General features: G+C 47.7%; 41 protein-coding genes, 21 tRNA genes, 5 rRNA genes, 1 pseudogene and 2 riboswitches (2 of these 70 cut by a window edge). Of the genes and pseudogenes, 49 read left to right on the top strand and 19 right to left on the bottom strand.

Annotated elements, in window-relative coordinates; translation table 11 throughout:
- The 23 genes from MKY35_RS01695 to MKY35_RS01805 form a co-directional block, all read left to right on the top strand.
- Positions 1-1956 (top strand): 23S ribosomal RNA (locus MKY35_RS01695); it begins 970 nt to the left of the window's first position.
- Between the two features lie 151 nt (positions 1957-2107).
- Positions 2108-2224: ribosomal RNA gene (gene rrf / locus MKY35_RS01700) — 5S ribosomal RNA — on the top strand.
- Positions 2225-2260: 36 nt separating this feature from the next.
- Positions 2261-2337, top strand: a tRNA-Ile gene (locus tag MKY35_RS01705).
- A 22-nt stretch (positions 2338-2359) separates the two neighbouring features.
- Positions 2360-2435, top strand: a tRNA-Ala gene (locus MKY35_RS01710).
- A 4-nt stretch (positions 2436-2439) separates the two neighbouring features.
- A tRNA-Asn gene (locus tag MKY35_RS01715) sits at positions 2440-2515 on the top strand.
- Positions 2516-2550: 35 nt separating this feature from the next.
- Positions 2551-2624, top strand: a tRNA-Met gene (locus tag MKY35_RS01720).
- A 3-nt stretch (positions 2625-2627) separates the two neighbouring features.
- Positions 2628-2719 (top strand) — tRNA-Ser (locus MKY35_RS01725).
- A gap of 32 nt (positions 2720-2751) precedes the next feature.
- A tRNA-Glu gene (locus tag MKY35_RS01730) sits at positions 2752-2823 on the top strand.
- A gap of 6 nt (positions 2824-2829) precedes the next feature.
- Positions 2830-2905 (top strand) — tRNA-Val (locus MKY35_RS01735).
- Positions 2906-2935: 30 nt separating this feature from the next.
- Positions 2936-3009 (top strand) — tRNA-Met (locus MKY35_RS01740).
- 25 nt (positions 3010-3034) lie between these two features.
- Positions 3035-3111, top strand: a tRNA-Asp gene (locus MKY35_RS01745).
- Positions 3112-3177: 66 nt separating this feature from the next.
- A tRNA-Phe gene (locus MKY35_RS01750) sits at positions 3178-3250 on the top strand.
- Positions 3251-3276: 26 nt separating this feature from the next.
- Positions 3277-3352 (top strand) — tRNA-Thr (locus tag MKY35_RS01755).
- A 4-nt stretch (positions 3353-3356) separates the two neighbouring features.
- A tRNA-Tyr gene (locus tag MKY35_RS01760) sits at positions 3357-3442 on the top strand.
- Between the two features lie 19 nt (positions 3443-3461).
- Positions 3462-3534 (top strand) — tRNA-His (locus MKY35_RS01765).
- 17 nt (positions 3535-3551) lie between these two features.
- Positions 3552-3626, top strand: a tRNA-Gln gene (locus MKY35_RS01770).
- A gap of 4 nt (positions 3627-3630) precedes the next feature.
- A tRNA-Lys gene (locus MKY35_RS01775) sits at positions 3631-3706 on the top strand.
- A gap of 14 nt (positions 3707-3720) precedes the next feature.
- Positions 3721-3808 (top strand) — tRNA-Leu (locus MKY35_RS01780).
- A gap of 6 nt (positions 3809-3814) precedes the next feature.
- Positions 3815-3889: transfer RNA gene (locus tag MKY35_RS01785), tRNA-Gly, on the top strand.
- Between the two features lie 10 nt (positions 3890-3899).
- Positions 3900-3970: transfer RNA gene (locus MKY35_RS01790), tRNA-Cys, on the top strand.
- 26 nt (positions 3971-3996) lie between these two features.
- A tRNA-Arg gene (locus tag MKY35_RS01795) sits at positions 3997-4073 on the top strand.
- 23 nt (positions 4074-4096) lie between these two features.
- Positions 4097-4170: transfer RNA gene (locus MKY35_RS01800), tRNA-Pro, on the top strand.
- Positions 4171-4179: 9 nt separating this feature from the next.
- Positions 4180-4250, top strand: a tRNA-Gly gene (locus MKY35_RS01805).
- Between the two features lie 202 nt (positions 4251-4452).
- Here the strand turns inward: MKY35_RS01805 and MKY35_RS01810 are convergent.
- The 3 genes from MKY35_RS01810 to MKY35_RS01820 all read right to left on the bottom strand — a co-directional run bounded on the left by MKY35_RS01810 (position 4453) and on the right by MKY35_RS01820 (position 6794).
- The gene (locus MKY35_RS01810) at positions 4453-5556 is read right to left on the bottom strand and encodes a PAS domain-containing protein (protein ID WP_029516027.1); all 1104 of its coding nucleotides are present in this window, start codon (positions 5554-5556) and stop codon (positions 4453-4455) included.
- Entirely contained in the window at positions 5549-6202 is a 654-nt protein-coding gene (locus tag MKY35_RS01815; RefSeq protein WP_029516026.1) for a response regulator transcription factor, read from the bottom strand. Before MKY35_RS01815 ends, MKY35_RS01810 begins: the two co-directional genes overlap by 8 nt.
- A gap of 142 nt (positions 6203-6344) precedes the next feature.
- Positions 6345-6794, bottom strand: coding sequence for a GAF domain-containing protein (locus MKY35_RS01820; protein WP_342445414.1), 450 nt, complete (start codon positions 6792-6794; stop codon positions 6345-6347).
- A 299-nt stretch (positions 6795-7093) separates the two neighbouring features.
- On the opposite strand from MKY35_RS01820, the gene MKY35_RS01825 reads away from it, so the two are divergent.
- From MKY35_RS01825 to rrf (MKY35_RS01840), 4 genes are all read left to right on the top strand, one after another.
- The gene (locus tag MKY35_RS01825; RefSeq protein ID WP_029516024.1) at positions 7094-7834 is read left to right on the top strand and encodes a Crp/Fnr family transcriptional regulator; all 741 of its coding nucleotides are present in this window, start codon (positions 7094-7096) and stop codon (positions 7832-7834) included.
- A 585-nt stretch (positions 7835-8419) separates the two neighbouring features.
- Positions 8420-9975, top strand: a 16S ribosomal RNA gene (locus MKY35_RS01830).
- A 286-nt stretch (positions 9976-10261) separates the two neighbouring features.
- Positions 10262-13190: ribosomal RNA gene (locus MKY35_RS01835) — 23S ribosomal RNA — on the top strand.
- A 152-nt stretch (positions 13191-13342) separates the two neighbouring features.
- Positions 13343-13459, top strand: a 5S ribosomal RNA gene (rrf, locus tag MKY35_RS01840).
- The 16S, 23S and 5S rRNA genes sit together here, the layout of an rRNA operon.
- 180 nt (positions 13460-13639) lie before the next feature.
- On the opposite strand, the gene MKY35_RS01845 is transcribed toward rrf (MKY35_RS01840), so the two are convergent.
- A complete protein-coding gene (locus MKY35_RS01845) occupies positions 13640-13798 on the bottom strand; it encodes a hypothetical protein (RefSeq protein ID WP_165147892.1) in 159 nt (52 codons plus the stop codon).
- 294 nt (positions 13799-14092) lie between these two features.
- Here MKY35_RS01845 and MKY35_RS01850 point away from each other — a divergent pair, with 294 nt between their 5' ends.
- From MKY35_RS01850 to MKY35_RS01870, 5 genes are all read left to right on the top strand, one after another.
- Entirely contained in the window at positions 14093-15424 is a 1332-nt protein-coding gene (locus tag MKY35_RS01850) for an extracellular solute-binding protein (protein WP_342445415.1), read from the top strand.
- A gap of 228 nt (positions 15425-15652) precedes the next feature.
- Positions 15653-16543, top strand: coding sequence for a sugar ABC transporter permease (locus MKY35_RS01855; RefSeq protein WP_340884120.1), 891 nt, complete (start codon positions 15653-15655; stop codon positions 16541-16543).
- A 14-nt stretch (positions 16544-16557) separates the two neighbouring features.
- On the top strand, positions 16558-17382 hold the full coding sequence (locus MKY35_RS01860) for a carbohydrate ABC transporter permease (protein ID WP_342445416.1): 825 nt from the start codon (positions 16558-16560) through the stop codon (positions 17380-17382).
- 30 nt (positions 17383-17412) lie between these two features.
- Positions 17413-19209, top strand: a complete 1797-nt coding sequence (locus MKY35_RS01865) for a sensor histidine kinase (RefSeq protein WP_342445417.1) — start codon at positions 17413-17415, stop codon at positions 19207-19209.
- Positions 19190-20374: a response regulator gene (locus tag MKY35_RS01870; RefSeq protein ID WP_342445418.1), complete on the top strand. Its 1185-nt coding sequence runs from the start codon at positions 19190-19192 to the stop codon at positions 20372-20374. Before MKY35_RS01865 ends, MKY35_RS01870 begins: the two co-directional genes overlap by 20 nt.
- A 71-nt stretch (positions 20375-20445) precedes the next feature.
- Here the strand turns inward: MKY35_RS01870 and MKY35_RS01875 are convergent, their stop codons facing one another.
- On the bottom strand, positions 20446-21351 hold the full coding sequence (locus tag MKY35_RS01875) for a LysR family transcriptional regulator (protein WP_342445419.1): 906 nt from the start codon (positions 21349-21351) through the stop codon (positions 20446-20448).
- Positions 21352-21511: 160 nt separating this feature from the next.
- Between MKY35_RS01875 and MKY35_RS01880 the strand changes: the two genes are divergently transcribed.
- The 6 genes from MKY35_RS01880 (at position 21512) to MKY35_RS01905 (ending at position 28226) form a co-directional block, all read left to right on the top strand.
- Positions 21512-22102: a non-oxidative hydroxyarylic acid decarboxylases subunit B gene (locus MKY35_RS01880; protein ID WP_342445420.1), complete on the top strand. Its 591-nt coding sequence runs from the start codon at positions 21512-21514 to the stop codon at positions 22100-22102.
- Positions 22103-22130: 28 nt separating this feature from the next.
- Entirely contained in the window at positions 22131-23549 is a 1419-nt protein-coding gene (locus MKY35_RS01885; protein WP_342446582.1) for a non-oxidative hydroxyarylic acid decarboxylases subunit C, read from the top strand.
- A gap of 41 nt (positions 23550-23590) precedes the next feature.
- Positions 23591-23815, top strand: a complete 225-nt coding sequence (locus tag MKY35_RS01890; protein WP_039270242.1) for a non-oxidative hydroxyarylic acid decarboxylases subunit D — start codon at positions 23591-23593, stop codon at positions 23813-23815.
- Positions 23816-23886: 71 nt separating this feature from the next.
- Positions 23887-24348, top strand: a complete 462-nt coding sequence (locus MKY35_RS01895) for a pyridoxamine 5'-phosphate oxidase family protein (protein WP_342445421.1) — start codon at positions 23887-23889, stop codon at positions 24346-24348.
- A 164-nt stretch (positions 24349-24512) separates the two neighbouring features.
- Positions 24513-25673, top strand: a complete 1161-nt coding sequence (locus MKY35_RS01900) for a serine hydrolase domain-containing protein (protein ID WP_342445422.1) — start codon at positions 24513-24515, stop codon at positions 25671-25673.
- Between the two features lie 216 nt (positions 25674-25889).
- A complete protein-coding gene (locus MKY35_RS01905) occupies positions 25890-28226 on the top strand; it encodes an Ig-like domain-containing protein (RefSeq protein ID WP_342445423.1) in 2337 nt (778 codons plus the stop codon).
- 160 nt (positions 28227-28386) lie between these two features.
- On the opposite strand, the gene sdaAA is transcribed toward MKY35_RS01905, so the two are convergent.
- Complete coding sequence (gene sdaAA / locus MKY35_RS01910) at positions 28387-29286, bottom strand: L-serine ammonia-lyase, iron-sulfur-dependent, subunit alpha (RefSeq protein ID WP_076159116.1); 900 nt, start codon at positions 29284-29286, stop codon at positions 28387-28389.
- The gene (gene sdaAB, locus MKY35_RS01915) at positions 29276-29965 is read right to left on the bottom strand and encodes an L-serine ammonia-lyase, iron-sulfur-dependent subunit beta (protein WP_342445424.1); all 690 of its coding nucleotides are present in this window, start codon (positions 29963-29965) and stop codon (positions 29276-29278) included. The genes sdaAA and sdaAB overlap by 11 nt, the downstream gene beginning before the upstream one ends.
- A gap of 122 nt (positions 29966-30087) precedes the next feature.
- Positions 30088-30181: riboswitch (glycine riboswitch) on the bottom strand.
- Between the two features lie 326 nt (positions 30182-30507).
- Between sdaAB and MKY35_RS01920 the strand changes: the two genes are divergently transcribed.
- From MKY35_RS01920 to MKY35_RS01950, 7 genes are all read left to right on the top strand, one after another.
- Positions 30508-32097: a DUF6359 domain-containing protein gene (locus MKY35_RS01920; protein WP_342445425.1), complete on the top strand. Its 1590-nt coding sequence runs from the start codon at positions 30508-30510 to the stop codon at positions 32095-32097.
- Positions 32098-32425: 328 nt separating this feature from the next.
- Positions 32426-33457 (top strand): ABC transporter ATP-binding protein, encoded by a 1032-nt coding sequence (locus MKY35_RS01925; RefSeq protein ID WP_342445426.1) that lies wholly within the window; start codon positions 32426-32428, stop codon positions 33455-33457.
- Positions 33435-34361, top strand: a complete 927-nt coding sequence (locus MKY35_RS01930; protein ID WP_342445427.1) for an ATP-binding cassette domain-containing protein — start codon at positions 33435-33437, stop codon at positions 34359-34361. The genes MKY35_RS01925 and MKY35_RS01930 overlap by 23 nt, the downstream gene beginning before the upstream one ends.
- A 13-nt stretch (positions 34362-34374) precedes the next feature.
- Positions 34375-35343 (top strand): oligopeptide ABC transporter permease, encoded by a 969-nt coding sequence (gene opp4B / locus MKY35_RS01935; protein WP_029514667.1) that lies wholly within the window; start codon positions 34375-34377, stop codon positions 35341-35343.
- A gap of 28 nt (positions 35344-35371) precedes the next feature.
- Positions 35372-36280 (top strand): ABC transporter permease, encoded by a 909-nt coding sequence (locus tag MKY35_RS01940; protein ID WP_342445428.1) that lies wholly within the window; start codon positions 35372-35374, stop codon positions 36278-36280.
- Positions 36281-36322: 42 nt separating this feature from the next.
- Positions 36323-38143, top strand: a complete 1821-nt coding sequence (gene opp4A, locus MKY35_RS01945) for an oligopeptide ABC transporter substrate-binding protein (RefSeq protein ID WP_342445429.1) — start codon at positions 36323-36325, stop codon at positions 38141-38143.
- A 43-nt stretch (positions 38144-38186) separates the two neighbouring features.
- Positions 38187-39146: a LysR family transcriptional regulator gene (locus MKY35_RS01950; protein WP_342445430.1), complete on the top strand. Its 960-nt coding sequence runs from the start codon at positions 38187-38189 to the stop codon at positions 39144-39146.
- A gap of 27 nt (positions 39147-39173) precedes the next feature.
- Here the strand turns inward: MKY35_RS01950 and MKY35_RS01955 are convergent, their stop codons facing one another.
- The 4 genes from MKY35_RS01955 to MKY35_RS01970 form a co-directional block, all read right to left on the bottom strand.
- Positions 39174-39824, bottom strand: a complete 651-nt coding sequence (locus MKY35_RS01955; RefSeq protein ID WP_342445431.1) for an amino acid ABC transporter permease — start codon at positions 39822-39824, stop codon at positions 39174-39176.
- Between the two features lie 14 nt (positions 39825-39838).
- Entirely contained in the window at positions 39839-40498 is a 660-nt protein-coding gene (locus MKY35_RS01960; RefSeq protein ID WP_023986681.1) for an amino acid ABC transporter permease, read from the bottom strand.
- A 71-nt stretch (positions 40499-40569) separates the two neighbouring features.
- Entirely contained in the window at positions 40570-41400 is an 831-nt protein-coding gene (locus tag MKY35_RS01965) for a transporter substrate-binding domain-containing protein (RefSeq protein ID WP_029514672.1), read from the bottom strand.
- A gap of 42 nt (positions 41401-41442) precedes the next feature.
- The gene (locus MKY35_RS01970; protein WP_039270257.1) at positions 41443-42201 is read right to left on the bottom strand and encodes an amino acid ABC transporter ATP-binding protein; all 759 of its coding nucleotides are present in this window, start codon (positions 42199-42201) and stop codon (positions 41443-41445) included.
- 305 nt (positions 42202-42506) lie between these two features.
- Between MKY35_RS01970 and MKY35_RS01975 the strand changes: the two genes are divergently transcribed.
- Positions 42507-42974 (top strand): cupin domain-containing protein, encoded by a 468-nt coding sequence (locus MKY35_RS01975; RefSeq protein WP_013308442.1) that lies wholly within the window; start codon positions 42507-42509, stop codon positions 42972-42974.
- Between the two features lie 90 nt (positions 42975-43064).
- Here MKY35_RS01975 and MKY35_RS01980 read toward each other — a convergent pair whose 3' ends face one another.
- From MKY35_RS01980 to MKY35_RS01990, 3 genes are all read right to left on the bottom strand, one after another.
- Complete coding sequence (locus MKY35_RS01980) at positions 43065-43727, bottom strand: class D sortase (protein ID WP_342445432.1); 663 nt, start codon at positions 43725-43727, stop codon at positions 43065-43067.
- A gap of 116 nt (positions 43728-43843) precedes the next feature.
- The gene (locus tag MKY35_RS01985) at positions 43844-47353 is read right to left on the bottom strand and encodes a collagen binding domain-containing protein (protein ID WP_342445433.1); all 3510 of its coding nucleotides are present in this window, start codon (positions 47351-47353) and stop codon (positions 43844-43846) included.
- A 194-nt stretch (positions 47354-47547) separates the two neighbouring features.
- A riboswitch (cyclic di-GMP riboswitch) is annotated at positions 47548-47628 on the bottom strand.
- 50 nt (positions 47629-47678) lie between these two features.
- Complete coding sequence (locus tag MKY35_RS01990) at positions 47679-48560, bottom strand: AraC family transcriptional regulator (RefSeq protein WP_029514677.1); 882 nt, start codon at positions 48558-48560, stop codon at positions 47679-47681.
- Between the two features lie 594 nt (positions 48561-49154).
- Between MKY35_RS01990 and MKY35_RS01995 the strand changes: the two genes are divergently transcribed.
- Positions 49155-50411 carry a DUF445 domain-containing protein gene (locus tag MKY35_RS01995; RefSeq protein ID WP_342445434.1) on the top strand — a complete coding sequence of 419 codons (1257 nt, stop codon included), beginning with the start codon at positions 49155-49157 and terminating at the stop codon, positions 50409-50411.
- Between the two features lie 33 nt (positions 50412-50444).
- Positions 50445-50824: pseudogene (locus MKY35_RS02000) on the top strand (TIGR02328 family protein).
- A 102-nt stretch (positions 50825-50926) separates the two neighbouring features.
- Here MKY35_RS02000 and MKY35_RS02005 read toward each other — a convergent pair.
- A complete protein-coding gene (locus MKY35_RS02005) occupies positions 50927-51601 on the bottom strand; it encodes an NAD(P)H-dependent oxidoreductase (protein WP_165147912.1) in 675 nt (224 codons plus the stop codon).
- Between the two features lie 188 nt (positions 51602-51789).
- Between MKY35_RS02005 and MKY35_RS02010 the strand changes: the two genes are divergently transcribed.
- Positions 51790-52173 (top strand): winged helix-turn-helix transcriptional regulator, encoded by a 384-nt coding sequence (locus MKY35_RS02010; RefSeq protein ID WP_023986690.1) that lies wholly within the window; start codon positions 51790-51792, stop codon positions 52171-52173.
- Positions 52174-52272: 99 nt separating this feature from the next.
- Here MKY35_RS02010 and MKY35_RS02015 read toward each other — a convergent pair whose 3' ends face one another.
- From MKY35_RS02015 to MKY35_RS02030, 4 genes are all read right to left on the bottom strand, one after another.
- Positions 52273-53520, bottom strand: a complete 1248-nt coding sequence (locus tag MKY35_RS02015; protein ID WP_342445435.1) for a stalk domain-containing protein — start codon at positions 53518-53520, stop codon at positions 52273-52275.
- 239 nt (positions 53521-53759) lie between these two features.
- Entirely contained in the window at positions 53760-54506 is a 747-nt protein-coding gene (locus MKY35_RS02020; protein WP_342445436.1) for a DUF1775 domain-containing protein, read from the bottom strand.
- Positions 54507-54561: 55 nt separating this feature from the next.
- Positions 54562-56280 carry a copper resistance CopC/CopD family protein gene (locus MKY35_RS02025; RefSeq protein WP_342445437.1) on the bottom strand — a complete coding sequence of 573 codons (1719 nt, stop codon included), beginning with the start codon at positions 56278-56280 and terminating at the stop codon, positions 54562-54564.
- A gap of 272 nt (positions 56281-56552) precedes the next feature.
- A protein-coding gene (locus MKY35_RS02030) for a diguanylate cyclase (protein ID WP_342445438.1) crosses the window boundary here: on the bottom strand, positions 56553-57671 show its 3' portion. 732 nt of this gene lie beyond the right edge of the window; only the last 1119 of its 1851 coding nucleotides appear in the window; its start codon lies off the right edge, out of view; it ends in the stop codon at positions 56553-56555.

Below are 57671 nucleotides of genomic sequence, written 5' to 3' on the forward strand. Positions count from 1 at the left end.
CATAGATTTAGTTCCGGGAGTCAGACAGTGAGTGCTAAGATCCATTGTCGAAAGGGAAACAGCCCAGACCATCAGCTAAGGTCCCCAAGTGTGTGTTAAGTGGGAAAGGATGTGGAGTTGCACAGACAACCAGGATGTTGGCTTAGAAGCAGCCACCATTGAAAGAGTGCGTAATAGCTCACTGGTCGAGTGACTCTGCGCCGAAAATGTAACGGGGCTAAACACACCACCGAAGCTATGGCTTGATGCTTGCATCAGGGGTAGGGGAGCGTTGAATGCGGGTTGAAGGTGTACCGTAAGGAGCGCTGGACTGCATTCAAGTGAGAATGCCGGTATGAGTAACGAAAAGATCTGTGAGAATCAGATCCGCCGAAAGCCTAAGGGTTCCTGAGGAAGGTTCGTCCGCTCAGGGTAAGTCGGGACCTAAGGCGAGGCCGATAGGCGTAGTCGAAGGACAACAGGTCGAAATTCCTGTACCACCGTAATCCGTTATGAGCGATGGGGTGACGCAGTAGGGTAGTGACGCGGACTGATGGATGTCCGTCTAAGCAGTGAGGCTGGTGTGTAGGCAAATCCGCACATCGTTAAGGCTGGGCTGTGATGGGGAGCGAAAATTGTAGTAGCGAAGGTCATGATCTCAGACTGCCAAGAAAAGCCTCTAGCCAGGAGAAGGTGCCCGTACCGCAAACCGACACAGGTAGGCGAGAAGAGAATTCTAAGGCGCGCGGAAGAACTCTCGTTAAGGAACTCGGCAAAATGACCCCGTAACTTCGGGAGAAGGGGTGCCTCGGTAGGGTGAATAGCCCGAGGGGGCCGCAGTGAAAAGGCCCAAGCGACTGTTTAGCAAAAACACAGGTCTGTGCGAAGCCGCAAGGCGAAGTATACGGGCTGACGCCTGCCCGGTGCTGGAAGGTTAAGGGGAGTGGTAAGCCTTCGGGCGAAGCTATGAACCGAAGCCCCAGTAAACGGCGGCCGTAACTATAACGGTCCTAAGGTAGCGAAATTCCTTGTCAGGTAAATTCTGACCCGCACGAATGGCGTAACGACTTGGGCGCTGTCTCAACGAGAGATCCGGTGAAATTTTAATACCTGTGAAGATGCAGGTTACCCGCGACAAGACGGAAAGACCCCATGGAGCTTTACTGCAGCTTGATATTGAATTTGGGTACGATCTGTACAGGATAGGTGGGAGCCGTAGAACTTTGAGCGCCAGCTTGAAGGGAGGCATCCTTGGGATACCACCCTGATCGTATCTAGGTTCTAACTTGGTACCGTAATCCGGTGCGAGGACAGTGTCAGGTGGGCAGTTTGACTGGGGCGGTCGCCTCCTAAAGAGTAACGGAGGCGCCCCAAGGTTCCCTCAGAATGGTTGGAAATCATTCGAAGAGTGCAAAGGCAGAAGGGAGCTTGACTGCGAGACCTACAAGTCGAGCAGGGACGAAAGTCGGGCTTAGTGATCCGGTGGTACCGCATGGAAGGGCCATCGCTCAACGGATAAAAGCTACCCTGGGGATAACAGGCTTATCTCCCCCAAGAGTCCACATCGACGGGGAGGTTTGGCACCTCGATGTCGGCTCATCGCATCCTGGGGCTGAAGTAGGTCCCAAGGGTTGGGCTGTTCGCCCATTAAAGCGGTACGCGAGCTGGGTTCAGAACGTCGTGAGACAGTTCGGTCCCTATCTGTCGTGGGCGTAGGAAATTTGAGAGGAGCTGTCCTTAGTACGAGAGGACCGGGATGGACGTACCGCTGGTGTACCAGTTGTTCCGCCAGGAGCACCGCTGGGTAGCTATGTACGGAAGGGATAAGCGCTGAAAGCATCTAAGCGTGAAGCCCCCCTCAAGATGAGATTTCCCAATTAGTAAGACCCCTTGAAGACGACGAGGTAGATAGGTTGGGGGTGGAAGTGCAGTAATGCATGGAGCTGACCAATACTAATCGGTCGAGGGCTTATCCTAAGAATAAAACGCAAATGAGTTTCGGATCCAGTTTTCAAGGTGTAACCTTGAAGGTATGTACAAGTGACATACAACAAGCGCATGGCTATTCATTCACACGATAAGTGATGAAGCGAATACCATACGAAAGAATTTACGATGTAAATTCATGTTTGGTGGCGATAGCGGAGGGGTTCCACACGTACCCATCCCGAACACGACCGTTAAGCCCTCCAGCGCCGATGGTACTTGGACCGCAGGGTCCTGGGAGAGTAGGACGTCGCCAAGCGATATCCTTTAGAGGATGATAAATTTTTACATGTTAGGGCCTTTAGCTCAGCTGGTTAGAGCGCACCCCTGATAAGGGTGAGGTCGGTGGTTCGAGTCCACTAAGGCCCACCACTTCTAGAATAACAAAAAGATTGGGGCCATAGCTCAGCTGGGAGAGCGCCTGCCTTGCACGCAGGAGGTCAGCGGTTCGATCCCGCTTGGCTCCACCAATATTCCCTGATAGCTCAGTTGGTAGAGCACTCGACTGTTAATCGAGTTGTCACAGGTTCGAGTCCTGTTCGGGGAGCCATATTTTGAATATTTCTGACTTTTATATATTAAGGTGGCGGCGTAGCTCAGCTGGCTAGAGCGTACGGTTCATACCCGTGAGGTCGGGGGTTCGATCCCCTCTGCCGCTACTCGGAGAGATACCCAAGTGGCTATAAGGGGACCCTCTGCTAAGGGGTTAGACTGCGAAAGTGGTGCGAGGGTTCGAATCCCTCTCTCTCCGCCATAAATTTATTGAGACCGGAACTTATTTTGCAAGGCCCGTTGGTCAAGGGGTTAAGACACCTCCCTTTCACGGAGGTAACAGGGGTTCGAATCCCCTACGGGTCATAATATGGAGGCTTAGCTCAGCTGGGAGAGCATCTGCCTTACAAGCAGAGGGTCGGGGGTTCGATCCCCTCAGCCTCCACCATAAGAAAATTTGAAAAATGCTTTTTAATGTCGCGGGGTGGAGCAGTTCGGTAGCTCGTCGGGCTCATAACCCGAAGGTCGTAGGTTCAAATCCTGCCCCCGCAATTAATTTCCTATTGGAAATGCCTCTGGAACTGTGGTGTAGAGGCCTAACATGCCTGCCTGTCACGCAGGAGATCGCGGGTTCGAATCCCGTCAGTTCCGCCATTTTAGCTTCATATATAATTGGCATATATAGTGCGGATTATATGATGTAGTAATAAAATTTAATATGGCTCGGTAGCTCAGTCGGTAGAGCAGAGGACTGAAAATCCTCGTGTCGGCGGTTCGATTCCGTCCCGAGCCACCTTTCAAGTGGGAAATGAGTAATGTGCCGGTGTAGCTCAACTGGTAGAGCAACTGACTTGTAATCAGTAGGTTGGGGGTTCAAGTCCTCTCGCCGGCACCATTTTGGAGGATTAGCGAAGTGGCCAAACGCATCAGACTGTAAATCTGCTCCCTTACGGGTTCGGTGGTTCGAATCCATCATCCTCCACCAGTCTTTTCATAATCATATGGCGGTCGTGGCGAAGTGGTTAACGCACCGGACTGTGACTCCGGCATTCGTGGGTTCAAGCCCCATCGGCCGCCCTTTATTCTTAATCTATTGGGGATTAGCCAAGCGGTAAGGCAACGGACTTTGACTCCGTCATGCATAGGTTCAAATCCTATATCCCCAGCCATTAAGAGCCATTAGCTCAGTTGGTAGAGCACCTGACTTTTAATCAGGGTGTCGAAGGTTCGAGTCCTTCATGGCTCACCATTTATAATTATTTTGCGGTCGTGGCGGAATTGGCAGACGCGCACGGTTCAGGTCCGTGTGGGCTAACCCCCCGTGGAGGTTCGAGTCCTCTCGACCGCACCATATTTTGCGGACGTGGCTCAGCGGTAGAGCATCGCCTTGCCAAGGCGAGGGTCGCGGGTTCGATTCCCGTCGTCCGCTCCATTATCCATACGGCGCCATAGCCAAGTGGTAAGGCAAAGCTCTGCAAAAGCTTCATCCCCAGTTCAAATCTGGGTGGCGCCTTGACTACTCATTATGGAATTTAATATGCGCCCTTAGCTCAGCTGGATAGAGCGTTTGACTACGAATCAAAAGGCCGGGAGTTCGAATCTCTCAGGGCGCGCCATTTCTTAAAAAAATGTATAATGTCGGGATGTAGCTCAGCTTGGTAGAGCACCTGGTTTGGGACCAGGGGGTCGCATGTTCAAATCGTGTCATCCCGATACTGTTTTGCGGGTGTAGTTCAATGGTAGAACTCCAGCCTTCCAAGCTGGTAGCGTGGGTTCGATTCCCATCACCCGCTTTTTGCTATAGCGGATTCTTGTTGCCTCAGTGGTGACACCTTATAAATAAAGAGAGCCTGTCTGGGGACAGAGCTCTCTCTTTTTTTGTATTTATCCTCATGTAATCCACAATGTGTTGATTATCCATAATCTTCGGTATCGGTGTATATCGTTCTGATCATGCAACTGGTATACACCGATATCCGATCTAGTGGACAGTTTTTACACGGGAATGGTCAGCTGGATGGAGGTTCCCTCGTCTGGAGCAGAGGTTATGCTCATAAATCCCCCTACCCCTCTAGCTCGTTCTTCCATACTGAACAATCCAACTCCCTCTCCTTGGGACTTTCCAGAGAATCCAATGCCTTTATCCCGAATGGTCACTTGTATCATTTCATTTTGATCCTCAACGTCGACATATGCCTCTGCCACATCTGCGTATTTGGCTACATTCGTTAATGCCTCTTGTACAATCCGATAAATTGCAATTTCCTTGCGAATATCAACCCGTTTACGTAGATTGCATTGAAAATGCACCTCAATCCCGTAATGAGAACAGAAGTTTTCAATATAGGTTCTTATGGCTGGGACGACACCCAGATCATCCAGAACTGAGGGACGAAGTTCCCACGCTAGACCACGAACATCTTTGATGATGTCGGTCACCTGCGAACGAAGATTCTCCAGAGTAGCACTAGGTTGTTCGGCAAGTTGGCTATCCAATTGGATAATAAGTGAAAACAAGCTTTGCCCTATCCCATCATGCAGCTCTCTTGAAAAGCGTTTACGTTCTTCTTCCTGTATTTGCATGACTTGTGTCATCATAGACTGAAGTTCAGCTTCTACTCTTTTCAGTTTAGTGACCTCATTGCGGATCGCTAAGTACTGATAGGGTTTACCTTCCTCGTCCATAAACGGAACGATCGTAGTATTCACCCAGTAGTAGCTGTTATCTTTAGCACGATTACGTATTTCTCCTTGCCATACCTCACCTGAACGGATCGTAGTCCACAGGTTTTTCATGAAGGCGGGGGTATGATAGCCTGAATTAATGAGACGATGATCCTGACCGATCAGCTCTTCACGACTGTATTGCGAAATCTCACAGAACTTGTCGTTTACGTACTGAATAATACCTCGATGATCGGTCAAAGCAACGATGGAAGACGTATCTAGAGCAAATTTCAGGTTGGATAATTGGTGGAGTGAGTTACGCAGCGCATGAAGAAAAGGGGATTCTGGTATATAAATTTCCAGATCATTCAGCAGTTTATCGGTTGATTCACCAAAGGCATGCTGCAGTAAAGGGTTAGAAGGTTCATTCATAATGGAGCAGCCCCTTTTTTAGTGCGAATTTGACTAGCTCAGGTCGTGTTTTCAAGTTAAGCTTCTCCATAAGATTGCTTTTATGGGACTCTACGGTTTTGACACTAATCACCAGGTGCTCGGCAATTTCCTTGTTGGCATATCCTTTGGCTACCCAGGATAGAATCTCTTTTTCCCGCTCAGACAAGGATTCATAGGGTCCGGCTATGCCTTCCTGTTTGATTTTGTCTAGATATTCACTCATCAGTCGTTTGGTTGCATTCGGGTACAAATAGGCACTACCTTCGGCCACAGACTGGATGGCAGCGAGTAACTCCTCGTGAGGTGCGCTTTTTAAAATATATCCGGATGCTCCAGCTTGAATGGCTCGGAACAGATATTCTTCATCGTCATGCATCGTTAAAATAAGGACTTCTGTATCGGGCAGCTGTTTTTTTAATTCAGTGGTTGCTGTGAGACCATCTTTTCCAGGTGGCATGCTAAAATCCATGAGCACAACATGAGGTTGTAGCTCCACTGCCTTGCGGATTGCCTCATCCCCGTCTGCTGCATCTCCTACTACCTTAATACCGTTTTTGCCGTCCAATAGGGCCATGAGGCCAGAACGTACGACAACGTGATCATCCACTACTAGTATACGAATCAATTTGTCATCCCCTCGAACGGTAAAAAACCGTACGTTTTGTCATAATCATAGCAAATTTTAGGGATTTCAATCAACAAAGATAGTTAGGGACAGCTATATCAAGTATCTGATGAGGATCATTATCTATAGAAACATTGTTGAGCTATGGAGTGAGAGGGTAAGCACATAGTTGGCTAAGGCGTTGAGCTACTTGAGTAGCCTCGGCTATATCAGACTCTGTGAACATCCTCACATCACGATTACCAAGAAGCAGCACACCGTTGGGCAGATCTCCTGTGCTGGAAAAGGGAATGGCAACAGCAGAGTGAAGCTGCTCGGCCAGCATTAGTGCACATTCCTGACGCAGACGTATACTACCTGATAGCAAAGCACTTACAGTTACGGTACGCCCCAAGCGAACAGCCATACCGGCAATACCATGGCCAATCTTAAAAGAAATAAGTCGATAGCGATTGCTTCGGCTACCAGAGGCGTAATACCAATGCAACCTACCACCTGACTTGGACATAAATGCAAGGGCAGTGAGATCACTATAAATAGTATCTCTCAACTGGTTCAGTTCTTTTCGCATTTCATCCGTTATTTGTAGCATAGAAGACACATCCTTTTTCATAACCAAACTATATCTCTAGTTCATTGTAGTTTCGACAGTTGCAAAAGTAGATCGGGGAACCCCCTGATCTATAGGCGCAGGAAACACTGACTTTTCATCTGGTCGGATAAGGAGTAGGGAAATGGTCGATAAATGGGGCGTTAGCTTACTTCGGAAGTGATATTTATCACAGCAAATCAGGGAGTAGGAAGGTATAAAATCAGGTGTTCTCCCGATAACAACCCAGGCGTTAAAACATTATGATATAGATATCAGGTAAACACGAGGAGGACGCTAACATGCAAGCCACTTGTATGGAACGGTTTGGGGACGAAGCGGAACGCACGGGAATTCAGATTTATTTGACAGATGAGCATTTTGATCTGCTAAAAGATATTATGTCCTGGAAGAAGGTAAAGGCAGGCGTTATGCTTTTCCGAGAGGGCGATGATGCAGAGCAGCTTTATTATATACATTCAGGTCATGTCAAACTTCGTAAATCGACAGAAGATGGTAAAGAACTGATTCTGACCATTCAGCATCAAGGCGACTTAATTGGGGAATTTAGCGGGATAGATGGAGAAGAGTATAGTTGCACTGCGGAAACAGCCGATGTGTGTGAGTTAGGCGTCGTGCTTGTTAAGGATCTGGAGTCGCTCTTGTCCAAAAATGGGGAAATGGCACTTCAGTTCATCCAGTGGATGGCGATGAAGCAACGCATTATGCAATCGCGTTTTCGGGACTTACTGTTGTATGGTAAAACTGGAGCATTAGCGTCTACATTGATCCGTGCTAGCAATACATGTGGCGTGGCTGTGAAGGATGGCATTTTATTAAATATGAAGCTAAGTCACTCCGAATTAGGTGAGATGATTGGAGCGACGCGCGAGAGCGTGAACCGGATGCTGAGCGCGCTGAAAGAACAGGGAACCCTAGATACAAGGGATGGAAAGATTGTCATTCACGATCTCAAGGTATTACGTGGCATGTGCTGCTGTCCTTCGTACGGCCAATGTGCCCATGAAATTTGTCGCCTCTAATATATGAATACCATTAGGCGGGGTCCAAGAGACTTCGCCTTGCCGCAGGTCTTATAGCAATCTAGCGCATGGGGTACGAACAACATAGATTACCAAATAACTAATTAACGTCGTATAGCGGCTAATTAGCAATAAAGTATATATATTAAATGGAACTGAATGCATGACATTTTATGAACCAACCGTTTTGAAGTAACAGTGGAGCTAATTCTAATAATGGTTGAATAAAAGGAGGAAGGGAGCCCAAGTTTTTTTTAAAAAAAAAGGGTATTTTTACAAGTTGCTTTCTCTGGCTGAAAATGATATATTATTTGAGCTGACAACAAAACAGCAGTTTCAAAAGCGAAAAGCTTGGGTGAAATGATCTTTAAAAAAAGAAAAAAAAAGCCCTTGCATTTTTGAAACGAACATGATATGATTTTATAGCTGCTGAAAAACGCAGCGAAAGAGAAATGTTTGATCTTTGAAAACTGAACAACGAGTGAGTAAAACGATTTTGTTCGCAAAATCAAACAAGAGATATTTTATCTCGTCAGTTTCAAAATGAGCTTATCGCTCTTTCTATAAACCAGCTTCGGTTGGTCTTTAATGGAGAGTTTGATCCTGGCTCAGGACGAACGCTGGCGGCGTGCCTAATACATGCAAGTCGAGCGGGGTTATTTAGAAGCTTGCTTCTAAATAACCTAGCGGCGGACGGGTGAGTAACACGTAGGCAACCTGCCCACAAGACAGGGATAACTACCGGAAACGGTAGCTAATACCCGATACATCCTTTTCCTGCATGGGCGAAGGAGGAAAGACGGAGCAATCTGTCACTTGTGGATGGGCCTGCGGCGCATTAGCTAGTTGGTGGGGTAAAGGCCTACCAAGGCGACGATGCGTAGCCGACCTGAGAGGGTGATCGGCCACACTGGGACTGAGACACGGCCCAGACTCCTACGGGAGGCAGCAGTAGGGAATCTTCCGCAATGGGCGAAAGCCTGACGGAGCAACGCCGCGTGAGTGATGAAGGTTTTCGGATCGTAAAGCTCTGTTGCCAGGGAAGAACGTCTTGTAGAGTAACTGCTACAAGAGTGACGGTACCTGAGAAGAAAGCCCCGGCTAACTACGTGCCAGCAGCCGCGGTAATACGTAGGGGGCAAGCGTTGTCCGGAATTATTGGGCGTAAAGCGCGCGCAGGCGGCTCTTTAAGTCTGGTGTTTAATCCCGAGGCTCAACTTCGGGTCGCACTGGAAACTGGGGAGCTTGAGTGCAGAAGAGGAGAGTGGAATTCCACGTGTAGCGGTGAAATGCGTAGAGATGTGGAGGAACACCAGTGGCGAAGGCGACTCTCTGGGCTGTAACTGACGCTGAGGCGCGAAAGCGTGGGGAGCAAACAGGATTAGATACCCTGGTAGTCCACGCCGTAAACGATGAATGCTAGGTGTTAGGGGTTTCGATACCCTTGGTGCCGAAGTTAACACATTAAGCATTCCGCCTGGGGAGTACGGTCGCAAGACTGAAACTCAAAGGAATTGACGGGGACCCGCACAAGCAGTGGAGTATGTGGTTTAATTCGAAGCAACGCGAAGAACCTTACCAGGTCTTGACATCCCTCTGACCGGTCTAGAGATAGACCTTTCCTTCGGGACAGAGGAGACAGGTGGTGCATGGTTGTCGTCAGCTCGTGTCGTGAGATGTTGGGTTAAGTCCCGCAACGAGCGCAACCCTTATGCTTAGTTGCCAGCAGGTCAAGCTGGGCACTCTAAGCAGACTGCCGGTGACAAACCGGAGGAAGGTGGGGATGACGTCAAATCATCATGCCCCTTATGACCTGGGCTACACACGTACTACAATGGCCGGTACAACGGGAAGCGAAATCGCGAGGTGGAGCCAATCCTAGAAAAGCCGGTCTCAGTTCGGATTGTAGGCTGCAACTCGCCTACATGAAGTCGGAATTGCTAGTAATCGCGGATCAGCATGCCGCGGTGAATACGTTCCCGGGTCTTGTACACACCGCCCGTCACACCACGAGAGTTTACAACACCCGAAGTCGGTGGGGTAACCCGCAAGGGAGCCAGCCGCCGAAGGTGGGGTAGATGATTGGGGTGAAGTCGTAACAAGGTAGCCGTATCGGAAGGTGCGGCTGGATCACCTCCTTTCTATGGAGAATCGTTTCCTGCAACGGAAACATTCAAATATGAAGCATTAGCTTCAAAAACTACTCACTCGTTGCTCAGTTTTGAGAGCTCAAACTCTCAAAAAAAGCTGGTTGTTTACAGCTTTGCACCTTGAAAACTGGATACCGAAACGAAATTGCGTTTTAGAATATTCCTTTAAGCTGATCTTGTGTAAACAAGTGAAATAAAGGTAGCTGCCTTGAATTTCATTCACACGTAAGTGTTGAACCGAAATTCAAAGCAAATCGTATTTACGATGTAAATACTAGGTTAAGCTACAAAGAGCACACGGAGGATGCCTAGGCGCCAGGAGCCGACGAAGGACGTGGCGAACAACGATAAAGCCTCGGGGAGCTGTAAGCAAGCTTTGATCCGGGGATGTCCGAATGGGGAAACCCGGCTGTCTTCATCGACAGTCACTTTCTGCTGAATACATAGGCAGAATAGAGGCAGACCAGGGGAACTGAAACATCTAAGTACCCTGAGGAAGAGAAAACAATAGTGATTCCGTCAGTAGCGGCGAGCGAACGCGGATTAGCCCAAACCAAGGAGCTTGCTCCTTGGGGTTGTGGGACGTCTCACATGGAGTTACAAAGGAACCGGTTAGATGAAGAGGTCTGGAAAGGCCCGCCAGAGAAGGTAAAGGCCCTGTAGTTCAAAACTGGTTCCCTCCGAGACGGATCCCGAGTAGTGCGGGGCACGTGAAACCCCGTATGAATCCGGCAGGACCATCTGCCAAGGCTAAATACTCCCTGGCGACCGATAGTGAAGCAGTACCGTGAGGGAAAGGTGAAAAGCACCCCGGAAGGGGAGTGAAATAGATCCTGAAACCGTGTGCTTACAAGAAGTCAGAGCCCGATCTATGGGTGATGGCGTGCCTTTTGTAGAATGAACCGGCGAGTTACGTTCCCGTGCAAGGTTAAGGTGAAGAGCTGAAGCCGCAGCGAAAGCGAGTCTGAATAGGGCGAATGAGTACGTGGACGTAGACCCGAAACCGGGTGATCTACCCCTGTCCAGGGTGAAGGTGCGGTAACACGCACTGGAGGCCCGAACCCACGCATGTTGAAAAATGCGGGGATGAGGTGGGGGTAGCGGAGAAATTCCAATCGAACCCGGAGATAGCTGGTTCTCCCCGAAATAGCTTTAGGGCTAGCCTCGGAAAGAAGAATCGTGGAGGTAGAGCACTGATTGGGTGCGGGGCCCGCAAGGGTTACCAAGCTCAGTCAAACTCCGAATGCCATAGATTTAGTTCCGGGAGTCAGACAGTGAGTGCTAAGATCCATTGTCGAAAGGGAAACAGCCCAGACCATCAGCTAAGGTCCCCAAGTGTGTGTTAAGTGGGAAAGGATGTGGAGTTGCACAGACAACCAGGATGTTGGCTTAGAAGCAGCCACCATTGAAAGAGTGCGTAATAGCTCACTGGTCGAGTGACTCTGCGCCGAAAATGTAACGGGGCTAAACACACCACCGAAGCTATGGCTTGATGCAATGCATCAGGGGTAGGGGAGCGTTGAATGCGGGTTGAAGGTGTACCGTAAGGAGCGCTGGACTGCATTCAAGTGAGAATGCCGGTATGAGTAACGAAAAGATCTGTGAGAATCAGATCCGCCGAAAGCCTAAGGGTTCCTGAGGAAGGTTCGTCCGCTCAGGGTAAGTCGGGACCTAAGGCGAGGCCGATAGGCGTAGTCGAAGGACAACAGGTCGAAATTCCTGTACCACCGTAATCCGCTATGAGCGATGGGGTGACGCAGTAGGGTAGTGACGCGGACTGATGGATGTCCGTCTAAGCAGTGAGGCTGATGTGTAGGCAAATCCGCACATCATTAAGGCTGGGCTGTGATGGGGAGCGAAAATTGTAGTAGCGAAGGTCATGATCTCAGACTGCCAAGAAAAGCCTCTAGCCAGGAGAAGGTGCCCGTACCGCAAACCGACACAGGTAGGCGAGAAGAGAATTCTAAGGCGCGCGGAAGAACTCTCGTTAAGGAACTCGGCAAAATGACCCCGTAACTTCGGGAGAAGGGGTGCCTCGGTAGGGTGAATAGCCCGAGGGGGCCGCAGTGAAAAGGCCCAAGCGACTGTTTAGCAAAAACACAGGTCTGTGCGAAGCCGCAAGGCGAAGTATACGGGCTGACGCCTGCCCGGTGCTGGAAGGTTAAGGGGAGTGGTAAGCCCTTCGGGGCGAAGCTATGAACCGAAGCCCCAGTAAACGGCGGCCGTAACTATAACGGTCCTAAGGTAGCGAAATTCCTTGTCAGGTAAATTCTGACCCGCACGAATGGCGTAACGACTTGGGCGCTGTCTCAACGAGAGATCCGGTGAAATTTTAATACCTGTGAAGATGCAGGTTACCCGCGACAAGACGGAAAGACCCCATGGAGCTTTACTGCAGCTTGATATTGAATTTGGGTACGATCTGTACAGGATAGGTGGGAGCCGTAGAACTTTGAGCGCCAGCTTGAAGGGAGGCATCCTTGGGATACCACCCTGATCGTATCTAGGTTCTAACTTGGTACCGTAATCCGGTGCGAGGACAGTGTCAGGTGGGCAGTTTGACTGGGGCGGTCGCCTCCTAAAGAGTAACGGAGGCGCCCCAAGGTTCCCTCAGAATGGTTGGAAATCATTCGAAGAGTGCAAAGGCAGAAGGGAGCTTGACTGCGAGACCTACAAGTCGAGCAGGGACGAAAGTCGGGCTTAGTGATCCGGTGGTACCGCATGGAAGGGCCATCGCTCAACGGATAAAAGCTACCCTGGGGATAACAGGCTTATCTCCCCCAAGAGTCCACATCGACGGGGAGGTTTGGCACCTCGATGTCGGCTCATCGCATCCTGGGGCTGAAGTAGGTCCCAAGGGTTGGGCTGTTCGCCCATTAAAGCGGTACGCGAGCTGGGTTCAGAACGTCGTGAGACAGTTCGGTCCCTATCTGTCGTGGGCGTAGGAAATTTGAGAGGAGCTGTCCTTAGTACGAGAGGACCGGGATGGACGTACCGCTGGTGTACCAGTTGTTCCGCCAGGAGCACCGCTGGGTAGCTATGTACGGAAGGGATAAGCGCTGAAAGCATCTAAGCGTGAAGCCCCCCTCAAGATGAGATTTCCCAGTATGTAAGACCCCTTGAAGACGACGAGGTAGATAGGTTGGGGGTGGAAGTGCAGTAATGCATGGAGCTGACCAATACTAATCGGTCGAGGGCTTATCCTAAAAATAAAACGCAAATGAGTTTCGGATCCAGTTTTCAGGGTGTAACACCTTGGAAGTATGTAGAAATACATACGAAATACGCATTGAAATTCATTCACACAGCTGTGATGAACCGAGTTTCAATACGGAAGAATTTACGATGTAAATTCATGTTTGGTGGCGATAGCGGAGGGGTTCCACACGTACCCATCCCGAACACGACCGTTAAGCCCTCCAGCGCCGATGGTACTTGGACCGCAGGGTCCTGGGAGAGTAGGACGTCGCCAAGCACGATAAAAAGAGCACAGCCTTAACGGGCTGTGCTCTTTTTCCTATAACCGATTTATTTATCATTCACCTGAAAGATCACCATTATGGATTCGGTCAAAAGTTTTATGGTATCTTGGTTGTCCTTTATATAGTGTTGCTTAGTCAGCATTTTTAACTGAGGACAGTATTAACTGGGGCAGTTAATCTATTTCAACCTGTTCTGTCTGAAGGACACTCAAGGCTTGAAGTTTACGGGTAATTTCTTTTTGCCACTTGGTATCTCCGACTTGTACGGCAAGATTGAGAAGGTCCAAATAATCATCAATATGCAGGGAGGTTTTACTGAAAGTTTCTTTCACTGCGGTCCTGCCTCCTTTAAAGTCTATGTGTATTTATCGTTTAATAATGATAATCATTATCATAATATGATCTTATTCATATTATGCCTGTGTTCTAGATAAATTGCAAGTTATGATATGAATGAATTTTGAAGCACGCAAATGAGGGCTTGAAAAAACAAACCCTTCTCCTTAAGTTCACGCATTGTTCACGTCTTTTCTATGGAACATAATGAAAAGAACAAGCGGGCATTGAGTGTCCACCAATAAGGAGGGCAAATTGCGCAATGCTTCAACAAGAGGAGGAAAAAGACCATGAGCAGAACAAAAATGAAAGCGTTTGCTATTATGATGGCGAGCGCCTTGGCATTGACGCTGGCAGCTTGTAATAACGGACAAAGCGCAAGTCCGGGAAATTCAGGAGAACCGAGCAAAGGCACCGCAACGAAAGATGTTACGATTACCTTTCAGAACATCAATCCTGATCCGAGCACCCCTTCGTACAAAATGATTAAGCAAATTGTAGGTCAATACGAGCAGGATCATCCTTATGTCAAAATTGAATTGGATTCGCTAAATACAGATCAACAAAAGCTTAAGCTGAAAACACAGGCAGCGGCGAAGGAAGTGCCTGATATCACGATTGTAAACCCTGCTGCACAGATGAAGCCATTCGTAGATGCCGGGCTGCTAGCTCCATTAAACGATGTGGCTGATAAAGAGGGGTTAAAAGATACGTTCCAGAATGGACTTCTTAATTACTATAGCTTCGATGATAAGCTCTACGCTTTTCCGGACGGCAACAATATAGAAGTGGTGTTTTACAATAAGGAACTGTTCAAGCAGGCGGGAATCCAGAAGTTGCCGACCACCTTTGACGAGCTGATTACGACGGTCAAAACGCTGAAGGCGAAGGGAATTACTCCGATTGCCATTGGGGAAAAGGATTCATGGACGGGGTCCCTCCTTTTTATGAACATTTTGTTGCGTACGAATGAAGGACCGAATTTTCTCAATGATGTATTGGACGGTAAGAAGACGTTTAACGACCCGGCTTTTGTGGAAGCGGTGGATGCATTTCAGGAATTGGTGCAGGCAGGAGCTTTCCCGGATGGAGCTACGTCTATTGACTACAATGCAGGTGGTAATATTTTTAAAACAGGAAAAGCCGCGATGTATATCATGGGTACATGGGAAACGGGGTCAATTGATGCTTCTTCGGTAGCGGGTAAGGTAGGAGCGTTTCAATTCCCTACGGTGAATGGCAAGGGTGATGTGAATGAGTATGTAATTGCGCCGGGCAGCGCATTTGCGGTATCTGCGAACAGTGAACATTTACAGGAGACGAAGGATTTTCTGCATTATTTTATTAAGGAGATGCCCAAAATTCAGTTTGATCTGAAAAATGCGATTGGCAGCGGTCAGAAAATGAAAGGTGATCTGAAGGAAGCGGGCTACTCCGAGTTAGCGATTAGTCTTAATGAGCTGTTCAAGAATGTAAAAGGGGGCGATCTCGCTTTTGATAATACGATGAATCCGGCTATTGCGCAGGCGCATCTGAGTAGCATTCAAAACCTGTTCGTACAAAAAGAAGACTCCGCACAAGTTGCCAAGGAACATCAAAACACTTTTGAAGCGAATAAATAAGTGAGGATTTTACAAAAATCCAGTAAGCGACTTCCGATGAACAGTATATAGATCGAAATGGCCTAGTTCATCTAGATATTGCACTTTGGAGTGACTGGAATGGAATTTTGCAAAATCCCGAAGTAGCAGGCACTAGGGAGGGGGCGGAATGCTTCTTCCCTGATTGGAAATCATGTAGGTTGTACATCCTCAGAAGATGTTCAGAATCAACATAAAGGAGATTAGAGCATGAATGTACTGAAGGTGCCAGCACGTACCATTGCCGTTTTCGTGCTACCCTGCCTGTTGTTGTATACCTGTATGGTATTTGTTCCAATTTTGGTGTCGGTATATTGCGGATTGCTGGATTGGAACGGAATCGCCGAGGCAAAGTTTGTGGGGGTGGCTAATTTTGAGCGGATTTTCACATCAGATTCAGTGTTCTGGCCATCCGTGAAACGGACTATGATGTTCGCTGTGTTTTCCATGCTGGAAATTCCGTTTTGTCTGCTGCTGGCGATCTTGCTTAATCGCTATGTGCGTAAGGCCAATACGCTGGTAACGATGTATTTTCTGCCGGTTATTCTGTCGGTGGTCATTATCGGGCAGCTGTGGAAGACGATCTATAATCCAGCCTCGATGGGTGGAATGCTGAACGGTATTTTGCTGGCGATTGGGCTGGAAAGCTGGACACGCTCGTGGCTGACGGAACCGCAGATCGCGATGTACGCCCTCTATTTTGTATCGTTATGGCAGTATTTTGGCTATCATTTGCTTATCCAGTTTACCGGGGTACAAAATATACCGAATGAGCTGTACGAAGCAGCCAAAATTGATGGAGCTGAAGGATTCAAAGCAGACCGCTATATTACGCTGCCGCTCATTGTACCTATTTTCAAGATATCAATTGTATTAGCATTTATCGGCTCCCTGCAATCGTTTGATTTGATTTGGGTGATGACGGGGGGAGGACCAGCCCATGCGACGGATACAGTATCTACGTATATGTACAATATGTCCTTTTTATCGATGAAATACGGATATGGCAGTGCATTGGCTTCAATTCTCGTAGTGATTTGCTTGTCATTTACAATTGTGATAAATTTTGTTTTCAAACGAATCGAAAATAAGGTAAGCTAAAGGAGATGGAACTGTTGAATGTCTTGAAGAAAACGGGAGTCTTTTTCTTATTGGCAATCTTAATGGTCACGCAGCTGTATCCACTCTTTTGGCTGCTGACCTATTCGTTGAAGACAAATGAAGAGATATTGAGCTCAAGCTTCTTTGCACTCCCTCAAGTGCCTCAGTGGCACAACTATCAGGAAGCCTATGAATCAGGGAGCTACTTGCGTTATTTAGGAAACAGTGTGCTGGTAACCGGGGTTACGATGATTTTCGTCATTTTATTGAGCTCGATGACTGCTTATGCGATTACACGTTTTCGTTGGCGCTTCGGGGCTGTTGTGCTGACCATGTTTCTGATCGGGATGATGATCCCGATGCAAGCTACACTGCTGCCGCTGATGGTGATGTTTAAAAATGTCAATATTCTGAATACGTATTTCTCACTGATTTTACCCTACATTGCTTTTCAGACACCGATTGCGGTCTTCATCCTATCCGGCTTTATGCGGTCCATTCCCCACGAAATTGAAGAGTCCGCTTACATTGACGGAGCGAGCATTTATCGTATTTTCCGCAGTGTAATCTTACCCATCTCGATTCCGCCTACCATGACGGTATGTATTTTAACTTTCATTAATATCTGGAATGAATACATTATGGCTGCCACCTTTATCTCGTCCGAGAAGCTCAAAACTCTCCCTTTCGGCGTATATACGTTCGTCAGCCAGTATTCTGTGAACTACGGTAATATTGGTGCTTTTCTAGTCATGGGTGCCTTACCGGTCATTATTATTTATTTTGTTCTGTCCGAAAATATCACCAAGGGTATGGTTGCGGGAGCGGTTAAAGGATAGGCGGCCGATGCGAAAGGAGCGCAGAGAGGTATGATGCGCCGTTTTCAATCCATTCAATACCGCTTGTTTGTTCTGTTCCTATTAAGCATGTCGGGCATTGTGCTGGCGGTCAGTCTATTATTTTACAACCGTACTACGGTGCAGTTCCATGATAAGGTCAGCGAGCTGGCGCGTAAAAATGTATCCCAGACGGCAGGACTGTTCGAATTGCTGCTCGGCAGCTATAATAGTCTCTCCAAATCAATCAGCAACAATATGGATTTGGTTCGTCTGTTGACGACGGATAGTAGTGATTTACCTGCTGTCAATTACATCAACGAACGTACGATTACGAATATTCTGGGGGCTATCTATTATTCGCGTGAAGATCTGATTGGCATCCATGTCATCACAGACACAGGCAAGGTATATAACTATGGCAATTATATGAATGTCATTGATACTCATTACGAACAGACGGAATGGTATAAGGAAATTCGAAAGTCGGCGGGAAAAATTGCATGGCTGGGCGTGTATCCTCACTCTGTCATTGATCAGGTGGAAACCAGACCCGTGTTTGCGTTTGGACGGCAGCTCTATGATTTGGATGAGCACAAGCCGATTGGTATTGTCCTGTTTGAGGCTGAGCCGGGTTCTGTTTTGTCGGCTCTCCACAATTTGCGGTTAGGTACCAATAGTCAGGTATATCTGTTGGGTCATGAAAATCGAATTGTGTCGGCCACTTCCTCTGATCCGCCACCGGATTTACGAAATCTAGAGCAGCAGGCACCAGAGGAGGAAGTTATTGTAAATCGAAGTAATGAGAATGTTGTAATCGCTTCCAAGTTGCCGTTTGCCGACTGGTCTGTGATTAGTGTGACACCTAGTGAGGATCTGAACGTGGAGCTGGTGCAAAATCAAAGGTACCTATTTATCGTGGCACCTATACTTATTATTGTGTCGGCGTTAATTGCGTCCATCGTCTCCAGAAGCATTTCCCTTCCGCTCAAGCGAGTCATTCGGGAGATGAAGCGAGTAGAGACAGGGAATTTCCGCCATACGGTAAACACCAAATCCTATGAAGAAATCAATCAGCTAGCTACCTCCTTTAACCATATGGTAAGACGAATTGCAGAGCTAATCGAGCTGGTGCGTATATCATCGGTCAGTGAAAAAAATGCGGAGCTACACGCGCTACAGACGCAGGTCAATCCACATTTTTTGTATAATACGCTGGATATGATCTATTGGATGCTGGACGAAAAGGGACAGGATCAGCTCGGAGAGGTGATCCTCTCCTTATCCCATATGTTCCGTTACAGTAGCCATTGGGAAGAGGGGGCTGATGTAAGCCTTCGTGAAGAAGTGGAGCAGGTTGGCCACTATCTCACCATTATTCAAGCTCGGCTGGAGGGCAGGGTATCTGTAGACATTAGCATTAATGAACGATGGATGGATATCCGCTTGCCAAAAATGACCTTACAGCCCTTGATTGAAAATGCGGTGAAGCACGGACTGGAGCCTCTTCATGCGAATACAGGTGGCAAGCTGCTCGTCAGAGCGGAGGAATATGAGGGTGTATTGAGCCTGCACATCATCGACAACGGTGCAGGGATGGAGTACGAACGATGGGAGGTGGTCCAGGTCGCTTTGGCAGAACCCGGCAAACAGGCGGGCAGCGGGCAGGCGGGAGGCATCGGCCTGCAAAACCTAAATTTACGGCTACGGCACATGTTCGGAGAAGAGTACGGCCTACGGATCTCTAGCGCACCTGGGGCCGGAACAACAGCCACTGTAAGTGTGCCTCTGCCACAGAAGGAGGAGAAACATGAATATTCTGATAGCTGACGATGAAAGTATGATACGGCAGGGGATTCGGCGTACCATTGGCCAAGCTCTACCAACCTGCGGCATTCATCTCGCTGCTTCCACCGAGGAAGCAGCAGGCATTCTGGCGGAGCATCCTGTAGATATTGTATTAACTGATATCCTGATGCCTGGCATGGATGGTCTGGAATTCATGCGTATTTCTAAGCGAAAGCATCCTCATCTGCAGTGGGTTGTCATTTCGGCCCATTCCGACTTCCAATATGCGCAAAGAGCAGTAAAGCTGGGTGCCAAAGACTACCTGTTAAAGCCGATTGGTAAAAGAAAGCTGCTGGAATGCATTGAAATGTTGGCAGCCGAGGCGCTTGTAGCCTCGCAGCAGGCGAACGAGGGTAGGCTTCTCAAATCCAATATGGTTTATTTGCGTGAAGCCGTTTTCCAGCGCTATGCCCTTGGATTGGATACTGGTAAGCTGGATATACAGCCTTTTGTCGAAAATTATCCGGAATTCCATCTCTTCATGGTTCGCATGGAACCTGATCACAAGCAGACACATCTGGAGCATTTTATGATTGAAAATGTACTGTCCGAACTCGTTGAGGCAGGGGGCAGCGGCTTTGTCGTTAGTCTAGACCGCCATAGTCTGCTGGGTATTGCAAGGCTAAGGAATGAGGCAGAGGCCGCACGGCTAGAGACGTTGCTCGAATCCCATTTGAAGCGTTATGTGAAGGTGCCCCTACAAATTACACGTTCGGGTGTTCATCACAATTTTGCTTCCATACCTGAAGAGGTGGCGCGGCTAAGACGTACGCCAGAGGAGATTGCAGCCGCAGCAACGGATACAGGAGAATGTCTCCGCAAAGGCATGCATACGGTAGATGTAGCATTGCAATACATTCGGGCTCACTTTACAGAGGAGCTGTCACTTGAAAAAGTGGCCTCAATTGTATTTTTAAATCCGGTGTATTTTAGCCAGTTATTTAAGCAAAAGACGGGACAAGGCTATAAGGATTACGTCATTTCCTTGCGTATGGAGGAGGCGAAGCGGCTGCTCAGTGATCCTCATTTGCGGCTGGCTGATATTTCAGAGCGGATCGGCTATCAGGATATGCGGCATTTTACACAGGTATTCCGGCGCAAATGTGGAATGACTCCAACCGAGTATCGACATCAGGGAGTCAAGTAAGGCGATATCAACGACCGAATGAAGGAAGTTTATCCAGCATCAGACTGTTTCAGGAGTAGAGCGGTAGACATCTACTCGGGAACAGTCTTTTTTGTGTTTTCAGCTTGTAGCAGTTCAACCAATTTGCGAGCTGCATTGGATAAATAACGATCCTTGCGCCATACGACGGCAGGCCGTGTGAAGGGGAACGGCTCCTTAATGGAGAGTGTGCGAAATCTGTCCCCGTATTCTTGTCCCAAGCCAGCGTCTGGAATGATGGTAATTCCCATGCCTGTGGAAACGAGCGAGAGAATGGTCGATATTTCAGGACAGTCCAGTACGACGCGCGGAACAAGATGGTGTTCCTGAAATTTGCGTATGACGGTTTCGTATAGTCCGTGTCCCTCTGTTCGGCGTCCCAGCAAGAGGTCATAGCTGGCAGCTTCTTGTAACGTAATTTCCCCACTGGGATGACGATCTGCCCATTCAGACGGAAGTACGGCAACAAAGGAAACGCCCTCCAACTCAATTGAATGGTACGATTTGTCATCTACCGGAAGCAGCAACAGGGCCAGATCCACTTTATTTTGGTGCAGCAGCTCTTCCAGATGGTGTGTGTCTCCGTGTCCTATTTTAATGTATACCTCTGGATAATCCTGATGAAAGCGGCTGAGTTGTTCAGTAATCAGAGACATACAGGCGGATGACGTGCCTATAGCAAGTGTGCCGGTTACTTTGTTTTCAAACTCCCCAATTTCTCTACAGGTGTCCTCCATTTCAGCCAATAATCGTTTGGCGCGTGTATACAGTGTATACCCGGCCTCGGTAACTTCCCACTTCTTTCCTTCACGGTAAATCAGCTTTACGCCAAGCTCGTCCTCCATATTTTTGAGTTGTTGACTCAGTGGAGGCTGGGCCATGTTGAGCGTTCTGGCAGCCTTGGTGATTTGCCCATCCTCCACGATGACACAAAAGTAATGCAGATGCTTCATATCCATTGGGATTCCTCCTTATTTCTAAACAACGCTTCAATTTGGATACTTATAAAGTATGTATTACATATATTATATATATTTTTCGTGTGCAGGGAACAGGCGTATAATTTTTGACAGTAATGCATGGGTGAACATAAAACGATGGAGTGGAAGGAGGGGACATATGAAAAAAATGATTGTAGGAATATCGGGAGCGACAGGGTCGATCTTTGGTATCCGTATATTGCAACAATTACGAGAGGCTGGAGTAGAGAGTCATCTGGTACTATCCCCGTGGGCTATTGCGAACATTCCCTATGAGACAGGCTATACGGTGAAGGAAGTGGAGGCAATGGCGGATGCAGTCTACTCGTATAAGGATCAGGCTGCGCGTATTTCCAGCGGCTCCTTCCGGGTAGACGGTATGGTCGTCGCTCCTTGCAGCATGAAGACTCTTGCCTCTATTCGTATCGGTATGGCGGACAACCTGCTCACCCGATCAGCGGATGTGATGCTGAAGGAGCGAAAGAAGCTACTGCTCATGACCAGGGAAACACCATTAAGCAGTATCCATCTGGAAAATATGCTGGAGCTGTCACGTATGGGCGTGATGATCCTGCCGCCGATGCCTGCCTTTTATAATCATCCTGCAAGTATCGAGGAATTGGTAGATCATATTGTTTTTCGCGTATTAGATCAGTTCGGTATCGTCACAACCGCAGCTAAACGATGGGATGGAATGAAGCAAACTGACTCCAGACTGCACCAGAATTGAGAAATCGAAAGACGAAGGAGAATGAATGATGGCTTATAAAGACTTTCGCGATTTTCTAAACACCTTGGAAAAGGAGGGACAACTACTCACGATCAGCGACGAGGTAAAGCCGGAGCCAGACCTGGCGGCAGCTAACAAAGCATTAAGCAATCTTGGAGATAAGACACCTGCTCTCTTTTTCAACAATATTTATGGATATACGGATGCTCGTATTGCAATGAATGTGATGGGCTCCTGGCCCAATCATGCCCTTATGATGGGAATGCCAAAAAATACGCCGCTCAAGGAGCAGTTTTTTGAGTTCGCCAGACGCTATGAACAATTTCCGGTGCCCGTGAAGCGGGAAGAAACGGCTCCTTTTCATGAAGTCGAGATTACAGAGGATATTAATTTGTTTGATATTTTGCCGTTGTTTCGTTTGAACCAGGGGGACGGAGGATTTTATCTGGACAAAGCGATTTTAGTTTCACGCGATCTGGATGACCCGGACACCTACGGTAAGCAAAATGTCGGTTTGTACCGGATGCAGGTGAAAGGCAAGAACCGTTTGGGCATCCAGCCTGTACCACAGCATGATATTGCGATCCATATCCGTCAGGCTGAGGAACGCGGCGAAAATCTGAAGGTGGCTATTGCCCTCGGATGTGAGCCTGTTATTACAACGGCTGCTTCTACACCGCTGCTGTACGATCAATCCGAATATGAGATGGCTGGGGCCATTCAGGGTGAGCCTTATCGTGTGGTCAAAGCGAAGGATGCAGATCTGGATCTGCCTTGGGGAGCCGAGGTCATTTTGGAAGGCGAAGTGTTAGCAGGTGAACGTGAGTATGAAGGTCCATTCGGTGAATTCACAGGTCACTATTCCGGCGGCCGCGCGATGCCAGTCATTCAGATTAATCGTGTATATCACCGCAAACAGCCTATCTTTGAGCATCTGTACATCGGGATGCCTTGGACGGAAACGGATTATATGATCGGTGTGAATACAAGTGTACCGTTGTTTCAGCAACTTAAGGGTGCTTTTCCTAATGAAATCGTAGCCGTTAATGCTATGTATACGCATGGGCTGGTCGCTATTATTTCCACGAAAACCCGGTATGGCGGCTTTGCGAAGGCTGTGGGAATGCGTGCGTTAACGACTCCGCATGGATTGGGGTATTGCAAGCTGGTGATTGTGGTGGACGAGGGGGTCGATCCGTTCAATCTGCCGCAAGTCATGTGGGCTTTATCCACCAAGCTTCATCCAAAGCATGATGCTGTCATTGTTCCTGGCTTGTCTATTTTACCGCTTGACCCCGGCTCTGATCCGGCAGGTATGACGCACAAAATGATACTGGATGCGACGACACCTGTAGCACCGGATATTAGAGGCCATTACTCGCAGCCGCTCGATTCCCCGCTGGGTGTAGCGGAATGGGAGAAAAAGTTGAGCCAAATGCTTCGCTAAATATTTTTAAAAACAAAGAAAGATTAAAGGAGTGCTGACAGATGCATATTTGTCCCCGTTGTGAGTCCAATCGTTCAGAAGTTGTTTCCCATTCGCCGGTTAAAGATGCCTGGGAAGTTTTGTTGTGCCCTGTATGCCTGTTCACATGGCGAACCTCAGAACCGGATAGCATTACGGATCCAGCAAAGTATAAATCGGCGTTCAAGGTAAACCCCAAAGATATTCCGAATGCTGCTCATGTTCCTCCTATTCCAGAGCGGATATAGGGTCGTTCGTAAGTAGCCGTAAATTATGGTACTTTGAAGTTATAGGCCAAAAGTAAAGGGGATTATACTTCATGCAGACACCAAGGATCGGTAAGGAACTGTTCACGCTACTGGACGGCAAGGCATTGGAGAACAAGCAGCATGAAGCCATGATGCTGCTGACGGTCACGGAAGATCAGTGGCCGCACATAGCGATGATTAGTGTGGGCGAAGTTGTAGCGCTGGACGAGGGGAATTTGCGTCTGGCCCTATGGCCGGGTACAACCACGACGGGCAACATGATCCGCACTGGGAAGGCGACGCTTGCGGTGTTTACCGGGGGGAAGGCGCATTATGTGCGGTTGTCACTGGAACATCTGCCTGCTTTGCCCGGAGCCAAGCATGTACGTGAGCGATTTGCGGCTCATGTTTTTGCAGCCAGAGAGGATTCGGCCCAATATGCGGATATTTTGACAGGTGTCACGGTTCGTCTCAAGGAACCGGAATCGGTGATTCATCGCTGGAAGGAAACGGTGGTTGAGCTGTTAATGTAAAGCCATCTGATTATGATAAATAATCTATGTATTTACCAAGTTTACCGTTAAAATAAATGCGAGGGAATAAGCGCTTACAAGAAATCACGCTGAACTTGTTGGAACAAGAATTAGAGCGCGAGGGGAAGCTTGTTTCTTTTGAAGGAAAAATAGGAGGGATGAATATGTCTCGTTTTGACAAGGTAGATCAGCTATTGCAACAATTTATAGCAAATGGGCCGGCAGGTTGCGGTTGTGCCATTGCCCAGAATGGTGAAGTGTTGTATGAAGGGTATCATGGATATGCTGATCTGGAAGCCGGAAAGCCAATCACTAAGGATACAGTGTATCGCTTGTTTTCCATGACAAAGGTTGTTGTCTGTGCGGCTGCACTTATGCTGTACGAACGTGGGCAATTTTTGTTGAATGAACCCTTGTATGAATATTTTCCCGAATATCGTAATGCGCATGTATTCAAAACCGCTCCTAACGGATACACCTACGTGGATAAGGCAGAGAATCCCATTTTAATTAAGCATATATTCAATATGAGTATGGGTCTTCCTTACGCTTCCGAGTCTTCAGAAACAGGAAAAGCTATGCAGAAGGCCATTGCAGGATTAAAGGAAAAGCAGGGGGAATATGACCTGCGCACAGAAATTAAAGCGCTTTCTGAAGTTCCACTTGCGTTTGAGCCCGGAACACGCTGGTTATACGGATATGGACATGATTTTGTTGCAGGTCTTATTGAAGTGATTTCAGGTAAATCAGTAGGACAATTTTTAAAGGATGAAATCTTTGATCCACTTGGAATGAACAATACAGGTTACCGTTATCGTGGAGATATTGAATCGCGGATGGCCTCCATATATCAACGGAAAGACGCCGGAAAACTTGAAAAAATGGAGGGTTTCCTGGATGAATATCATCAGCCAGATGCTATATATGAAGGCGGAGGCGCAGGTTTATATTCGACAGTCAAAGATTACCTCACATTTTCACAAATGATGTCAAATGGCGGCACGGTAAACGGTGTGAACTTATTGGGGAGAAAAACCATTGATTTAATGCGCACCAATCATCTGAATACAGCTCAACTATCGGATTTCACCAATTCATACCATACAGGTTATGGCTATGGACTTGGTGTGCGCACGTTAATGGATAAAGCGGCTGGGCATGCAAACAGCTCGATTGGAGAATTTGGCTGGACGGGAATGGCAGGCACCTGGGTTTCTATAGATCCGAGCGAACAATTCTCCGTCGTATATATGCATCAGCTCGATCCCAATATGGAAGAGTACCATCATTTGAGAGTTCGCGCGGCAGCTTATAGCTGTTTGTAAATGCGAGATTGTGGATCTGTTGTGAAAACCTCTTCACTATGGCTCTGAAGCTACACAAATTGTAATGTCTAATCTTTATCAGAAATGATCTAGTTAATAAGGACCAAATTTTCCTCGAAGCCTAAACTATTCTTTTCCATATGACGACATAAAACGTAGGTATAAGGATTTTGCGAAATCCTTAATTTAAGTTTTGAAATGGGAGGGAATTAGATTTTGAAGAATAGATGGTCCGGTTTTCTGGCGTTGGTCATCCTGATTTCAAGTTTTACATCATATGCAGGGTTTGCATCTGCTGCGGATGCGGTGCTTTCCAAGATTGTTCTTTCCTCTAACGAGGTAACTTTGCAACAGGGAGATACAGCTGCGTTGACGGCTACGGCTGTTTTTAGTGATGGGACAACCTCAAATGTAACCGTAAGCACGGATTGGAAAAGTGATAACACAGCTATTGCTACTGTGTATAATGGTACAGTTTCGGCCAAGGCTGAAGGGGAAGCCACCGTGGTTGCGACCTATAAAGATAAGGTACAATCGGTTCAGGTACATGTAACGAAAAAGGTTAAGGCGCTGACATCTAGTGTACAAAGCCTGAACTTGCGTTCAAGCGGTACAGGACAGGTTGATTTGACAGCGACATACAGTGATAATACAACAGCTCAGGTTTCGGGTGATGCTACTTGGACCTCGGATAATCAAAAGATTGCAACTGTAGTTAACGGTTTGGTTACCGCTCAGGGAGCAGGTACAGCCAATATTAAGGCCGTATATGGTCAGCAGACCGTAACCATTGCTGTACAGGTAGAGCAAGTTAAACGTCTTGATGTCAGTTCATCAGAGGTTTCTCTTTTGCTGAAGGATACTGAGAAGGTTAAACTTTCAGCGACGTTCCCGGATGGATCGGTACAGGACGTGACAGAGTCCGCTGAGTGGAGCTCCAGCAATGCAGCTGTGGCGGATGTACTGAAAGGCACGATTACCGGCTATAGCGCAGGAAAGGCGACAATTACAGGTAAATATGGCACGATGTCCGCTACGATTTCGGTGGATGTCGATCAAACGAATAAGCTGAAAGCCAGCGAATCCAATATTTTTCTCCGTTTGGATGAATCTAAAAAAATACAGGTTTCTGCTGTTTACCCGGATGGAACAGTAACGGATATCACGGATAAAGCTACTTGGGCATCAAGCGATGAAAAAATTGCAACGGTGAATAAAGGAACGATTATGGCCATCGGTGCGGGTTCGGCAACGGTGACCGCTAAGTATGGAGATAAGACTGTTTCGATCAAGACAGATGTCGAGACCTCTAGATTTCTGGATTTGAGTGAGGACAAGCTGAGCCTGAATGCCAAGGAATCCAAAAAGCTCAAGCTGACCGCAACATATGTAACAGGTACGGAAGAAGATATCACAAGTAAGGCAGAGTGGAAGTCCAGCAATGAAGATATCGCTTTTGTCAGTGCGGGAGAAGTCACGGGTTATAAAACAGGTGAGGCTACGATCACCGCTTCTTATGGTGGCAAGACAGTTACAGCTACGGTATCCGTAAATGTACCCGGGGATCTGTCTCTGTCCTCCAAAACGGCAACGATTGATATTGATGAGGACTATACTGCAACTTTGACGGCTACTTATGCGGATGGGCGTAAGGAAGATGTAACACAGGATGCAGAATGGGCTTCAAGCGCGGAAGATATTGCTTCTGTGTCCAAAGGAACGATTACGGGTAAATCCGCTGGTAAAGCGGTTATTACAGCGACCTATAATGGCAAAAAACTGACGATTAACGTACAAGTTGGCCTTGTAGACCGTCTGGAAACAGACTCGCGTGTAATCGCGCTTGGTGCTCAGGAAACGAAGCAACTGAAAGTATCAGGAGTTAAGAGTGGCGGTACAAAAACAGATGTAACCAAGGATGCCACCTGGACAACTAGCAATGTAAAAGTGGTTGAAGTTAGCGAAGGTTTGATCAAAGCGAATGGTAGTGGTAAGGCAACTGTGACTGCTTCATATGGCAAGCAAAACATTACGTTTACGGTAGAAGTGGACGTAGCGCAAAAGATTGAAGCGGATGCAATCGCGCTATCGCTTAAATCTGGAGATCAAAAAACCATCGCGATTGTAGTTAAATCGAGCGATGGTAAAGAAAAGGATGTTACAACCCAAGCTGAATGGAAAACGTCCAATTATAAGGTAGCCACTGTTAAAAAGGGTCAGGTTACCGCGGTCAGCTACGGTAAAGCTAACATTCAGGCGAAGTTCGGCGGGAAGATAATCAGCGTACCTGTAGATGTTGATACGCTTAAATATTTGCAAACAGACGAAGTCGCCTTGAATTTGAAGGCAGGACAGCTGGCTAAGGTTACGGCTACAGCCACGTATAAGGATGAGTCGGAGAAGGATGTTTCCAAACCGGCTGTCTGGTCCTCGTCCAGAATTATTGTGGCGACCGTCAAAGACGGTAACATTAAGGCACAGGGCAAGGGCAAAGCAGTAATTACTGTGAAATATGCAGGTAAAATGACGAAGATACAGGTAACCGTTCAGTAATCTGTAACCCGACTAAAAAGAAAAAGAGCAAGCATACGTCCAGCGACGATATGCTTGCTCTTTTCTTTATAAGGGCGAATTCTCTTTCCCTAGGACAATGTAGGGGGGAGGTAGTCGCCTTGTTTTATAGAGGTAAAGTAATTGGTTTAAAGCTTAGAAATTACGACTTATTCTTCTTGATTGATGCGTTGCGTGTAAGTGATTCGGTCAAACGCTTGCCGGTCGGCGTCTGAGCCAAGCCGCCTTTGGCGGTCTCGCGGTGCTTCGACGGCATCGCGCTGCCGACTTCAAGCATCACGTCAATGACTTCGTCAGACGGAATAGCGCTGCGCACACCCGCCAAAGCCATGTCCGCTGCGGCAAGCGCAGTCACGGCTCCCAGGCCGTTGCGCACGATGCACGGAATCTCCACGAGTCCGGCGACGGGGTCGCAGATTAGGCCGAGCGTGTTCTTAAGAGCGAGGCCTACGGCGTGAACAGCCTGTTCAGGCGTACCACCGCGCAGCTCGACCATAGCACCAGCGGCCATCCCGATGGCTGAGCCAATCTCAGCCTGACAGCCTCCCTCCGCGCCAGAAATGAAAGAGTTGTTGGCGATCACGTAGCCAATGGCTCCAGCGGCGAACAGGCCGTTCACCATATGCTCATCATCCCAGCCGAACCGCTCCTGTGCACTGATGAACACACCAGGGATAACCCCACATGAGCCTGCGGTAGGCGTGGCGACAATGCGACCCATGGATGCATTAACCTCCGACACGGAGAGGGCATAAGCCATGGCGAGCGCGGAGGCATCACCGGAGCAGGTTTCCCCTGACCGCAGATACTCCGCTAGGCGCTTGCCGTCTCCGCCCGTCAATCCACTGCGGGATACGGTGTCTTGTGTCTGACCGCGATGAACGGCTTCCTTCATGACTTCATAATAATCAGACATTTGGCGAAAGATTTCTTCCTCCGTTGTATTCGTTTCTTGTACCTGCTCTTGAATCATCAAGCGGCCAATCGTGGTGGATTCTTCAGCGCATAAAGCGCTGATTTCATGCAGATGGCTAAACCGCATCGGATTCAGCTCCTTTTTTCAAATTAATCATCTTAATTTCATACATATGAGGTAAAGAACGCAGTTCTGAAATCAGTTCAGCTGGAGCAGAACTGTCCGTTTCAATGGCGGTGAGTGCTTCACCATCCCGGCCTTTGCGATCTACGTGCATATAGGCAATGTTAATGTGGGCCGCGCCCAGCGCTGAAGTTATTGCGCCCAATGTACCGGGCTTATCCGAGTGGAGAAGCACCAGCGTAGGCAGCTCCCCGGTCAGATTGACCCGGAATTCGTTGAGTTGCTGGACATGGATGCTGCCGCCGCCGATGGAGGAGCCCAGCAGTGTGCGCTGATCCTCGCCCTTCCACAACTCGAAACAGACGGTGTTCGGATGAGGAGCGGGGAGTCCACTGACGGCGAATTCCACGGCCATCCCGGCTTGCTCAGCCCATTGCTCGGCATCCGGAATCCGATGATCGTCCGTATCGTAATTAAGCAGTCCTGCGATGAGCGCCAGATCTGTACCGTGTCCTTTATACGTATCGGCAAAGGAGCCGTACAGTGTCATACGGGCACGGTCAGGCTGCGCCCCGAGCCAGTGCCGGGCAACGCGTGCTAGTCGCACCGCGCCTGCGGTGTGTGAACTGGAAGGTCCGGTCATGGCCGGGCCGATAATAGAAAATACATCTTTGAAACGCATGGTGTGGCCCCCTGTATGTTCTAATACTATACTATATGGTATTTCCGCGTCTTTGCGCGGTTATGACGGTTCCTAATGCTGACGCACAATGTGAGCACAAAAAAGGACAGGATAAGGAAGTTTCCCTTATCTCTGTCCTCGTTACCTGAGAGTTTCGTGCGGTGTTCTTACCGCCTTACCCCTTGGGTGGCTTGCGCTCTCTCCAGAGTTGCGTCAGATGACGATACATGGACCTGAGAGATTATCCGCCAGCCGGGTGCTGGCGTCTTGCTCCTTCGGTGCCGCCAGAGTGTAAGCCCCCTGGACAGACTCTCCCGTCATCTTCATTCGCGTATACCGTTCTACATGTCTTTCTTAGCGTAATGTATGACGTGCTCGGTGTCAATCACAGGGTTTAATTTTTACATAAACAGGTGCATTTCCAATAAAAAAGATTAAAGTTTACATAATTATGGATGAAATCAGGAAGGAATTAGAAGATTGGCGGCTAATCTGATAGAGGACAAGTACATTTATGGAAATCATAGGAGGGATATTGACGTATGGTAAAAGGCTTGCGGTTCACAGGTTCACGCTTAAAAGGGATGCTGCATCTAGCAGCGATCGCATCACTGCTGATCGGGATCTTCGTTCCGTTCGGTCAGGTCAAGGCAGAGGGAGCATTGACAGTAGCCGAAGCACTTCAGGGCCAAAGCAGTGGAGGTACGGTGACGGTAGAAGGTTATATCGTCGGACATGCTACCGGATCGAAAACGGCTAACTTTTCTTCTCCGTTTGCGAATGATTTTAACGTACTGATTGCTGACCAGGCTAATGAACGTAGCACTTCTAATCTATTGGATGTACAGCTGACATCCGCGTACAGAGGGCAATTTGGACTGTCAGGCCATCCTGAGCTGATCGGCAGCAAAATTCGTGTGACGGGTACACTTGGCGCCTACAATAATTTTGGTGGAGTGAAAAGCCCAAGCGCTGTTGAACTGGTGAGCGGAAGCGAGCCGGGGGAACCAGGTGAACCTGGCAACCCGGGTCAACCTGGTGCTACACTGCCGGATGGAAAAGGCAAAAAGGTGCTGTTCGATAATACGCACGCACAGACCGCTGGTGCAGCAGATTGGGTCATTGAAGGCGCCTTCTCCGACTTTGCCAATGGACTGCGTAATGTAGGCTTTACGGTAGACCCATTAAATCGTCCTATTCCTTTTACTTATGGAGAGCAGGCCATAACATATGATAAGCTGCGCCAATATGATGTGTTCATTATTGGTGAAGCGAATGTTGCCTTTAAGGCATCCGAGCAGGCTGCCCTGCTGCAATACGTGAATAGCGGAGGGAGCGTCTTCTTCATCTCCGATCATTATAATGCAGATCGTAACAAAAACCGTTGGGATTCCTCCGAGGTTATGAATGGCTACCGTCGTGGAGCCTATACTAATCCGGCCAAAGGCATGACTGCAGAAGAAGCTGCATCACCGGCAATGCAAGGATTAACAAGCTCCGATTGGCTGGCGGCCAACTTTGGCGTTCGTTTCCGTTACAATGCGCTCGGTGATGTGAATGCTACCGACATTGTAGCCGCAGATCAATCTTTCGGTATTACCAAGGGTGTGCGCTCGATTGCCATGCATGCAGGATCTACGCTGGCTATTATTGATCCCACCAAGGCTAAAGGCATTGCTTATATCCCTTCAGGCACGAAAAAATGGGGGAATGCGGTAGATCAGGGTGTTTATAACGGCGGGGGCCGTGCGGAAGGACCTTATGCCGCTATCTCCAAGGTAGGCCAAGGCAAGGCGGCATTCATCGGTGATTCTTCCCCTGTAGAAGATGCTACACCGAAATATGTGCGTGAGGAAAACGGACAGTCGAAGAAGACATATGATGGCTTCAAAGAAGTGGATGATTCCACCTTCCTGGTGCAAACGGTTCAATGGCTTGCATGGAAGCAGGACTACACGAAATTGTCTGATGTGGCAGGTTTGACTCTGGATCAACCAACGAAGCTTCTGCCATTCGAGGAACCAGCGGCTTCCACGGAACCGCAACCTGAGCCTTGGTCTGCTCCGGCAGCAGGCTACAAATGGTACGATCCTAGAACATTCAAGTCTGGCTCCTATGGAGCGGCTTCGTAAATTATATTGTCAGGAGCTCAATGTGAGCTTGGGTTAGTTAGTCGTTTGATCCCTGCTGAGGGATCAGGCGACTTTTTTTGTGATGAAAATTAACCTGTGGTTGGTTATTTCATTACATTTTGTGCCAGAAAGGCCGCACTATTGCTGGATCATTGATTTTTTAAATGATGTTGATAGCATAATCTTAATTGATATATCCATATACTGGTGATAGGATGTATTCAAATTATTCCGACAAAAACAGTATGTAATGTTCATGAGAGGTTTTAAACATCAAACATGGTGAGAATAAGCGAGACAAGACCATGGAGAATGGAGGAAGCGCGCATTGAATACCGAACCCGTGTTGGAAATTAAAGGATTATCCGTATCTTTTCGCATCCAGGATCAATATCACTCCGCAGTCGACCATCTGGATCTGACGGTCAACCCCAATGAAGTGCTGGCTGTAGTCGGAGAATCCGGCTGTGGCAAAAGCGCGCTAGCGCTTTCGATCCCGCAACTGCATGACATGGAACGCACGCGTGTAGAGGGGGAGGTCTTTTTTAAAGGAACGGACTTGAACCGTCTTTCCTCAGGGCAAATGAATAAAATCCGCGGAGCGGGAATTGGCATGATCTTTCAGGACCCGTTGACAGCACTCAACCCGTTGATGAGCATTGGCAAGCAGATTGAGGAAAATCTCAATTATCATACGTCACTATCTACGAAGCAAAAAAAGGAACGTGTGCTGGAGCTGCTGGAAAGTGTAGATATACCGAATCCAGTGCGTGTGTATGATCAGTATCCGCATGAACTATCAGGAGGGATGCGGCAGCGTGTGATGATCGCGATTGCCATAGCTTGCCGACCTTCTCTTATTATTGCAGATGAGCCGACGACTGCGCTCGATGTAACGATCCAATCGCAAATTCTCGACTTGCTCAAACAGCTTCAACAGGAGACTGGGAGCGGTATTATCCTGATTACGCACGATCTTGGTGTTGTGGCAGAAGTGGCCGACCGCGTGGTGGTCATGTATGCCGGAGAAATCGTGGAGAGCGCTGATGTTTTTGAATTATTCAGGCATCCACAGCATCCGTATACGCGTTCTTTGCTTGCTTCCATGCCGGGATCGCATACCAAGGGGGAATCACTGCATGTCATTGGCGGCATTGTTCCCTCATTACAAGATATCCCCCGCAATAGCTGCCGCTTTGCTCCACGTATTCCCTGGATTCAGCAGAGAGTGCATGAAGACCATCCCCAATTAAATGAAATTTCCCCTGGACACTGGGTTCGTTGTACATGTTATCAGCATTTTCATTTTGAAGACGAGGCAAAGGGGGAGGCTGCTCATGGCACTACTGGAGTTAAATGATTTGAGGGTGCACTATCCGGTGCGCGGTGGTTTCTTCCAGCATGTTATTGATCAGGTGAAAGCAGTGGATGGCGTGTCGATCAGCATTGAGGCAGGCCAGACATACGGGCTGGTGGGAGAATCCGGCTGTGGAAAAACGACGACAGGCAGGACGATCATCGGTCTAAATAAGCTGACGAGCGGACGGATTTTGTTTAAAGGAAAGGACCTTGCAGCTCTAAGCCGTAACAATCGTCATCCATTGCGTAGAGATATTCAGATGATTTTTCAGGACCCATACTCTTCGCTTAACCCGCGTAAGCGCGTATTGGATGTCATTGCTGAACCGCTGCGAAATTTTGAAAGGCTGAGTAGTGAGGAAGAACGGAGAAAAGTACAGACGTTGCTGGAAAAGGTCGGCTTGAATGCCGATGCAGCCTATAAATATCCGCATGAATTTTCCGGGGGGCAACGACAGCGGATCGGGATCGCGCGTGCGCTGACATTAAACCCCAAGCTGATCATTGCTGATGAGCCAGTGTCAGCACTGGACGTTTCCGTGCAGGCACAGGTGCTTAATTTTATGAAGGATGTGCAGCAGGAATTTAATTTGACGTATTTGTTCATCAGCCATGATTTAGGTATTATCCGCCATATGTGCGACCAAATCGGTATTATGTACCGGGGCCGTCTAGTGGAGCAGGGGAGCGAGCAAGATATTTATGAGCGTCCACAGCATCTGTATACCCAGCGCCTCATTGCAACCATTCCCAATATTGATCCTACAAAACGGCTGGAAAATGCCAAAAAAAGGCGAATGCTTTTATCCTCCTACAAAACAGAGCTACCCAAACATCTAGACGCGAGTGGAAAACCGTTTGCACTAAAATCAGTAAGTCCATCCCATCAAGTCGCGCTACCATAAGGGGGGTACAGAAATGTGGAAATTTACACTGCGTCGGCTACTGGTTATGATCCCTCAACTTTTTGCACTGAGCGTGCTTATATTTTTCCTAGCTAAGGCTATGCCAGGGGATGCCTTGACAGGGCTCATCACTTCAACTCCCAATCTAAATCCGGCCGCACTGGAAGAGCAGCGACAAAGACTGGGACTGAATGACCCGGTGTGGATGCAGTATGGGAACTGGCTCGTCCAGCTGGCTCACGGGGATCTGGGCAAATCTTATGTACATAAAATTAGCGTTACCGATCTGATTGGCAGCCGTCTGGGGAACACGTTCTTTCTGGGCGTAGTCATTCTGGTTCTGACGTATCTGATCGCCATTCCGCTCGGTGTACTCAGTGGTCGCTATCAGCATAGTCTACTGGACAAAACCGTCGTGGGCTATACCTATCTCAGCTTTGCGACACCTCTATTTATACTCGCGTTGCTGCTGCTGTATGTATTCGGCTTCAGGCTCGGCTGGTTCCCAACCAGCGGCAGTGTGGATGTAGGTGTGGAGCCGGGGGCATGGTCATATTACGTGAACAAGTCGTATCATCTCATTTTACCGGCGGTTACAGGCGCATTGCTCAGTACAACGGCTACGATTCAGTATTTGCGCAATGAGGTCATTGACACAAGACTGAAGGATTTTGTGAAGACAGCGCGTTCCAAAGGGGTACCCGAAGGTAAAATTTATTCCCGCCATATTTTCAAAAACTCGCTATTGCCGATCGCTGCCTTTTTAGGTTATGACCTGACGGGAGTCATTGCAGGCAACATTTTTCTTGAATCTATTTTCGGTTATCCGGGGTTGGGCCAATTATTTCTTCAGTCCATCACTCAACGGGACTTTTCAGTCGTGAACGCGCTGGTCATGATTTCTGGCTTCTTGGCACTATTAGGAACTCTTTTATCTGATGTCATCCTAAGCAAAGTCGATCCCCGCATTCGAATTGAGTAGCGAACAAGTCTAGAGAAAGGGAGGGATTATGGTGTCTATACAGGTGGAGGAGGTCTTCACGCCGGAAATCATTCGTAAATCACCATCCAGTTGGTCTGTACTACGTCGTGAACTGGTGCGTGACAAAATGGCCTTGGTTTCCATTGGCTTTGTGATTCTGTTCTTGATCTTTATATATGCCTCTGTCCTGTTTGTAAATCAGGATGTAGTCACGACGGTCGATTTGGGCGCGATTCGTGAAGCTCCAGGCTCAGTACATTGGCTGGGGACAGATCGAGCGGGCAGAGATATTTTCGGCCAACTGGTCATTGGAGCCCGCAATTCCTTCACTATTGGCTTTACGATTACATTGTTATCCGCCGCTATTGGCTTAACATTAGGTTTACTGGCTGGTTTTTATGGGGGAATGGTCGATAACCTCATCATGCGGATTATTGATTTTATTTTGGTGCTTCCATTTTTGATGTTGGTCATCGTATTTGTCAGCATTGTACCCAAAAGCGGCATAGGGTCCTTTATTTTTATCATGACTGCCTTTTTATGGATTGGAAAAGCACGCCTGATCCGGGCGAAGGTGTTGTCGGAGCGCGAACTGGATTATGTGCAGGCTTCCAAAACCCTTGGCACACCCAATTGGAAAATCATCTGGTTTGGTGTGCTGCCCAATCTTAGCTCGGTCGTGATCGTCAATCTGACCCTCAGCCTCGCGGGAAATATCGGGATTGAGACCGGGCTTTCTTATCTCGGCTTTGGCTTGCCGGAATCTACGCCAAGCTTGGGTACACTGGTGAGTTATGCGAATGACCCGGATGTTTTGCAGAATAGCTGGTGGATGTGGTTACCTGCCTCATTGCTTATTTTGGTGTTAATGCTGGCGATTAACTTTATTGGCCAGGCGCTCAAACGTGCCACGGATGCCAGACAACGATTGGGTTAACTGAAGTTCAAGGATAAGGACAATGACAAGGAGGGATTTACAATGGTTAAACACTGGAAAAAAGGAATTCTGCCTGTTCTATCTGCAATTTTGGTGCTTTCTCTGGCCGCATGCAGTGGTTCGCCTTCCGCTTCAAATGGAGGGAAATCGTCTGACGGTACAGGCGGCTCAGGATCCGACAGCAAGCAGGTGAATGCCACAGCGCTGGCGAAGGCGATTAAGAACGATAAGGCACCGATTAAGGGTGGCATCATCAATTATGCACTCGTGTCTGATACCCCCTTTGAAGGAATTCTGAATCCTGTATTTTATGATGGCAATCCTGATTTTGAAGTCTTCCAGTTTTTTTACCCTTCTATGTTTTCGATTGACTCCAATCTGAATATTGACAATAAAGGGGCGGCGACGATTTCCTTTTCCCCAGACAATAAGGCGGTGACTGTTAAAATTGATCCCAAACTGAACTGGACGGATGGTAATCCCGTAACGGCGGAGGACTATGCTTTTTCCTATGAAGTGATCGGTCATAAAGACTACGAAGGTCCGCGTTATGATAGTTTTATGACGAATATTGTGGGCATGGAAGATTATCACTCGGGTAAGGCCAAAACCATTTCTGGCATCAAAGTGCTCAATGAGAAAGAGGTTACCATTCATTTCAAGGAACCTAATCCTTCGGTGAAATCGGGACTTTGGTCTACCCCCCTGGAGAAAAAGGTGTTTCAGAATATCCCCGTGAAAGATATGGCCGGATCAGACCCTGTCCGTAAAAATCCGATTGGCTATGGGCCGTTCAAAATTAAATCCATGGTTACAGGTGAATCTGTGGAATTTGTCAAAAATGAGGATTATTTTCACGGTGTACCCAAGCTGGATGGCCTTCATCTGAAGGTGGTGAACCCGAATGTCATTACCGAGGCGCTGAAAAGTGGAGAGGTTGACTGGGCCAGCTATCCAACCACCCGTTACAATGAGGCCAGCAATCCGAAAAATGTACAGTTTCTCGGTCAGGAGGAATTATCTTATAGCTATGTAGGCTTTAAAATGGGAAAATTCGATCAGGCCAAGAGTCTAAATATCATGGACCCGAACGCCAAGCTGGCGAACAAGTCATTGCGTCAGGCCCTTGGCTATGCGCTGAATAACGAGCAGGTTGGCAAGCAGCTCTATCATGGGCTTCGGACTCCTGCGACATCCTTGGTCCCGCCCGCCTTTAAGGGATATCATGATGTGAATGCGAAGGGCATTGCGTATGACCCGGACAAGGCAAAAAAGCTGCTGGACGAGGCAGGGTATATGGACACCAATGGAGATGGATACCGTGAGGACCCTAAGGGCAAGGAACTGGTGCTCCATTATGCGGCAATGAGCGGGGATGCGACAGCCGAATCGCTGGCGAAGTTTTATTTGCAAAATTGGAAGGATGTCGGGCTTCATGTCGAGCTGGTGGACGGTCGTCTGCTTGAGTTCAATTCTTTCTATGACCGTGTGCAGAGGGATGACCCCGGCATTGATATTTTTGGCGGCGCATGGAGTACAGGTACAGATGTAAACCCTAGTGGGCTGTATGGACGCGGAGCCAGCTTTAACTACTCGCGCTTTACCAGTGAAGAGAATGATAAGCTGTTGCAGGAAGGGGTGTCTGTGAAAGCCTTTGACGACAATTATCGTAAAGATATATACAATCAGTGGCAGGCGTATATGAGCGAGGAGGCACCCATTGTACCGACGTTATTCCGTTACTCGTTGGAGGCAGTGAATAATCGGGTAGCCAATTACAATATTACCCGTGGCAAGGAGTATGATGCAGACACGTTTGCGAATATTACGTTGACTGCGGAAAAAGCAGAAGTAGCCCAATAATCTAAAAAAAGCGCAATAACCTGAAGAAGAAGCGCGAACCGGTTTGATCCGATTTTGCGCTTCTTTTGACCTTTTATGCAATCATTCTGGGGATTCTCGAAGGGAGAGAAGGAAGACGGAGATACGTCAGCTTCAATACTTCATTGCGGTATGCGAGGAACTGCATTTTACGAAAGCTTCGGAAAAGATCGGAATCTCCCAACCCACGCTTAGCTTGCAAATTAAGGCGTTGGAAGAGGAATTGGGCATGACTCTTTTTGACCGTGCAGGCAAGAAAATTAAAATGACAGATGCCGGGAAATTGTTGCTGCAACACAGTGCACATGCGCTCAAGGATTTACAGCAAGCAAAGGCTTCCATTGAGGAGTTGCGCACCGAGCAACGCGGGAGTTTGCGGATTGGTATCGCATTACCGGAGCTGGAGGAACCATTACAAGAAATGTTTGTCCATTTTCATCAGTCATTTCCTAGAGTCAGCTTGCACATCCATCCATCATTTGATGTCACAGAACAGCTGCTGGATAACCGAGTGGATGTTGGCATCACGCTGCATTCGGGTACGGATGAAAGGCTTGTCCAGCTTCCTCTTCGTACGGAGAACTACTGTCTTGTTGTTCCGGTAGAGCATGTGTTTTCCAACCGTTCTTCCATTACGCTGGACGAATTGAGGCATGTACCCTGGGGGATGCAGCCAGAGTGTCATCCCGGCAGGAAACTGATTGAGAAGTACTTCCGTGATCACGGGTATCCCTTTGCAACTGTCTTGGAGACCAATTCCATACCTTCCATCCTGCGCTGGGTGCAGGATGGACTTGCCGTAACCCTACAGACGGAGTCCCTTGCAACAGAATTGGATCGCTCACAATTTTGCACTGTACCTATTTTGTGCGACGTGCTCCAGGGTCAGCTAGAGCTGGTTTATCGGTCTGGCCGTTATCAGGGAGAAGCGTTGAAGCAATTGATTAAAGAGATACAAGCTGTACTAACCGTGCGTTCCAACTAGTGGCAACCCTGATGAGTATCACGAGCTTTAATGTGTACGAACTTCCAGCCTGCGTGCAATCAGTGACATACTGTAATTGACAGCAAAGTACAGGAAAGCTGCGAACAGCAGGGCTGGAATGACAAAGGATTGATTTTGCCCACCGACAATCTGAATATTATGCGTCAGCTCCGGCAAACTGATAATGACAGCCAGTGAGGTATCCTTGAATAGGGAAATGAACTGGCTGACAATCGGGGGCACCATGCGACGAAGCGCTTGGGGCAGAATGATATGCCATAAGGTTTGAGAGTAGCTCAGGCCGGAGGAACGTGCGGCTTCCACTTGTCCTTTATGGACCGAATTCAGACCGCTGCGCACAATCTCGGCGATCATGGCTCCCTCGAAGATCGACAGGCCTGTAATGGCCGCCCACTTGAGGGAAATGGAAAGACCGATAGATGGTAAAACCATGCCGATGAAGAAAATAATGAGCAATAAGGGCAGGTTGCGAATCAGATCAATGATAAAGGCTGCAACCTGTGAAAGGACAGGTATGCGGGTATAGCGCAGGATGCCGAACATGATACCGAGAGCGAAGCTGAACACGATAGAGTAAATAGCAACCTCCAGCGTGAGCAGGAAGCCCTCCAGTATAAAACGCACATTAGGCCACACAAACAATCCACCGAAATCCATACAGGCTTCCCTCCTTAGGATGTTTTGGACAGACGCCGTTCCATGTACAGTACAAGAAAGCTAAGCGGAACTGTCAAGATAAGATACAACAACGCCGTGATGGCGTAGACTGTGATGGGCAGAAAGGTATCCGAGTTAATGAGGTCCGAGTAATACATGAGATCCAGTCCGGCCACAATAGCCAGCACGGAAGAGTTTTTGACCAGATTAATGAATTGGTTGCCGATTGCAGGCAGTACAATTTTGATCGCTTGCGGTAAAATAATGCTGATCATCGTCTGGTTGTAACTCAACCCGGAAGACCTTGCCGCTTCAAATTGCCCCTTGGGCACAGATTGAATGCCGGCACGTATGGCTTCAGCAATAAAGGAGGCTGTGTATACGGTCAATCCAAGCGTTCCAGATACGAATCCGTCCAAAGGGATGCCCAAAGTGGGAAGCCCGAGATAAAAAAACAGCACGACGATCAGCAATGGGATATTGCGGATGACCTCTACATAGACGGTACCGATCCAGTTTAGCCATTTAAAAGGCGCAATTCGGAGGATGGCAATAATAGCCCCCAGAATAAAGCTTCCGATCAAGGCAATGACACTAGCTTGAACGGTATGAAGCAAGCCTTCTCTGAAACGGTCGCTATGATCGAAAAGTACGTTGATATCAAAAGTAAGCATCTACAGGTATACCTCCTTATCCAGACTTAAGAAAGGAAGGAGCTCGCAAGCGCGGCTCCTTCACAAGAATACTATTCGGGCTTAACCCCAAGCCATTGCTCGTGGAGCTTATCGTATTCACCGTTGCTTTTCAGTTCCTTGATCGTATCATTAATGGCTTGTAGCAGTTCGGTTTGTCCCTTCTTTACTGCAATGCCGTAAGGTTCCTCTGTGAAGTTCCCGCCTACAAGAATATAATTCGGATCTTGCTTCTGCATGCCGAGCAGAATAGAGTTATCGGTAGTTAACGCTTCTCCTTTACCTGCTTTGAGGGCATTGAAAGCATCCTGATAGTTTTCGAATTCTAATATCGTCGCTTCTGGTGCTTTTTCACGGATATTTTTGGCGGAAGTAGAGCCTTTCACGGCGAGCACCTTGGTATTCGGGGTCAGGGACTCCAGCCCGGTGATGGGGCTCCCCTTTTTCACGAGTAGAGATTGCCCGGCGTTAAAATAGACGTCGCTAAAATCAACCTGCTTTTTACGTTCATCCGAAATGGTCATCGTCGCGATAATGGCGTCGATGTCCCCGTTTTGCAATAAGGTGATTCGTGTTTTGGACGTGACTTCTTTTAGTTCAAGTTTGGTTTCATCGCCAAAAATATGTTTGGCTACAGCCTTGGCGATGTCGATATCAAAGCCTTCTACTTTTCCGCTAGCCGGGTCTTTCAGTCCGAACAGCTTGGTATCGTATTTCACACCAACGACTAGTTTGCCACGCTGTTTGATCGCTTCCAGCCCGTTGGCTGCTGCCGGCTCATTTCCCGACGTTGCCGCTCCTTCTTTGCCTCCACAGCCTGCCAAGACGAGCAGACAAGATAAAGCTACCAGCACCAAAGTACTCCATTGAAATCTTTTTCTCATCAGAACATTCCCCTTTCGATTTACGCTACATTGGTAGTCTGTTTAATGATGAATCAGACGGCTCAGGAACAGGCGGGCCCGTTCCTCACCCGGATTCTGAAAAAATTCGGCAGGTTGGCTGTCTTCCAAAATCTGTCCTTTGTCCATAAAAATCACGCGGTCCGCCACTTCACGTGCAAAGCCCATTTCATGAGTGACAATGACCATTGTGATGCCCTGATGGGCGAGCGAGCGCATAACATCCAGTACCTCTCCGATCGTTTCGGGATCAAGAGCTGAGGTAGGCTCGTCAAACAACATAATTTTTGGATTCATCGCGAGCCCGCGGGCGATCGCGACCCGCTGCTGCTGTCCACCGGACAATTGGGCGGGGTAGCTCTGTGCCTTTTCCTCGATTCCGACGCGCTTAAGATAAGTGATGGCTGTTTGAGTAGCTTCTTCTTTCGAGATGCCCAGTACCTTCATAGGTGCCAGTACAATGTTTTCAATTACCTTTTTGTGGGGATACAGATTGAAATGCTGGAATACCATCCCGATATTGCGACGGAAGGCATTAATATCAATCTTTTTGTCATGTACAGGGATCTCGTTAACGATTAGTTCCCCATCCGATATCGTTTCTAGACGATTGATGCAGCGAAGCAGGGTGCTTTTACCCGAGCCGGAGGGACCGATGATGACGACGACCTCGCCCTCCTTAATCTGAAGATTAATGTCTTTGAGTACATGAAAGTGACCGTAATGCTTGTTGACATTGCGAAACTGGATCAGAGAGCTCACCCCTTTTAGGCTTGGATACATAGCTTAGTAGACGGATTGACATGACCAAGCTCTATTAGAATTTAAAAATTTCTCTCATGATACTATAAGCTTACAATAAAAAACAAGATTTTATGTCATAAAACTTTACGTGTAATGTATTTTGGTGTGATTTTCACTAGTAAACTATTATTTATATGATGAAAATGAGTAAATATCCGTATTTTTATGTTAATAAATTTCACATAAATTATTGATCCCCGACAAGCCAAGGGTGAAACGTGACAAAAGCAACGCTATGTTTTACAGTAGGGAAGAAGGAATTTAGGGTAAAGGAAGGTTAGACAATGACGAAAGCTATTTCACCGCTAGTCACGGCATTGGGCATGGAGCCCCATCCAGAAGGCGGCTGGTACAAAGAGATGTGGAAGGCCCATTTTCAAATTCCGAAGCCTGTACTGCCGGATGTGTATTCTGGTCCGCGCTTTGCAGCTTCGTCTACGTATTTCTTGCTGCATCCGGGCGAGTTCTCCGAGTGGCACGTGGTCCATTCTGATGAGCTGTGGTTATATCATAGCGGAAGCCCTGTAGAGTTGAAATTGGGTGGAAGCGGAGAAGAGCCTGGTGAAGAAACTGTGATTATTGTTGGTGCAGATGTGGAGGCAGGACAGCATCCACAAGCACTCGTCCCAGGAGCAGTATGGCAAACGGCACGTCCGCTTGGGGATGAGCCCGTACTGGTAACCTGTGTGGTTGCACCAGGATTCCACTTTGATGATTTCAAGTTGATTGCCAAGAATCCAACTGAATCGTAATGTGAACATTGGCGGGTATATTTCTGTAAGTGAACAGGAATGGCCCGCCTGATTTATTTTTACTCATAAAAATAGGCGCTTTAATTGGCTTTAGGTGCTTAGTTTGGCCTGAACAATGAGACGATGGGTGGGATTTATGAGAGGGTCACATGTAATCAGCGTGAGCAGCTTTTGTTTTTTGAAGCTTTTCAGAACAGACACGTCCGTAGGATCGACCACCTTCAGGCTATAAACGCTATATACATATTGGTTACCCCGAGTGTTAACAACAATCTTATCGCCGATCTTCAATTCATTTAGACGATTAAATAAACGTCCAGAGGTGCGGGCTCGATGAGCAGCAATGGCGGCATTCCCCGCTTGTCCCAGCGTCCCCGTTTCCGGCATATGTACAGCCGCGTGTCTCATATTTATCCTCGTTGCGCCTTCCAATACAGGGAGCTTTAAAGCAATACGACTTATACTAATAGTGGCTATGGGAGTTTCATTAGCGCTTCCAATGGTAACAGGGGGTGGGGAAGCATTTTGTCGTGTTTCACGAACCGGGACTTCCGTAAGACGAGTGGACAAGCGAGCATAGCTGTCCGTAAGACTGGGGGTCCATAGCGCGTCGCTTTTTCCTGATGGTAGTTCTGCTGCTTTTAATAGCTTGCTTTGTTCCCGATCCTCATTCCATTCCGTCGCTTTAGGAAACAAAATAAAAAGTAAGCCTAACAAAATAAATACGTAGGAAAGTTTACGCAGACTCAGCAATCTCGCCTCCCCTAAGCAAAGTACGGATTATACATATTTTTTTGAAAAATGCCCCATTCCCGGCTCATTCCAATCGGAAATGGAATGAGGCGAGAGATCAGGGCAGGTGATCCATTTTATTTTTTGTTCGTCCGTCTGAATTTCAACAATACGCCCCACATAACCAACGCTATGCCTGTCAAATAGAACGGAACGGGGCTGCTTTCACCTGTTTGGGGCAACTGATGTACAGCAGGTGGATCCTCTGGCTCTTCTGGCTCTTTCCCGGGAACCTTGACACGGATCTTAGGTTCGGGATCGTCTTTCGAATCCACCGGAGGAGAAGGATCTTGATGAGGCATGACGGCTGGCGGCTCCGGCGGTATAGGTGCAGGTTCCTCCTGTAGAAGGGCTATGTCCTCCGGAGACATTGGCAATGACGGAGGAACGGTTACAGACGGAGTATCGGGTATTTCCGGATCTCTGTCATGTTTCTTACCTGAGCCTCCAGACGGGGGTGACGGGTCTGGATGAGTAGGCGTTCCTGGTTCGTTTTTCTTTTCTTTACGGTTGGTGATCACAATCTTTTTTACACCAGAGCTTTGTCGCAGTGTTGCGTCTATTTTGATCTCAAGCTTGCTCTCGGTGATTTTATAGCCCTCCGGTGCTGCCAATTCCTCTAAGATGTAATCGTCATGAAGCAAGGAGGAAAAGATGATTTTGCCTTCCTGATTGGTGGTCTGAATGAGAGGGGCTCTTTTTTGACCTTTATCATAGAGCGCAAACTGTGCGCCAGGCAGCACCTTCTCAGGCATATCCTGGTCTACCTTGGTCAACTCAAGACTTTCGGTCACACCCCCGCCGGAACCGGAGCCGGAAGACGTTCGTACGATGATTTCCTGGCTGGTTTCCCGCATCTCTGTCGTCAGGCGATCCCCCTCAAAGGCAACCTTATTACTCACTTTGGCTTTGTCCTCAGCATGAATGAATGATTGGTATTCAAGAATAAAAGCAGAGGAAATATCCTTGGCAAAAGTAAGTTCAAACGTTTGCTGGCCTTGAGCATCTGTTTTGATATACAGCTTGTAATCTTGGTTTCTAATCAACTCGGTGCCCTTGGTGGTATTTCCGTTGGCAGCGATGATTGTAGAGTACAAATGAAAGGAATCCTCGATTAAGATTTGATTGCTGCTAGGCTGATCTATAATTTTAGCGTTGGATACATGTGACTGTCCTTCATTGATGCGGATGCTCCAGTCGATCTTATTTCCATTTTGTGTACCGACTTTAGATACATATTCTCCACCATGAGGTACCGTGACTTGCGCTGCCCATTGGGAGACTGTTTTTTGTCCATCCAGTAGAAGGGCTTGATTATGAATTTCCTTGTCAATTAGTTCTCCTACCAATGAAGTTTGAAAGGTAATCCAGTAGGGAGTCTGTATCTGCTCCTTGAACTGGATACGCAATTCATTCCCATTTTGCTCGGAGGGAGGGATAATGGTGTATTGATCTGCCGGGATTTCAGCCCCTTTTTGTACGCCATCCCACCATCCCAGCAAGGTCATATCGTGTACTTTCACGGAGCCGGGCAGTAACTTCTGACCTTGCAGCAAGGGGTCTCTCACTTCCGCGTGATTTAGGATCTTGCGATTGTAGTTGGCTTTAATGTCCCAGGTAATGAGTTTGGAGGTCGCATTATAGCTTCCTTGCTTGGCACCGTTTCGTTGTGTCATAAAGTCCGGCCAGATCGGGCACTCCACGGCATGCGATGATGTTTCTCCGTCTTCAAACTGGTATTCTATAATGGATTTATTACGAAACTCAGGCTTCGTCGTATCCGTTTTCCAGTCATTGTTATAGGTGGTTGAATACTTGATCGTATAAGCTTTATGAATGGTTTTATGAAATTTGAGCGTAAATCCTTGTTTATAGTCCTGTGATAGCGGAATCAGCTCATAATCCGTGGGCGCACGTAGCTCCGTTGTTCCGTCAACACTTTGAATTTTCAGGGTGTCCGGCAACAAGGCCAAGCCCCCGTTTGGAAACACATCGTGAATGACAATATTTTTCATGGTGTACAAGTCTGTATTAATGGTAATCACCCAAGGTATGATTTTGGTGTTGTAATTGGGTGTGTCATACATTTTAGTCATAACTCCGCTTGTGATTTCTGTCGATACGATCTTCTGGATTCCATCTGAGGTTATGATGTTTATAACTTTTCCATTTTCATAGACACGGCCTCTGGCTTGAGTCTGGTATCGGATGGTATAGGCTGAATCTACGTCAAAGTTAAATTGAAGTTTGAAGCCGTTGCGGTCCGGATAATCAACTGGGATGACACTATACGCCCACGATGGGAGTTCCTCCAGCGTGTTTCCTTTAAATACTTTCAAAGAACCGGGCAGCAATTCCTGAGTTTTGTTGAAATGATCAATTAAAAGAGCTTTGGCTTCGGGGATTTTTGTCTCGCCGAAGTTGTATCGTATGGCCCACGAGAGTGTTTGTGTGGCATGATCATATTTTTCAACCTTTTTGGACAAAAACTCACCACGTTCTACCTGAACAGTAGCGGTAGCAGCAACGTTCTCTATCGCATCTCCTGAAAGCGTTGCTGTGTTGGAAAAACGAGTTTCGTCGCCAGTAATGCGCGTGGAATATTGAATCTGGTAGGCCGTGTTCATGCTATCGTCTTGAAAACGAATCAGAAACCCTGTCCCGGCTTGATCTGCTTCAATGGCATATTCACTCGCATTTACTAGGTCTCGAACAACGGTCGATCCGTCGATATTGACTTGGAGATGATAGAGCCGGATAGAGTCTCTTCTGAGTTCCAGTCCTAAAGGAATTGGATCGGTGATGAAGGCATGCTTTACGGTGTTTAGCTGTTTGTTCACATCAATGGTCCAGTCGATCTGATTTGTGCCAGCTAGTTTCCCTTGTTTGCTTAGGGTCGGCCCTGACTGGGGTTTTACATTCACGATGACCGTTTGCACCCCGCCTTTGATCGGAATCGCAATGATGACCTCTGTACTACCTTTCACTATTTCTTTTGTAAACTCGGTTTTGATTTGCAGTTTGCCGCTGACATTGGAATGATTCTCTACATATGGGTTAAAGGTCATGATCACCTTGCCCTGACGGTCTACTGTGAAGTATCCCACGGTTCCGTCGGTAGTGACTAACGGAGATGAGATATCAGTGTAGATGACAAACTGTTCTGGTAAGTGAAAGGTGAAAGTGTCTCCTGACTTATAGGTATTGTCAGGAAGCTCCCATTCATAGCCTAGTTGGATGGCTGATCCGATGTCGAATTGGCTGTCGGGACTATATACCGCATCAATGACATGCCCTGATTCGTCGGTCAGGCTCAACTTCGTTAGTATGCTCTGCGGAGTTGCATCATGTTGAGATTTTGAACTGACTGCTCCTTGAACGAAGGGGGGCGTGTTTGAAGGAATCTCCCTGGGAGGTTCAAGGTTCGGGACGCCGTATACAGCATCCGTAACGGTATGTGTAGGATCGGATACAGCACTCTGCGGCAGTTCTGGGGCTGGAGCATCTGCGTAAGCCAATGTTGCGTTGAAAAAGCTTTGGACAATGAGCAATAAGGCAATGATCATTACATTTATTTTTGTTCTCATGCTCCAAGTGATTCTCCTATTCATCGTAATATGGCAATGCTTCGTTCGAAATTAGTATATTCAGCATGCTAGGCTGACATGACTATCCCAATAGAAAAAAAGCCCTGATCATAGCGATCAGGGCTTTTTTCGAGATAGGCATAGCAATTTGTGGTGGATCTATGTAAAAAAGGGCATAATAAAAAGCTCGTTCATCTGGTAGCTGGCTGCCATCCGGATAGGAAGGCCCTATAGTTTTGCGTCACTGCCTTTCGACAGCTTTGCCATTAACTTGAATAGCTTGTGCGTCTATCATCTATCAAACTGATTTCATGTAACCTCTCATTTACAGCTTGGAACGGTTCCCCCACTTTTTGCGGAAGGAATGAGGTGTTTCTCCTACATGCTCCTTGAACAGGTTAATAAAATGACTCGTATTGGGAATCCCTACGTACCTTGCGATATCCACAATGGACATGTCACTGGTTTTAAGCCAGCTTTGAGCGGCTGTGATACGGACATTAATGAGATAATCAATCGGAGAGAAACCGATCTGCTTTTTGAAATTTTTAGCCAGATTAAACTTGTTTAATTCAAACATGTCTGCCAGCGAGTCCAGTGTTATTCGCTCACAGTAGGACTGATCCAAATATTGCTGTACCCGACGTACTTCGCTGAGGGTTTCAGCGTTCACATGCTGGTGATCATAGGGATGCTGCAAGATGCACATCAGTATTTCACCAATGAGCCTGGACGTTAGCAGTTCAGCGGAAAGACTTCTGTCAGACTGCCCACAAATCAGAGCATGCAGTTTGTCCAATATAATATACGGATTATGCATGGATATTACCGGTTTATTATGCTTGGCAAATTGTTCGTAAAAGTTTCCGATCAGGTTGCCGTACAGGTATAAGCTGATAAACTCCCAGGCTTCATGACCGGAGGTGCTATATTGCACATACTCCTCACAGTTAATAAAAAACAAATCATGAGGCTTTAAAATATATTTCTTGTCCCGGTATAGTAATTCTCCCTTGCCAGACAACGTGAAAACAAGCAAAAAAGAGGCGAGTTCTTTTCTTTCCACCGTAAAAGCAGAAGTTTTTTGGAAGTAGCCTAGTTCCTGAATATATAAAAGGGATTGCTTGGCAAAAGCGGAGGGAGTGCGCACAATTACGACAGGTTCGCCGTTCCAGAGGCCCTCGTTGTTTTTTTGGTCTGTTGTCATATTCAATTCCTTTACAAAGAAGCAATTTTATCTAGCTTATCTTGGTTTGATTTAACCAATATATAATGGCTGATTAAACATGATTTACTATATATAAAAGTTTATTTTATCACATGAAATATGTCTATATATCAAATTATGTTTGTAAGTTTTATAGAAGCCTCGCTCTTATGGACATCTAACCTGATCATCCGTATAAAAGGTCGAATATTGTTGAAAGAATTCTGAGGTCATCATAGATTCAAATCCTTTCTGGGGTCAAAGATAGAATTAGTGCTGAAAAAGATATCTTACATGCCCATTCAACTTTTCCCTTCACTTCTCCTTTCGGTTTAAGAAATTTAGGACTTGGTTCTGATAAAATGGTTCGTAAGGCTTATTATTAAAAATGAGATTTTGGGCCCAGTGTTGTGATTTAGTTCACGAACATGAATGTAAAAAAGAGAGATATATGCATAAAAAATTACGCAAAAAGTGGCCTTGCGCGTTTCATCAAGAGTGCTTTCAACTTTGGAAATGACACGGGCAATGATATGATGGGTAATACAGGTATAGTGTTTTACTTACTCGACAGTCAGTTTGGAGGATTACAGGATGGGAAAACCCAAAAATACGAAAACCGCAGCGGCTTGGTCGCTCGTTATTCTAGGGGCAGGCTTTGCAGCCACATTGCCCTTCCAGCAATATGGCTGGGCTCGTTTGTTAGCCGGAGCTTTTGAGGCAGGACTTGTAGGGGGACTGGCGGACTGGTTCGCTGTCACTGCTTTGTTCCGTCATCCGCTAGGCATTCCGATACCACATACCGCGCTGCTTCCTAAAAATAGGGACAAGCTCACAAATGCCTTGGTGAGTACGGTGGAAAATAACTTGCTAAACAAAGACAGCATCGCGTCTAAAATTGCAGATATTCGTTTGGCCGATTTGGTGCTGGGTGGTGTGGAAAAAGGTTTGCGCACGCCGGAGGCGGCGGCATCCATAGATATTCTTGCCAAGCGGCTCGTCCAGTCGCTCCCGCTCGCGGAATTGGCTCCGGTCATCGTGGCAGAGCTCAAGCGGCAGGTGACTGATTTTGACGCCGGACCGCTGCTGGAGGCGCTTGCTCGTCAGACCAGCGAGAAGGGCTATGATCGCCGCGCGCTGGATTACACGCTGGAACAAGCCGAGTCCTGGCTTTTGCGACCCGAAACGGGCTATACGCTGGGTACCTTAGGTATGCAGGCTGTCAGCGGTTTGCAGGTGAGCGGACTGATGCAGTTTGCCTTGAACGCATTCCTCGGCTATCTGAACGAAGAGCGTATGGGTGAAATGATTCGTCATTTTTTGCTGGATCAGGTAGCAGAACTGCAAAGGGAAGAGCACCCGCGCCGTCAGGCCGTGCTGGATGGTCTAAGAACACAGGTGACCCGATTGGCGACGAAAGATACGGTTCAGGAAGGGTTGAACGGCTGGAAGGATAGCCTTGTTGAAGCCTGGGAAGGTGATGCGTCGGTTCTGGGAAAAATGGAGGAACTGCGTATACGCTTATTGGACTACATGGAAGACGGAAGCTATGTGCAGACCTATATTTTACCGCTATTGGATCGAATGTTGACTGATTTAAGAAGGAATACCGAGCTGCTGGACAAGATCAATGTGCGAATTGTGGAAGGTATTACTGGACTGGTGGAAGCCAACCATAGTCGGATTGGTAACTTGGTGCGCGAAAATGTAGACAAAATGGATAACAAATCCCTGATTGCACTGATGGAGGACAAACTGGGACAGGATTTGCAGTGGATACGTATTAATGGCGCAGTTACAGGCTTCCTGATCGGCATTGTGCTGACAGGTATCCGTATGCTAATCCAATAGATCAGAAAAAGCTACAGATAGGGTTGTGGAAGCATGAGGCTTTGGCATGAACATTTAATCGACAAGTTACCCCGTCCGCAACTGCTGGGGCAACATCGTGAGTGCTGTGCCCTGCGCGGGAATGGGTGGGGCAAGCCACACGCCACCGTGAATTATGTGTTCGATTATCACCCCATGCTGCTGGTGCGCTATCATAGGCTCATTATGGACGAAATGAAAAGCAGAGGGTACAATGTTGACCCACTATGGGAACAGCCTTTGTATCGCGGTAAGCAGTGTGAGCCTTGGGGGCAGAGCTGGGTGAGGAACTGGCAGGCGCGGGTGCATATGTGGAGCATGACGATGAGTATATGAAGGAGTGCCTGGATAACCTGGCTTCCAAGGGGATTTTAATAGAAATTGAAGTGACCTAAAAAAGACGGGCTGCGGTAGGTTCATCATTCAGATGAAGTGCCGCAAGCCCGCTTTTTTGATGCTTCAATGTTCAGCGTTTGGGAGAGAATCGGGATATTAGATTACAGAATCCAGCGTGTGACCTTTTCCAGGGGTTGTCTGGATTTTTCCCGTTTGGGTTCATGAGCGCGATAACCGAAGGCAGCAATGACTGAAATATCGAGCAGCCCGTTCTCCAGCAGTCCTTCTTCCTCCAAAATGGCATGCACCTGATCGTAGTTAAAACCCTCAATCGGACAGGAATCAATACCGATCTGAGCCGCCGCGGTCATCATATTGCCTAAGGCAATATAGGTTTGCTTGGAAGCCCAGTCAAATAGCGTACGTTCGTTTTCCAGCAGGCGTTGACTTTCACCCTGGAAAATCTTATAGCGGCCTGGCAGTGAGGCAAATTCCTCCTCAGACATACCTTTAACCTCTTTATACATATACTCCACGTAAGGAGAATCATAACGAACATCCTTGCGCGCCAAAATCAGGATGACGTGGCTAGCCGCAGGAATCTGCTTTTGACCACCGCTGGAAACCGCAGCCAGCTTTTCTCTTAATGCCTGATTTTGTACAACTACAAACTGCCATGGTTCAAAACCGACGGAGCTTGGAGAAAGTCGCCCGGTTTCGAGAATGAACTGAAAGTCCTCTTCCGGTATGATGCGATTGGGATCAAATTCTTTCGTGGCGTGTCTGAACAGAAAGGCGTCCAGAATTTCCTGTTTTTTAGCTGATGTATTAGACATAAAATGTACTCCTTTGGGTATGGGTTTAGTTGGTGCTCTATGGGTTTTCTGCTACTATAATGAGAGCTGATATCGAATATATAGTTATCATATAGAAAGTTTTTGCAGGGAACAAGTACGCACATATTTGTTCCTTGTCATACGTCTGGGGCTATTGGTTTACACATTCTACAGAAAGAAGGGTATACATGGCACAGGAGATGGAACATGCAGTTAGCGTTAATTTTGGATGTCCGGTAGCGAAAACCGTCGGGGTTATAGGCGGCAAATGGAAGGGAGTCATCTTGTATCATTTGACCACAGGACCGCGGCGCTATAACGAAATTCGACGGACCTTGCCCAATATTACACAGCGGATGCTAACCTTGCAGTTGCGCGAATTGGAGAGAGATGGCATTGTGCACCGTGAAATTTATAATGAGAACCCACCGCGTGTGGAATACTCGCTTACCCCGTTAGGAGATACGTTAAGGCCGTTGCTGGATTTTATGAGAGACTGGGGGATCTTCTATGGAGAACAGGGTTGCGAGCCTGTGACGACAACTTCCAAATCAGGCAAGCACTTTTGTTAAAGGGAATGAAGAAAGCCCGCCAGATGATTTCATAGAAGACGCATAAGAAATCATCTGGCGGGCGAAATAAGGTCGGTTTTACTTGGATAAAATGTACACTTATTTAAACTCGATGGCTTCGTTCATCTGCGCCCAGGCCGTTTCTCCAATGATGCCCAAGCGCCAGATAGCGATTCCTTTGAGGTCATAACGTTTGGCTAAACCGATCTTGGCGTTAACGGTGCTGTCTTTTTCGCTACCCATCGAAATCCCCAAAATGAGCTTGTCCCGCGAGGTTTCCTTCAAGGCCAGTTGGATGGCTTCATCCACTTTTTCCAAAGGCTCAGGTGTAGCCTTTTGTCCGTAATCATAAGCCATGATGATCAGATCGTCCGCCAGATTGCCCAGCGTTTTGTAGTCATAGCCAGAGTAAGAACTGTTCAGCGGATGCAGAACGACGGTGAGCTTGAGCCCGGCCTGATGCGCTTTGGTCGATAGCTTTTTAATAAAGGTGTTGTAGTCTGAACGAGCTTTGGCTTTGTCGCCGCTCCAGCCCAATCCTTCCAGGTCTAGCGTAATGCCTTTAAATTGTTTGTCGGTGGCGGTGCTGACAATTTGGGAAATGGTTTGTTCTTGAAGCTGCGCATTTTCCAAAACTTTGGTCAGCTCGTGATTGCCATCTCCGGAATAGACCATCAGGTAAGGGGAAGTCCCCTGGCTGTCTGCCTCCTGCACAATGGACTCTGGCGTTACAGTTCCAGCGGCTTGAGGCCATTTGTATTCTTTGCCGTTTGTGGTAAATTGTCCGTTCGTATCAATTCGACTCCAGCCGAAGGCAACGGCGTTAAAATCCGGTATTTTGGATTTTTGGTCAAAGGAAGACAGCGCATAGAAGCCTACTGTATACATCGATTCACGAGGCGATGTAATGGAGACCGTCCGTGTTCCCTGGTTCCAGTTCACCGTGGCTCCAAACTGCTGCCCGAAAAAGCCCAGCGGAATCATGGTGCTGCCGTGCACGGTTTGCGGAGCGGCTGTTAGTTGAACCGTTTGTCCGTCCACTGTGGCATTGCGGCTACCCATCTTTAGAACCACCTGCTTGGTAGAAGAGCCTTGCGCCTTGGTAGCAGTGATGCTTTGGCTGGCTTGATCCCATTTCACTGTAATGCCAAGAGCCTCAGAAATCGCACGAAAGGGAACCATGGTCGTGCCGTTCATCATGGCAGGTTGTACAGGGAACGGTAATGCATATCCGTCCAGCATAATGCTGATCTTGCCGGCTTCAGCTTGTGCCAAGGGGCTATAGATGCCCACTGTGGTACTCAGAAAAATAGCACTAGATAACAGAGCCTTATTTACGATTTTCATCCTATGATCTCCTATGCTCAATAGATTGCAATGCTATCATGTTAGAATCGTGAGGGTTCTACCTATTTTACCAAAAAAATGATAGAAAGGTGAATGTGAAATGATAGGATGAGATAAATCTGAGTATGTATTAAAGCTGAATATTAATCGTTTTCTTTCATGCAAAAAAAGCTGACACCTTTTAAATAGGTATCAGCTTTTTCTTTTTAAAACGCTCTTAATTTTATACGTAACCCAGATTACTTGCGGCGCTTGAGTGCAATGCCGACAGCTGCGGCACCAAGAACGACTGCAATGATTGAGAGAACGAGTGCTGTCGTTTGTGCAGCAGAGCTGGCTGGAGCAGAAGCGGCAGGTGCAGCTTCTACAGCATTGTTCGAAGCAGGTGCGGGGTTGCTATCTTTAGCCGTATCTGTGCTGGAGTGCCCTGCTGCCGTACCCGCTGAATCGTGTCCGCTGTCTGCGGCAGGGGCAGGGGTTGCGGACGTGGCGTCCGTCGTAATTTCGGTAATGGAATGAGGATTGCTACTTCCTTCGTCGCCTGTCCATTCCACGATACTTCCGTCACTGTAATACTGGAAGGCGTCCCAGGCTGCTGCGGTATTCTGGTCTGCATTTTGCGCTACAAAGCCGAAACGCTGATATTGACCTGCTTGAATGCCGTCTTTTTCAGTCGTCCAGGTCACGGTGATTACTTTGCCAGAGCTGTCTTTTTCGGTGGCTACCTTCCAATCCGGTACAGGCTCGTATTGTTTGAAAACGACCTCTTTCGGAATTTTCAAGGCGACTTTGGTGGTTGGAATGTTTTTTTCCACGGGTACTTTCAATGTGTACGTTTCCCACGCATTAGGTTGTGAAACAGAAGGCTTGACTGTCACATGTGCACTGGCCATACCTGCAAAAAGTAAGGCACCCGCTGCGATTAGACCCACAGAGGTCGCAAACCTGGAAAATCTAGATTTTGCTGTTTGAATTGTTGTATTCATATTCAATTCGCTCCTTTTAAGTGAGGATTTCACAAAATCCTGAAGTATAAAATAATTATTTTTTACGGCCTACATGCAGGGTGAATTCAGCATCAACCCCATCGAGTGAAGCCGTCAGAGCATGTACCTTTACCGTCCATGTTCCTTCGGAGGTCATCAATTCCTGACTGCGGAATGGCTGTTGCTGCTTCACGGGTAGAACAAATTCCTGTTGATCTTGGTCAGGGTCTGCTGGAGTTAGCGTTAATGTAACCTGCTGGATTCCTGAAACGGCAGCACCCTTGCTATCCTGAACGGATACCTTAAATTCATTGCTGCCCACAGCATTGGGGCTGACTGCCAGGGTAACGTTATATCCACCCGTAGTGCGAGTCTCCTCAAACGGTACAGCAGGTGCCTGACCGGGTGACAGGTGAGTGAGCACCGCAGTCAACAGCATCACGAGCAGGCCGACGGACAACTCGGCACGCAATCCCCGGGCGGCTTGCTTGCTGGGCGCCGCTTGCCGTGCGCTGCGGAACTGGCTGGCGGCGAAGGCCAGCATGACTAGCAGCAGCGCTGCCTTGCCGAGCAGAACGAGTCCATAGGACGTGTTCAGCAGCATGGAGAGAGCCGGAATGTACAGTACGGCTCCATATATGCCGGTGGCGAGTAGTGCCGCCACCATAGCAATGCCCCAGCCGGCGAAGCGGCGCAAGGCGGCTTGTCGCAGAGTTGCCCGCTCGGATACGGGCAACTCTGCTCCGGCAACCGGCAGGCACACGACCATGACGGCAAGTGAGCCGATCCAAAAGGCTGCTGCCGCGAGATGGACAAAGTCCGCCGCAATGGCTGGAGCTGGATGGGTAGCCGCTGCCGGATGACCGACAAAGGCCTTGGACAGCATGAGGCATAGCGTTAGGAGAGCCGAGCTGTAGCCCCAAAGACGGTGCTGGCGACTCGAAATGCTGTAATCCAGCGCGTAAATCAGCGTTACGCTTAGGAGTAGCACGAGAATCATCTGGATAAACCAAATTTGTCCGGCTCCAGTAAACTGGAGAGCTTCTCCCAGAATCGGGAGTGAGAAGCCCTCCTTGATGGAAACCCCGGCATCCCATGAAGCCTGAAGTGGCAGGCTGATCAGAATGGCGGCAGACGTTATGCCGTAGCCGCTCCATAGCAGTTTATTCCAGCGGGGCGATGTTTCAAAGGGCCGCTGATTTTGCTTATGCTGTTCACTTTGATTCTTGTCTTGGCTTATGCTCGGTAAGATGAACAGCCGGAAACAAATCGCTCCAAAAAGCAGCGATAGTCCTATGTAAAGAAACCAACGGACAGCGATTAAGTCGATTCGTGATGTCCCTGAGCCTTCAGGTGCGGTAGCTTGATGGGTAGGCGCATTGGAACCGCTGCCTACTTGAAATGGAATAACTCCATTAACTGGATGTCCGTCTGAGGATAAAGCTCTCCAACTAACAGAGTAAATTCCATTTTTCATCCCTGGGATCAATTGGATTTCCATGGTGGCTTTGTGATTCGGGTCAAGCTGTGCTTTTCCTGTGTCGACCCGCTTGCCTGTTTCGTCGGTCACTTTGATCGACATGAAGGCAGATTGCAAATCTTCATTGAAGGTAATGGTCACCTGAGAAGGCGACTTGTCTAAAACCTGATTTTCGGTCGGACTGGATTCAATGACAAATGCATGAGCCCACGAAGAGTGAGGAAACAGGACCAGAAGGGGGAGACACAGCAATAAAAGACAAGCCACACGGGCTGGTCTGGACAGATACAACATGCTTGTGAAGTCACCTTCTCTCGATTACTTGAAGCGAGGATATCCCCATTTATAACATTTTATACAGGAGGATTTTGCCTGACGGACAAATCCATTCCTATCTTAATCATAGTGCATATAGCGCGAATAGATGGAGCGAATTATGACATTTATATGAAATTTGAAATAATAAGCATTATACAAAATGCCAATCATATGAAAACCCCTAGTGTGGTTGGATTCAGGACGATTTCAACCATGCTAGGGGCAAAGAGGAAGAGCCTATGAAGGAATTAGAGCCCTGTTTCCATGAGATCCGTGAAAGCAGGTTGCTTATGTTGAATATAATGGATAAAAATAGCCGTTAGTTTGGGATCGAATTGGCTACCCGAGCAAGCACGTAATTCTTCAATGGCCTCCTCGAACGTTTTGGTGGGTTGATAGGGACGCTCGGTTGTCATCGCATCAAAAGAGTCGATGATCGTCAGCATCCGACATAAAAGTGGAATTTGCTCGCCCTTAAAGCCAAACGGATAGCCTCCTCCGTCATAACGTTCATGATGCAGCTCCACAAAAGGAATCAAATCTACGAATCGTTCGTTGGCTTCGACAATACGTTTGCCCCACATAACATGCGCTTGCACCATCTGCCATTCCTCACCGGTTAGCTTCTCTTTTTTATTGAGGATATTCCAGGGAATCTCCAGTTTACCAATGTCATGAATGAGAGCGCCTAGTATGAAACGCCGCTTATCTTCCGGTCCGAGCTGAAGCACATCGCTCATGTCTGCTGCATATCTGAATACTCGTTTGGAATGCTTGAAAGTGTTAATATCCTTGTACAAGAACAAATTAAGCTGCTGCTCCAGATCACGAATATCCTGTCCCAGATCGACCTCGCGCTCTATTTCATTTAAGCTTCCATGCGTATGAACGATGTTTTTGCCCTGTTTCTTGGCGTAGTACAGGGCTTTATCCGCCAGATCGACCAGCTGTGATTTGTCGTAGATGTCAATGCGGCTTTGGGCAATACCTGCGGAGAAGGACAGACAGCCATGTGGAAAAATTTCGACACCCTCATAACGAGAATCATTTAATCTTTTTCGAATAGCATTGACTATTTCATAGGCTTGTTCAGCGGTATGATCAGGCATAAGCAGGGTGAATTCTTCTCCACCGTAGCGGGATACGGTGATGGGGGTGTCGGAGGTTTCCTTCTTAAGAAACTCACCGAGAAATCCCAGTAGCTGATCGCCTTTAAGATGACCGAAATGATCATTGTATTTTTTGAAATCATCAATATCAATCAGCGCCAGACTGAGGGGAGTATTCTCGGATCTCGATATATTTAATTCAGCTTCAAGTGTATTTTCAAAGTAGCTGTGATTGTATAGCCCTGTTCTGCGATCCAT

Origin of the sequence: Paenibacillus sp. FSL L8-0638 (assembly GCF_038593075.1) — a bacterium.
Classification (GTDB): domain Bacteria; phylum Bacillota; class Bacilli; order Paenibacillales; family Paenibacillaceae; genus Paenibacillus; species Paenibacillus polymyxa_D.

Coding starts and splice junctions, on each gene's coding strand:
- MKY35_RS02005 (WP_165147912.1), bottom strand. CDS start 51,601: ATGTCTAATACATCAGCTAAAAAACAGGAAATTCTGGACGCCTTTCTG.
- MKY35_RS01930 (WP_342445427.1), top strand. CDS start 33,435: ATGGCACTACTGGAGTTAAATGATTTGAGGGTGCACTATCCGGTGCGC.
- opp4B (WP_029514667.1), top strand. CDS start 34,375: ATGTGGAAATTTACACTGCGTCGGCTACTGGTTATGATCCCTCAACTT.
- MKY35_RS02010 (WP_023986690.1), top strand. CDS start 51,790: ATGGCACAGGAGATGGAACATGCAGTTAGCGTTAATTTTGGATGTCCG.
- MKY35_RS01885 (WP_342446582.1), top strand. CDS start 22,131: ATGGCTTATAAAGACTTTCGCGATTTTCTAAACACCTTGGAAAAGGAG.
- sdaAA (WP_076159116.1), bottom strand. CDS start 29,286: ATGCGGTTTAGCCATCTGCATGAAATCAGCGCTTTATGCGCTGAAGAA.
- MKY35_RS01870 (WP_342445418.1), top strand. CDS start 19,190: ATGAATATTCTGATAGCTGACGATGAAAGTATGATACGGCAGGGGATT.
- MKY35_RS01810 (WP_029516027.1), bottom strand. CDS start 5,556: ATGAATGAACCTTCTAACCCTTTACTGCAGCATGCCTTTGGTGAATCA.
- MKY35_RS01985 (WP_342445433.1), bottom strand. CDS start 47,353: ATGAGAACAAAAATAAATGTAATGATCATTGCCTTATTGCTCATTGTC.
- MKY35_RS01880 (WP_342445420.1), top strand. CDS start 21,512: ATGAAAAAAATGATTGTAGGAATATCGGGAGCGACAGGGTCGATCTTT.
- MKY35_RS01900 (WP_342445422.1), top strand. CDS start 24,513: ATGTCTCGTTTTGACAAGGTAGATCAGCTATTGCAACAATTTATAGCA.
- MKY35_RS01955 (WP_342445431.1), bottom strand. CDS start 39,824: ATGGATTTCGGTGGATTGTTTGTGTGGCCTAATGTGCGTTTTATACTG.
- MKY35_RS01990 (WP_029514677.1), bottom strand. CDS start 48,560: ATGACAACAGACCAAAAAAACAACGAGGGCCTCTGGAACGGCGAACCT.
- MKY35_RS01890 (WP_039270242.1), top strand. CDS start 23,591: ATGCATATTTGTCCCCGTTGTGAGTCCAATCGTTCAGAAGTTGTTTCC.
- MKY35_RS01875 (WP_342445419.1), bottom strand. CDS start 21,351: ATGGATATGAAGCATCTGCATTACTTTTGTGTCATCGTGGAGGATGGG.
- MKY35_RS01825 (WP_029516024.1), top strand. CDS start 7,094: ATGCAAGCCACTTGTATGGAACGGTTTGGGGACGAAGCGGAACGCACG.
- MKY35_RS01995 (WP_342445434.1), top strand. CDS start 49,155: ATGGGAAAACCCAAAAATACGAAAACCGCAGCGGCTTGGTCGCTCGTT.
- MKY35_RS01850 (WP_342445415.1), top strand. CDS start 14,093: ATGAGCAGAACAAAAATGAAAGCGTTTGCTATTATGATGGCGAGCGCC.
- MKY35_RS02025 (WP_342445437.1), bottom strand. CDS start 56,280: ATGTTGTATCTGTCCAGACCAGCCCGTGTGGCTTGTCTTTTATTGCTG.
- sdaAB (WP_342445424.1), bottom strand. CDS start 29,965: ATGCGTTTCAAAGATGTATTTTCTATTATCGGCCCGGCCATGACCGGA.
- MKY35_RS01820 (WP_342445414.1), bottom strand. CDS start 6,794: ATGCTACAAATAACGGATGAAATGCGAAAAGAACTGAACCAGTTGAGA.
- MKY35_RS01940 (WP_342445428.1), top strand. CDS start 35,372: ATGGTGTCTATACAGGTGGAGGAGGTCTTCACGCCGGAAATCATTCGT.
- opp4A (WP_342445429.1), top strand. CDS start 36,323: ATGGTTAAACACTGGAAAAAAGGAATTCTGCCTGTTCTATCTGCAATT.
- MKY35_RS01975 (WP_013308442.1), top strand. CDS start 42,507: ATGACGAAAGCTATTTCACCGCTAGTCACGGCATTGGGCATGGAGCCC.
- MKY35_RS01965 (WP_029514672.1), bottom strand. CDS start 41,400: ATGAGAAAAAGATTTCAATGGAGTACTTTGGTGCTGGTAGCTTTATCT.
- MKY35_RS01895 (WP_342445421.1), top strand. CDS start 23,887: ATGCAGACACCAAGGATCGGTAAGGAACTGTTCACGCTACTGGACGGC.
- MKY35_RS02015 (WP_342445435.1), bottom strand. CDS start 53,520: ATGAAAATCGTAAATAAGGCTCTGTTATCTAGTGCTATTTTTCTGAGT.
- MKY35_RS01855 (WP_340884120.1), top strand. CDS start 15,653: ATGAATGTACTGAAGGTGCCAGCACGTACCATTGCCGTTTTCGTGCTA.
- MKY35_RS02020 (WP_342445436.1), bottom strand. CDS start 54,506: ATGAATACAACAATTCAAACAGCAAAATCTAGATTTTCCAGGTTTGCG.
- MKY35_RS01865 (WP_342445417.1), top strand. CDS start 17,413: ATGATGCGCCGTTTTCAATCCATTCAATACCGCTTGTTTGTTCTGTTC.
- MKY35_RS01960 (WP_023986681.1), bottom strand. CDS start 40,498: ATGCTTACTTTTGATATCAACGTACTTTTCGATCATAGCGACCGTTTC.
- MKY35_RS01920 (WP_342445425.1), top strand. CDS start 30,508: ATGGTAAAAGGCTTGCGGTTCACAGGTTCACGCTTAAAAGGGATGCTG.
- MKY35_RS01970 (WP_039270257.1), bottom strand. CDS start 42,201: ATGTATCCAAGCCTAAAAGGGGTGAGCTCTCTGATCCAGTTTCGCAAT.